Raw genomic sequence first — 46,034 nt, 5'->3', positions numbered from 1 at the left:
AGACGACTTCCGCAACCCGCTGATCGCTCTCGGTCTCACGATGTGAGAACTCCTTCAGCCCTGCCCCCCTACGTCATCAAAGTTGCCCGGACGAGCTCCCCTGCCGCATTACAGCAAGGTCGTCACGCTAAGTCGTTGACCATCACGCGTGCGAACTCAGACACGACGCTACTTCCACGCTGGGTCAGACCACCGTCCACCCGCATCCCGCTATTCGTCCGAAATGGCCCGGACAAACTCCACGAGTTTCCATACGGAGGTGGACGGGTTTCTCATGTGGTCCTTTCCCTCGGGCTCGATTGCCCTGGCACGCCGACAAGCATCGTCAATGCCATCCACAAAGTCCGCGATCCTGGTGCCTCCTTTGCTCCACCCCGGCACCACGCGCTTCAGCGCCTTCTCGACTTCACCCGCCGCCTGGAAGGGAGCCCGATGATCTTTATGGTGCAATAGAAGCCAGAAATCAAAGCACGGAGTGGAGAGCGCCAGCCGAACGTTGATGCCCGCCTTCGCCAGCATCCTCTCGGTGAGCTTAGGTTCGAGCTCCGTGTCGAGGACGCACCACACTTCATCGCTGTCGTCATAATCATCAGTGCGCCGGCGTCGCTGGGCCTCCTCTATGACACCGAGGTGGTCAATCTTCGGGTTGACCACGTCGAGCACCGGCCCACCACGCGTACGCATGCCCAGGAAGTAGCGTTCCTCAGTTTCGCCTTCACAAAGAATGAGGAATCGCTTGCGCTCAACCCGCGTACCGGAGGAACGACGCTCAAGGAACGACCTTCGCTCAATCGACGATCGACGTGTGAGGCCCTTGTTGTCCTTGGGCTGCCGGGGAGACATGTTCCGAATCTACACGTGTGGCGAGCGCCGTCATGAAGAGATTGTCGTCCACATTCGGCACAGCACCATATCGACCGGTAAGGTAGCGACGCTCTCTGTTGTCCTCTTTGCGTGGCTTGAAGTCTGTTAGCGGGAAAAGTTGGGTTCCACCGTCTTCGCTCTTTTCAGTGAACCAGATCTGATCACGTCTGAGCACGTCTCGGCCCTGCACCCGACCGAGCAGCGCCGAGTCATGAGTGGCGAAGATGAGCTGCGCACCACGCGGATTGGTGACCGGGTCCTGGAAGAGCTGAATCAGCTTTGCGCTCAGATAGGTATGCAGGCTGGCATCCAACTCGTCCGCGAGGAGAACACTCCCGTATTCCAAGACTGGCAGCACCGAGATAGCAAGTTGAAACATCTGCTGGGTGCCCTCGGACTCTTCATGCAGAGGAAGAGTGAACTCACCGCCACCGCATACATGCCGGAATAGTAGCCTTGTCTGACGCTGCGGCGTGAGGTCCCCTCCGAGTCTTTGCCTTCGCGCAACCCGCGAAGCCAGCTCCTCATCAGTCTCTTCGACGATCTCAAAGTCTGCTATACCCGTATCCGCAGCACGCATCAGATTCGCTATGCGCTCCTGAAGCTCAGGAGCCCCCAAGGAGCCCAGCTTGTTTGTGAGCACTCCTCTATTCATGTTCACCGAGGGTGACCGAAAGCGGTGGGCAGCGAACCAACCGTAGACGGGTCGCAATATTTCCTGACGAGCTCGGGCCCCCACCGACAGAAGAAGCACATTTGGCTCTACGAGCTCCTGCAAGCTCTTAATTGAGTCAGGAGTGTCCACTCCATACGTGAAGTGGCTGCCATTGCGCTCGAAGATTTTGCGTTCCCGCTTAAGTGGGTAGCTATACAGCCACTCCTCAATCACAGCGGCATCATCAACGGCAAATCCGTAAGTGTAGCGAACTCCGTCGATGGACAAATCCACTACATAGCTGGAGGGCTCAGCACCGTTGAGTGCGAACGGATTACGCCGCAGCCCTCCCCCGGGTTCGTTCTCACGGAAGGACCATCTAACGACATAAGCCATATATCGGATCGCATCAAGCACATTGGACTTCCCCGATGCGTTCGACCCAAAGATCGCTACAACGGGTACCGCCAGCCGCTCTTCGCCGGGAGCATCCTGCTCGTCGTAAGCGGGCGTCAGCAGCAGCTGCTGCTCCTCACGCAACGACCGATGATTGGCCACGCGAAAACTAAGCAACATTCCGCCTGTCACCCCCTCCTGGAGAGACTCCCAGCCTACATCGTGCGGAATATCAACACGGAAGATCGCGAACCATGCTGCGCCCAGTGTGCTACCGGTGAACACTCACAGGCCCATCGACAGGTTCCACATCTACAGCCGCCGTCGGCTCACCGCTTGGCCTCGCTGGGAGAGAACGTCGACAAGCGATGGGTCAGTGAACGCGGTAGAGACCTGACACAGAAAAACCCTCCACCTGTTTCCGCAGGTGAAGGGTTTATTGTGGGCGGTACTGGGTTCGAACCAGTGACCCCTCGCTTGTAAGGCGAGTGCTCTACCGCTGAGCTAACCGCCCCTGAGCCGGTTACACCTTACGGTACCGAAGGTGCTGTCGGCACATCGGTTTGGCACGCGACAACACTCGAACCGGTGGACTTGATGAGACTCGTCTGTGTAGTCCGTATGCGGCCCGGTAGGTAGGGGTCTGCCACAGGACCCGTTCATGGTGACCTCGTCGGCGTTGCCCGGAGGTCCGGGCGCCAGGAGGATTCGCCGGCGGCCCGCCAGCCCAGGATGGCCGCGCCCAGCATTCCGGCCTGTACGCCGAGCTGGGCCTGGCGGAGGGGTGGCGGCTTGCGGAAGGACAGGCGGTCGGCCAGGCGTTCTGCGAGGGGGTCGAGGATGACGGCGCCGGCTTCACCCAGGCCGCCGCCGATGACGATCATGGAGGGGTCGAGGAGGAGCGTGTAGGAGGCCAGGGAGATGGCCAGCGCGTCGATGGCCTCGTTGAGCACCTCCGCCGCCGCGGTGTCGGTGGCGGCGCGCTCGACCACTTCCTTGGCCGTCACAGCGCCCTGGGACCGGGCCTGCGCGTTGTTCGGCTCAGCGAGCGTGACGCTCTGCTCGGGGGTGGTGGCGATGCGGGCGGCGTAGCGGCGGGCGAGGGCTCCGGCGGAGGCGTAGGTCTCCAGGCAGCCGCGCTGGCCGCAGGCGCACTTCTCGCCGTCCGGCCACACCGCCGTGTGGCCGATCTCACCGCCCCAGCCGTTCGCTCCCCCGTACGGCTCACCGCCGACGACCACCGCCCCCGCGATACCCGTCCCCAACGGAAGAAACAGGAAGTCGGCCACCCCACGCCCGGCCCCGAAAACGCTCTCGGCCAGGCCGCCAGTCCGCACATCATGCCCAAGCACGGCAGGTATCCCATTCGGCACGAATGACGAAACCGGAACGTCTCGCCACCCGAGGTTGGCCGCGTAAAGGGCAACCGCCTCGGACACGATCCCCGGCACGGCCAAGCCGACCCCGGACGGCGCCATCCCGAATGTCGCGGAGCCAGCCGCCGCCAGTTCCGCCACATATGTCCGGATCCCGGCCACCACCGAATCCGGCCCGGCCTCCCGCCCGGTATCCCTCCCAGGGAAAACCGTCACCTCGCCGGCAAACGTGACGAGGCCGCCCTTCATCGATGTCCCGCCCACATCCAGGGCGACCACGTAGCTCACCGGCACATCGTGCTCAATATCCCGCCGATTGCCAAATCACCCGCCTTGCCACTAAAGGCCGGGATTGGCACCGCCCGAGGTCACTTACGGCCAAGCACCCGGTTCAGCGCCGCTTCGACCTCCGCTGACAGCGCCGACAAGTCAGGCGTTCCCGGGCTCGATGCCTGCGCGAGCCGTACCAACCCGCAAGCGCGGCACTCGACCTCGCCAAGCCGGCAGATAAGGGTAGTGGACGTGCACGTCGCGCAAGCGTCCAGATCCAGGTCGGGGGCACGTTGGCAGTCCGGGCAGACCAGGACCTGCGCTTCGTGGCGCACGCCGCGTTTCCAGGGGCTGGCGCCGCGGACGGGGTCGGTCTGCCGGGCCCCGCATCGATAGCAGGGCATATTCGCCTCCCACAAGGCAAATCGGGGCAAAAGTTGATATATCCGGACCGAAACGGCCATATCGGGTTAGCGGCGGGAATCGCCGTGGTCACAGTTGGGTGAGTACCTTGCGGTACTCGGTGACGTCCCGTGGCTGGCCGATCGCGGTGACGATCCGCCAGCGGAGCACGCCCTCGCCGTCAAGGATGAAGGTGCCCCGGCGCGCGACGCCCTTCTCCTCGTCCAAGACACCGTACGCCCGCGCGACCTGACCATGGGGCCAGAAATCCGAGAGGAGGGAAAACGAGTACCCCTCGCGATCCGCCCAAGCGCGTAGTGAAAATATCGAATCCACCGAAATCGCCAGCACCCGTGCCTCGACGGCGGCCAGCTCGCGGAGCTCGCCCTGGCAGATTCCGGTGAAGGCGGCCGGAAAGAAGACGACTACGACGGGCTCCCCCCGGAGCCCGGACAGCCGGACGGGTGTGCCGTGATGATCCTTCAGTTCGAAGTCCGGCGCGATGCCCCCGATCTCCACCGCGACACCCCCTCAAAGTCATAGAGAACCTGCCGTACGGCAGGCGCCGTACGGCAGGGACGACCAGGCGACGTTAGCGGCGGGCCTTGAAGACGAGCCTCGTGCCCGACCAGTCCTGAGCCGCACTGATGCTGCTCGTCTGGGAGAGCCCGGCTGTCGTGGCGTCCTCGCCGATGTCGCTCGGCTCAACATGGCCGGGCCGGCCCGCCTTGGGCGTCAGGAGCCAGATCTGGCCTCCGTCCGCGAGGGCGGTCATGGCGGCGGTGAGGGCGTCGAACAGATCGCCGTCGTCGTCGCGCCACCACAGCAGCACCACGTCGACGACATCGTCGTAGTCCTCGTCCACCAACTCGTTGCCGGTCAGCTCTTCGATGGACTCGCGCAGTGCGTCGTCGCTGTCCTCATCCCAGCCGACTTCCTGCACCACCTGACCCGGCTTGAGGCCAAGTCGTTCGGCCAGGCCGCGCTCGCCCTGCGCCTGACCCGCGGTCGCGCTCACGTTCATCCCTCCTGCTTGGCTTGACCCCGCCGGAAACCTCTGCGGGTATCGTTCGGCACAGTCCACACGCTGTGACCCATCGTCGTCAACGGTCGCCACGGTCAGTGACCCGCACCGTTATCTGCTAGCTGGACAAAAACGACAAACGGACACGTCGTTCCGGGTTGTCGATATTGAGGTCCACCACCGCTATCGACTGCCAGGTGCCGAGCGCCAGCGTCCCGGCCAGCACCGGAATAGTCGCGTACGGCGGAATCAGGGCGGGCATGACATGTGACCGTCCGTGACCCCTGGATCCGTGCGCGTGGCGCCAGCGGTCGTCCGCGGGCAATAGGTCGCCGAGCGCGGCCAGCAGATCCCGGTCGCTGCTCGCGCCGAGCTCCATCAGCGCGATGCCGGCCGTGGCGTGCGGCACGAAGACGTGCAGCAGGCCGTCGCCACCGCATTCGGCCGCGAACTGCTGGCACTCCTCGGTGATGTCGTGCACCTGCTCCCGTGAGCCGGTTCGCACGTCTATTACCTGAGACCTCACATCGGGATCCTATGCCCTCGCTGAGCTGCGATGACGAACGCGCCACCTCTTCGAGAATGCCGAAATTCCCGTTGAATGCGCGCCAGGTGGGTACGTGGCAGTGTGAGCGGGTAGGGGCCGTACCGGCTGCGTAAAGGAAGTTTTGCGGAGCCGGAAGATCAAGTGACAGCGCTAGAATCGCCCGCCGACCGGAGCCACGTTCACATTCGCGGCCCCCCGGTGTGCACGGTTGGCGAAAAACGTCCTACCATCGGTGGTCTAGGCCACAGCCCCCGGTCAGCAGCGGGGACATCTTGGTTTACCGGGAAGTAGAAGATGCGCTTTCCGGGGCGACGAGCCAGGATGGAAGCCGAACCCTAGACCGACAAAAGTCCATCCTCGGAAGGCGAGACCCAGTGGCTTCCGGACGCCAGCGTTTCTCGATCATCAGCGACGGCCTACCCAGCCAGGTGCCTGATGTCGACCCCAGCGAGACCCAGGAGTGGCTTGAGTCGCTCGACAACGTCGTCAAGGCGGAGGGCAGAACCAGGGCCCGCTACCTGATGCTCCGGCTGCTGGAACGCGCCCGGGAACACCAGGTGGGCGTGCCGGGATTGCGCAGCACGGACTACATCAACACGATTCCGCCCGAGCGCGAGCCGTGGTTCCCCGGCGACGAGTATGTCGAGCGCCGGATCCGGGCCTACATCCGGTGGAACGCCGCCGTGATGGTGACGCGCGCCAACGCCAGGACCAACGTGGGCGGGCACATCGCCACCTATGCGTCGGCCGCCTCGCTGTACGAGGTGGGGTTCAACCACTTCTTCCGCGGCAAGGACCACGGCGAGTCCGGCGACCAGGTGTTCTTCCAGGGGCACGCCGCGCCGGGCATCTACGCCCGCGCCTTCCTGGAGGGCCGCCTCACCGACGCCCAGCTGGACGCGTTCCGGCAGGAGCTGTCGCACGGCATCAAGGGCCTGCCGTCCTATCCGCACCCGCGGCTGATGCCGGACTTCTGGGAGTTCCCCACCGTATCCATGGGCCTGGGGTCCATCGGGGCGATCTACCAGGCCCGGTTCAACCGCTACCTGAACGACCGCAAGATCAAGGACACCTCGCGTAGCCACGTCTGGTGTTTCCTCGGCGACGGCGAGATGGACGAGCCCGAGTCGCTCGGCGCGATCGGCCTGGCCTCGCGCGAGGAGCTGGACAACCTCACCTTCGTCATCAACTGCAACCTGCAGCGGCTCGACGGCCCGGTGCGCGGCAACGGCAAGATCATTCAGGAGCTGGAGTCGTACTTCCGCGGCGCCGGCTGGAATGTGATCAAGGTGGTCTGGGGCCGGGACTGGGATCCGCTGCTCGCGGCCGACGTGGACGGCGCGCTGGTCAACCAGATGAACACCACGCCGGACGGTCAGTTCCAGACCTACTCGGTGGAGTCCGGGGAGTACATCCGCAACCACTTCTTCGGCGGCGACCCGCGGCTGCGCAAGATGGTCGAGCACCTGACCGACGACGACATCCGCAAGCTGTCCCGCGGCGGCCACGACTACCGCAAGGTCTACGCGGCGTTCAAGGCCGCCCGTGAGCACGTCGGCCAGCCGACGGTCATCCTGGCCCAGACGATCAAGGGCTGGACCCTGGGCAAGGACTTCGAGGCGCGCAACGCGACGCACCAGATGAAGAAGATGACCAAGGCCGAGCTGAAGGAGTTCCGCGACCGGCTCTACCTGCCGATCCCGGACAAGGATCTCGAAGGCGACATCCCGCCCTACTTCCACCCGGGCGAGGACAGCGACGAGATCGCCTACATGAGGGAGCGGCGCGCCGCCCTGGGCGGTTTCCTGCCCAAACGGGTGATCCGCGCCAAGCCTCTCAAGCTGCCCGGGGACGACGCGTACAAGCAGCTGGCCAAGGGGTCGGGCAAGCAGAACGTGGCCACCACGATGGCCTTCGTCCGGCTGCTCAAGGACCTGATGCGGGACAAGGAGATCGGGCACCGGTTCGTCCCGATCATCCCGGACGAGGCGCGCACGTTCGGGCTGGACGCCATGTTCCCGACCGCCAAGATCTACTCGCCGTACGGGCAGACGTACGAGGCGGTCGACCGCGACCTGCTGCTGTCCTACAAGGAGTCCACCGAGGGCCAGATCCTGCACGAGGGGATCAGCGAGGCCGGTTCGATGGCCTCCACGATCGCGGTCGGCTCGGCGTACGCGACGCACGGCGAGCACATGATCCCGATCTACATCTTCTACTCGATGTTCGGCTGGCAGCGCACCGCCGACCAGATGTGGCAGCTGGCCGACCAGATGGGCCGGGGCTTCCTGCTCGGCGCGACGGCGGGCCGGACCACGCTGAACGGCGAGGGCCTGCAGCACGAGGACGGCCACACCCCGCTGATCGCCTCCACCAACCCGGCCGCGGTCTCCTACGACCCGTCCTGGGGGTTCGAGGTCGCCCACATCGTCAAGGACGGCCTGCGCCGGATGTACGGCGAGCGCCAGGAGAACGTCTTCTACTACCTGACGATCTACAACGAGCCCTACCCGCAGCCCGCGGAGCCGGCCAACGTGGACGTGGAGGGCCTGCTGAAGGGCCTCTACCTGTTCGCTCCGGCCTCCGGGAGCGGCCCCAAGGCCAACATCCTGGTGTCCGGCGTGGCGGGCCCCTGGGCGCTGGAGGCGCAGCGCATGCTGGCCGAGGAGTGGGGGGTGGCGGCCTCGGTCTGGTCGGCCACCTCGTGGACGGAGCTGCGGCGTGAGGCGCTCGCGGTGGAGGAGCACAACCTGCTCAACCCGGACACCGAGCAGCGGGTGCCGTACCTGACCAGGAAGCTGTCCAACGTGCCTGGGCCGTTCGTGGGCGTCAGCGACTACATGCGGGCCGTGCAGGACCAGATCGCGCAGTGGGTGCCGGGCGACTGGACCTCGCTGGGCACCGACGGGTTCGGCCTGTCGGACACCCGGTCGGCGCTGCGGCGGCACTTCCACGTGGACGCGGCGTCGATCACGCTGGCGGTGCTGACCCAGCTGGCGCGGCGCGGCGAGCTCAAGACCGAGCTGCTGCGGGACGCGATCGCCCGCTACCACCTGAAGAACGGCGTGACCGAGGTCGGCGCTCCGGCGGAGACCAACGACACGGAGACGATGGGCGTCTGAGTTCGTGAAGGAGGGCGCCGCCTGAGGCCGGGCGGCGCCCTTCGTCATGTCAGGAGAAGCACTTCGCCGAGATGGTCGGAGGGTCCGGCACCGTCGGCTCGCAGCCTGGCGGGATCTTCGGGCTGTCGTCGGTCCAGCCCGCCGCAGAAAAGACCATCTCGATGAGGGGCGTCTCTCCGGGCAGGTCACGGGCGTTGGGGATGAAGGGACCCGGCGCCTTGCGGTAGGCGCGCAGGGCCGCCACCCGTCCGGTGGCGCGGTCGATCACGAGGTCGTCGATCGTGCCGCCCATCTGCTCGGGCCGGGTGAGCACGACCGTGTCCGCGTCGGCGCGGACCTGGACTCCGGGGAGGTCGGCGAGCAGCCGGTAGAAGGCTCCCCGCGTCTGGTGGGTGACCGGCAGCTGGGCCAGCGTGTTCACGCTGATGCCCCACAGCCAGTCCATCTGGTAGGAGTCCCCATCCCGTTCATGCGGTTTGCGGTAGTAGGTGAGCAGCTTGGCGCGGAGTTCGGCTGGGTCGCCGGGGAATTCCATGGAGGGGACGCCGGTCGACGGCCAGGCGGGCCGCACGTCCAGCCCCTGGCCGCTCCGGACCATGAAGCTGCCCGGCCAGATGTCGAACCTGGTCTTCTCGCTAAGGGAGGTCAGCGGGGACGGGCAGTCCTTGGGGCAGTTCTCCCAGGCGACTCGGTCGGCCTCCGCCAGCGGGGTGGCGGCGGCGAGCCGGTTTTCCCTGATCAGCTGGCCGGCGCCGCGCCATTCCACGACGTCCGTGCGCAGTCTCTGGTAGTTGCCGGTGAGCAGCGGTCCCAGGCCGTACTCCTGGTACTCGACGCGCCAGTAGCGGCCGGTGGTGGGTTCCGGGCTGCCGGACGCGCGCTCGGCCACTTCCGCCACGGGATCCACCGGGTGGGGTCCGGCGGGCCGGATCAGCTGGGGCACGGCGGCGATGGCGACGGAGAGCACGGCGGTGGCGATCGCCGGGACCAGCCAGCCGAAGCGCGGCCGGCGGCGGGCCGCCAGGATTCTGGCTCTGGTCTCGGCGGTCCTGACCGGGTCGTCGGGGGGCACGTCGGGCATCACGCTGTTGATGAGGTCGATCTCGTTCATTCGGGCACCCCCAGGGACTCGCGCAGCTTGGTTCTGGCCCGGTTGAGCCGGGAGGCCACCGTGCCGTAGGCGACGCCGAGCGCCTCGGCGACCTCCTGATAGGTGAGGCCGCCGTACGCGATGAGCAGGATCACGTCGCGTTCCCCTTTGGACAGGCCCGCCAGCGCCCCAGAGAGCCGGCCGACCGTGGTGACGGCGGTGATGCGGTCGAGCACCTGTTCGTGCGCGTCATCGCCGGGGGGCGGCCCGGCGCGGGCCAGGGCGCGGTAGCGGCGGAGTTCGGCGCGGCGGTGGCGGCCGATGAGTTTGGTGGCGATGCCGTACAGCCAGGGGCGGATCGAGCCCTGGGCGGGGTCGAAGCGGTGGCGGAGCCGGAACGCGATGAGGAAGGTCTCGGCGGCGAGGTCTTCGGCGACGGCGAGGTCCAGCCGCCGACCGATATATCGGCGGATTTCCTGGTAGTGCGCGTCGAAGACGGTGCCGAATCCCGGGTCGGCGACCGTGACGGCGGGGGGAATCATGCAAGGGGCTCCCTTGCCGGAAGGACAGGTCATCCCTTGTTGCCCGATCGACGGGCACCCTTCCGGGGAATCCCCGCCAAGTCAGTCACAAGTGATGGACAAGCCCACTGAATCACCATCTAGACCTGTGAACCTCAGGAACATCATCGTCGCAACGGCGACGGTCCTCGCGGTGGCGACTCCCGCATACGCCGATGACGACATTCCCGTCGGCACGGTTCTCGCCGCGAAGACCCATCCCGCCGTCCAGCTCACCAGCCTCACCTTCACCGGTCAGGTGGTCGTGCCCACGCCCGAGATCAACCAGGGCCCGTTCAACCAGCTCGTCCAGCAGACCACCGACGCCGTGATCAACGGCAGGATCTCCAACGACGAGCAGAGCATCGCCAAGTACCTGTTCCAGCGGATGGGCGCGAACGTCGACCGGTACATCCGGCCGGTCGCGCCGAACCGGGTGGTGGAGGCCGAGGTCGGCGGCATGTGCACCGGCTGGTGGGTGACCCCCGACGGGTACATGGTCACCGGCGCGCACTGCGTCGAGATGAGCGACCAGGCCCTCGCCGACACCTTCGCCCAGCAGGCGCTCACCAAGTTCGCCGAGGAGGACGCCCAGACCGTTCTGGCGGACCTGCGGAGCTTCGAGGCGGACGAGGAGATGCTGAAGCTGGCCCAGCAGCTCTACGTCACCTTCAACAGCAACCACCTCAAGATCGAGAACTTGCAGAAGAGCATCGCCGTGGTGCAATCGCTGCCCGGCGGCGGCGTGGACAAGACCGCCAAGCCGGTCCCGGCCGAGCTGGTCTCGGTCGGCGAGAGCTACCCGGGCAAGGATTTCGCGCTGCTCAAGGTGAACGGCCAGCAGAATCTGCCGACGCTGCCGCTCGGGGAGGACTCCGACGTGCAGACCGGGACGACGCTGTACATCAGCGGCTTCCCCGGGCTGGTCACCAACACCCCGTTCTTCAGCCTGGAGTCCAAGCTGGAGCCGGCGCTCACCGAAGGGCCGTACAACGCCAAGCGGAGCACCCAGGAGGGTGTGCCGTACATCCAGACCCAGGCGCCGTCGTATCACGGCAACTCGGGCGGCCCGGTGTTCAGCCGGGAGGGCAAGGTGATCGGCATGCTGATCGCCGGCACCGTCAGCGAGGGCGGCGAGGCGTCGGAGAACGAGAGCTTCGTGCTGCCGGTCAGCATCATCAAGGAGAAGCTCAACGAGAAGAACATCAAGCCGGCGGCGGCGCTCACCACGACCGAGTACAACGCCGCGCTCGACTCGTTCTTCAAGCGCCACTACGCGGAGGCGCTGCCGAAGTTCCGGGAGGTGCAGGCGCTCCACCCGAACCACCCGTATGTGGCGAAGTACATCACCGAGTCGCAGCAGGGGATCTCCTCCGGCAAGGACGAGTCGCCGCAGCCGATCATGTTCTGGGTGCTGGTCGGCGGGGGCGTGCTGCTCGCCGTCGTGGTCGGCCTGGTCCTGCTCAGGGTGCTGGTCAAGCGCGGCCGCCGGTCGCGGACGTCCGTCTCGTACGGTCACCAGGCGCCGCAGTACGTCCCGCCGTCGCCCTACCTCCAGCACATGCAGCCGTACGCGTTGCCGTCGTCGCCGGAACCGGTGAGCGACGCCACGCAATATGTCCGCCCCGCGCAGTACGGTCGTCCAGCCGACCCCTACGCGCAGCAGCAGCAACCGCAGCCGCGTGAGGTCGCCGACCTGGAACGGGAGCTCGCCGAGCTCCGCCGCCAGCTCGGCAACCGGCCTCCGGGGGCCTGAATAAAACGCGAAAGGCCTGCCGTACTCCCTTGCGGCGGGCCTTTCCTGATTCCCGGGTAAGAAACGCATAAACAAATTCGCTTAGCGCATGTTTAACGGGGTCCTTCTATACATTTGCCATGGCAGAAAAAGGACTCAGAATCGCCGCGCTGGTCGCGATCCCGCTCTTCCTGGCCGCCTGCGGGAGCCAGGCCCCCGAGACCGGCATCGCCTCCGCGGCCGGCGCCACCACCTCCGCGACGGCCGCGCCGTCCCCCACCAGCAGCGGCGACGCGCTCAAGTTCGCCCAGTGCATGCGGGAGAACGGCGTCGACATGCCCGACCCCGAGCCGGGCGGCAACCAGGTGATGATCCGGCAGAAGAAAGGCCAGGAGGCGGTCACCGAGAAGGCGCTCAAGGCCTGCGAGCAGTACCAGCCGGTCATCGACGCCAAGAAGGTCGACGACGGCAAGCTGCAGGACTCGATGATGAAATTCGCGCAGTGCATGCGCGACAACGGCGTCGACATGCCCGACCCGCAGGTGGAGGGCGGCCGGGTCAAGATGGGCGGCCCCGGCATGGACCCGGAGTCGCCCACCACGAAGAAGGCCATGGAGATCTGCCGCCCCCTGATGGGGAACGGACCCGGCGGATCCGGCGGCGTCGGCGGACCCGGCGGCGGCGGCGGCGGCGGCCAGTGAGGCGTCGCGGCCTGCTCGCCGGCGCGGTCGCCGCCCTCGCCCTGGCGGGCGGAGGTGTGGCGGCGGCCTCCCTGTCCGGCGCGGCCGGCGCCCCGTCGGAGTCGGCCGGCCCGCCGCCGAACGCGACCGCCGAGATCACCCGCTCCGACCTGGTGGACAGCAAGACGGTGGACGGCACCCTCGGGTACGCCGGCCGCCGAATCCTCCCCAACCAGGCCACCGGCACGGTGACCAGGACCAGGGCCGAGGGCAGGGTGGTCCGGCGCGGCGGCTGGCTGTATTCGGTGGACGGACGCCCGGTGAGTCTGCTGTACGGATCGATCCCGATGTACCGGGCCCTGTCGCAGGGTTTCGAGGGCAAGGACGTCGAGCAGCTCGAACGGAACCTGGCGGCGCTCGGGTACGAGCCGGGGACGGTGGACGAGTACTTCTCGTGGGTCACCGCGCGGGCCGTACGGGACTGGCAGGACGACCGCAACCTGGCCGAGACCGGCACGGTGGACGCGAGCCAGGTCATCATCGCCTCGGGCCCGGTCCGGATCGCCGAGGTCACCGCCGAGAAGGGCGACCGGGCCGGCCAGTCGGTGGTGACCACGACCAGCACCAAACGGGTCGTGCACATCGACCTGCCCGCCTCCGACCAGCAACTGGCCCGGCTGGGGGCGAAGGTCACCCTGGAGATCCCGTCCGGCGGCACCGCGAAGGGCACCATCACCGCGATCGGCACGGTGGCCGAACCCCCCGCCCAGGACGGCGGCGAATCCACCATCGACGTCGAGGTCACCGCCGAGGGCAGACTCGGCCGCCTCGACCAGGCCCCGGTCACCGTCGACCTGCAGAGCGAACGCCGCGAAAACGTCCTCTCGGTCCCCGTCGAAGCCCTCCTCGCCCTCCGCGAAGGCGGCTACGGCATCCAGGTCGCCGGCACCGGAATCGTCGCCGTCGAAACCGGACTGTTCGCCTCCGGCCAGGTCGAAATCACCGGCGAAGGCCTGACCGAAGGCATGAAAGTCGAGGTCCCAGCCACATGAGCTGTGTTTATGGCCGAGCCTCCGGCTCGGCGGGCTTGGCCGCTGGGGAGCCTGTGTCTTCCCTCCTCTCTCCGGTCGCTGCGCTCCCTGCGTTCGTCAGTCCAGACACAGGCGCGGCCAAGCCGGAGTGGGGGGTGGGGCGATGAACGCGCCGGTTATCGAGTTGGTGGGTGCCACGAAGACCTATCCGGGGGATGTGCACGCGTTGCGTGGGGTCGATTTGGAAGTGGGGGGTGGGGAGCTGGTGGCGATTGTCGGGCCTTCGGGGTCGGGGAAGTCCACCATGCTTCATCTGATCGGGACGCTTGATCGGCCTTCGTCGGGGATTGTGCGGATCGCCGGGTATGACGTGGCCAAGTTGTCCGATCGGGAGTTGTCGGCGCTGCGGTCCCGGCATATCGGGTTCGTGTTTCAGTCGTTTCACCTGTCCGACGGCTTTGCGGCGCTGGACAACGTCGCCGACGGGCTCCTGTACTCGGGAGTGCCCAGGCGGGAGCGGCGGGAGCGGGCGGCCGAGGCGCTGAAGCGGGTCGGGCTGGGGCATCGGCTCGATCACCGGCCCGCGCAGCTGTCGGGGGGTGAGCGGCAGCGGGTGGCGGTGGCCAGGGCGGTCGTCGGGGAGCCGTCGCTGCTGCTGGCCGACGAACCGACCGGGAACCTGGACTCGGCGTCCGGCGCGGACGTGCTGGAGATCCTGCGCGAGCTCAACGCGGCCGGGACCACGGTCGCGATCATCACGCACGACAACGACGTGGCCGCCGCCGCGCCGCGGCGGATCCGGTTGCGGGACGGCCGGATCGTGCGGGAGGTGGCGCATGGCTGACCGGCTGAGGCCGGGACGGCTCGCCTGGGGCGACCAGGTCCGGGTGGGCGCCTCCGGGCTGCGCGCCCGCCCGGCCCGGGTGATCCTGTCGGCGCTGGGCATCGCGATCGGCATCGCCACCATGGTGGCCGTGGTCGGCATCTCCTCCTCCAGCAAGGCCCGCCTGCTCGCCGAACTCGACGAACTGGGCACCAACCTGCTGCGGGTGACGCCCGGCCAGACCCTGTTCGGCGATGCCGCCAACCTGCCGGAGGAGTCCCTGGCCATGGTCCGCCGGATCGGCCCGGTGCTCACCGCCGGTTCGACCGGCGACACCGGCGAGCCGGTGTTCCGCAGCGACCGCATCCCGGCCACCCAGACCGGCGGCCTGGCCGTCCGGGCGGCCTCGCTCGACCTGCTGGACGCCCTGCGGGGCGCGGTACGGCACGGCGCCTGGCTGAACGAGGCGACGGCCGCCCAGCGTGCCGTGGTGCTCGGCTCGGTCGCGGCCCAGCGGCTGGGCCTGCGGGTCGGGCACCAGGTGTGGATCAAAGGCCAGTGGTGGACGGTGACCGGCGTCCTGGACTCCGCGCCGCTGGCCCCGGAGATCGACCGTTCCGCGTTGATCGGGTACGCGGCGGCAGGGGCGTACCTGCGGTATGAGGGCTATCCGACCACGATCTACACCCGCTCCGAGGAGTCGGCCGTGGCACAGGTGCGGGAGGTGCTGCCGCGCACCGCCAATCCGGAGCATCCGGAGGAGGTCACGGTCAGCCGTCCGTCCGACGCGCTGGCGGCGCGGGCGGCGGCGGACGGCGCGTTCACCAACCTGCTGCTGGGCATCGGCGCGGTGGCGCTGCTGGTCGGCGGTGTCGGGGTGGCCAACACGATGGTCATCTCGGTGCTGGAACGGCGGCGGGAGATCGGCCTGCGCCGCTCGCTGGGGGCGACCAAGGGCCAGGTGCGCGGCCAGTTCCTGACCGAGTCCCTGCTGCTGTCCGCCCTCGGCGGGGTGGCGGGCGCGCTGCTCGGCACGCTGGTCACGGTCGGCTACGCGGCCTGGCGGGACCTGCCCGCCGTAGTGCCCCCGTGGGCGCTCGGCGGCGGCCTGGGAGCGACGCTGCTGGTCGGCACAGTGGCCGGGATATATCCCGCGATGCGGGCGGCCCGAATGTCTCCCACGCTCGCCCTCAGCGCCGCTTAGGCCCTGTTTAACCGACTGACGGGAGTATGTGCCCCATGCGGGTGCTGATTGCCGAAGACGAACGGGTGCTGGCCGACGTGGTGGCGGCCGGTCTGCGCCGGGAGACGATGGCGGTGGACGTCGTCTACGACGGGGACGCCGCGCTGGAACGGGCGACCACCCACGACTACGACGTGATCGTCCTGGACCGGGATCTGCCGTCGGTGCACGGCGACGAGGTGTGCCGCCGCCTCGTCGCCGGGCGGGTGACCGCCCGGATCATCATGCTGACCGCCTCAGGCGACCTGCGCTCCAAGGTCGAGGGGCTGACCCTGGGCGCGGACGACTACCTGCCGAAACCCTTCGACTTCCCGGAGCTGGTGGCCCGGCTGCGGGCACTGGCCCGGCGCACCCCGCTGGCGGTTCCGCCGGTGCTGTCCCGGGCCGGGGTCACCCTCGACCCGGCCCGGCGCGAAGTCTTCAGGGACGGCAGGTATGTCGCGCTCAGCCCGAAGGAGTTCGCCGTCCTGGAGGTCCTGCTGCGCGCCGGCGGCAACGTCGTCAGCGCGGAGGACCTGCTGGAGAAGGCCTGGGACGAGAACATCAGCTACTTCACCAACTCGGTCCGGGTGACGGTCATGACCCTGCGCAAGAAACTCGGCAGCCCGGCGGTCATCGAGACCGTGACCGGCGCGGGATACCGGCTGTGAACGGCCACAAGCTGCCGGTCCGCTGGCGGCTGACCGTCGTGTACGGCAGCCTGCTCTTCCTCACCACCGGCGTCCTGATGACCATCAACTACCTCATGGTCAACCAGATCCTGACCCAGCGGTTCACCTTCAAACTGCCCCCGGTGAAGGGCGTGATCGACAACCCCGGAGCGCCGCCGCCACTGCTACCGGACCGGATCTACTACATCCAGACCGCGGTCAAAGACGAGATGACCCGCTACGTCGACCTGGTCACCAGCTCCCTGCTGCAGTGGTCCATCCTGGCCACCGCGCTGATCGGCCTGGCCGGGCTGGCGATCGGCTGGATCATCGCCGGGCGCGCCCTGGCCCCCCTGCTCACCGTCACCGAGACCGCGCGCCGCCTCTCCGGCAGCACCCTCCACCAGCGCATCTCGATGGACGGCCCGCGCGACGAGATCAAGGACCTGGCCGACACCTTCGACTCCATGCTGGAACGCCTCGACCAGGCCTTCGACACCCAGCGCCGCTTCGTCGCCAACGCCTCGCACGAGCTCAAGACCCCGCTCGCGATCAACCGGGCGCTGCTCCAGGTCGGCATGGCGGACCCGGTGGTGCCGCGCGCGCTGCGCCCGATCCGGGACGAGTTGCTGGCCGCCAACTCCCGCCAGGAACAGCTGATCGAGGGCCTGCTCACGCTGGCCCACAGCGAGCGCGAGCTGCTCACCCGGCAGCCCGTGGACCTGCGCGACCTGTCCGAACCCGCGCTGCTGGCGCACCGGCTGCCCCGGCCGCGCGGCTGGCGTCCCGCGCCCTGCGCCGGCGACGCCGTCCTGCTGGAACGCATGATCGCCAACCTGGTGGACAACGCGGTCAAGTACAACGACGATCGGGGCGTGGTGAGCGTCCGGACCGGCTCGGACGCGATGGGCGCCTTCGTCACCGTGGAGAACACCGGCCCGGTGATCGCCCCCGCCCAGGTGCCCGCCCTCTTCGAGCCCTTCCGCCGGCTGGCGGCCGACCGCACCGGCTCGGCCAAGGGCGCGGGCCTCGGCCTGTCCATCGTCCGCGCGGTCGCCCGCGCCCACGGCGGCACCGCCGACGCCAAAGCCCTCGACAGGGGCGGCCTCCGGGTGACCGTCACCCTGCCCCTCCGCCCGGCCGCCAGTCCGGCCGACCACGAAGCCGACCGCAGAGCCGGCCTGGATGCCGGCCTGGATGCCGGCCTGGATGCCGGCCTGGATGCCGGCCTGGATGCCGGCCTGGATGCCGGCCTGGATGCCGGCCTTTATGCCGACCGCGAGGTCCCCGCCGGGCTCAGTCGAGCGCCGGATAGAGGGTGACCATGTCCGGCACGTGCGAGGCGAAATCCGCCATCCGCCGGGCCGGCACCCGCTCCGCCGTGACCTCCGCCGAGCGGATCCGGTCCAGCCGGAACACCCGCACGTCATCCCGTAACCGGCACCACGCCACCAGATACCAGACCCCGCCGCGCCCGCCGACGAACACACCCGGCTCGACCACCCGTCTGCTCACCGCGCCCCGGACGTCGCCGTATTCGAGCTCAAGCACCACCCCGGCCAGCAGCGCTCCCTCGATCACCCGCGCCAGCGGCCCCACCGTGCACGGCTCCTCCGGCTCCTCTGGATCCGACGTGCTGGACAGCAGCTGCACCCGCCCGGCCAGCTCCCTGGCGCGGTCCCCGTCGGCGGCCGGCATCGCGGCCATCAGCTTCCGCATCGCGCTTCTGGCCTGGTCGGCGAAGGGCTGGTCGCCCGACCGGTTCAGCGCGATCGCGATCGCCACCGCCTCCTCCGGGCTGAAGTTGAGCGGCGGCAGCGACATCGACCGGTCGAGCACGTATCCGCCCAGGCGGCCACGCTCCGCGTAGATGGGCACCTGGGCCTCCTGCAGCGCCAGGATGTCGCGCTCGATCGTGCGCGCGGTCACGGCGAACCGCTCGCCCAGTTCGCGCGCGGATCGGGGCCGCGGCGACACCGCCCGCAGAAGTTCGACGATCGCGTAGAGCCGGTCGGTACGGTTCACACGCCGAACATTAGAAAACGCGACCGACAATTCCGCGGCTCAACTCGGCAGCGCCGCCGCCAGCTCGTCCATCCTGGCCTTGGACGGCTCCGGGTAACGCTCGTCGGTCAGGGTCGCGGCGGTGATGCGATCCAGCCGGAACACCCGTACGTCCTCCCGCAGCCGGCACCACGCCACCAGATACCAGAACCCCCCGCGCCCGCCCAGGAAGATGCTGGGCTCCACCTCACGGGTGGTCGGCCCGGTCTTGCCGTCGTAGTCGATCAGGAGCACCCGCCGCCCGGTCAACGCCCGGTCGATGGCCCGTTTGATCTCCTCGGCCGGGTCGATGGTGTAGCCGCCGGGGTCCAGCCGGATGGGCACGCCCTCGTCCTGGAGCCGGGCGATGTCGCGGATGATCGTGCGCTTGCTGACGCCGAGCCGGGTCCCGAGCTCCCTGGCGGACAGGGTGCCCCCCGTGCGTAACTCCTCGACCAGCGCCGCTCGACGATCCATGACCCCGAAACTACGCCCGGTGACCGACAAAACCGGCCCAACACACCTAACCCTGCGGCCACATCCGCGTGTTCACGATGCGTTCCGGCTCGATTCCGCAGAGCGCGGCCCGCTCGCAGCCGTTCCGCTGCCAGTCCAGCTGCCCGGGCGCGTGCGCGTCTGAGTCGATCGAGAACAGGCACCCCATCTCGTACGCCAGGCGCATCAGCCGCTTCGGCGGATCCAGCCGGTCCGGCCGGGAGTTGATCTCCACGGCGACGCCGAACCGCCGGCACGCCTCGAAGACCAGCTCGGCGTCGAACCGCGACTCCGGCCGCAGGCCGCCGCGTTTGCCGCCGGCCTGGACGATCCGGCCGGTGCAGTGGCCCAGCACGTCCACGTGCGGGTTGGCGATCGCGGTGACCATGCGCCGGGTCATGTCCTCGGCGTCCATCTTGAGCTGCGAGTGCACGCTGGCCACCACCACGTCCACCCGGGCCAGCAGCTCGGGCTCCTGGTCCAGCGAGCCGTCGGCCAGGATGTCCACCTCGATCCCGGACAGCAGCCGGAACGGCGCCAGCTTCGGGCCCAGTTCGGCGATCACGTCCAGCTGGCGGCCGAGCCGCTCGGCGGACAGGCCGTTGGCGACAGTGAGGCGCGGCGAGTGGTCGGTGACCGCGAGGTACTCGTGCCCGAGCGCGATCGCGGCGGCGGCCATCTCCTCGATCGGGGAGCCGCCGTCGGACCAGTCGGTGTGGCTGTGCAGGTCGCCCTTGAGCGCCTGCCGCAGCGTGTCGGCCGCCTCGTCCAGGTCCGCGCCCTCGATCGCCTCCAGGCGGCGCAGATAGGTCGGCACGTCGCCGGCCAGGGCTTCGGTCACCGCCAGCGCGGTCACCTTGCCCACCCCTTTGAGGCCGGTCAGGCCGCCGCCGCGCACCAGCCGCTCAAGTTCGCCGGGCGGCAGATCCGCGATGGTGGACGCCGCCCCGCGGAAGGCGCGGACACGATAGGTTGGCTCCCCCGCGCGTTCCAGCAGGAACGCGATTCGCTTCAGCGCGTCGACCGGATCCATGAGACGGACGTTACCCGGCCCTCGCTATGGACCGCTCCGTAACGGTACGCAATGGGAACCGTATCTAGATCTGTACCGTTCTATAGCGCAACGGTAGTCTGTGCCGACCTCACGAAACATGGAGCCGTATGGCCGAGACCGGGGACGGACGTCCCTCCCCTCCTCCCTATGTCCCGCCACCGCCCCCACCAGGGCCGCCGCCGGGCATGACCGGTCCGATGATGCCCGGCCCGCCCCCCAAGAAGAAGAGCTTCCGGTCCACCGCCATCAAACTGGGCGCCATCGGCGTGCTGTCCACCGTGGTGGTCGGCTTCTGCGCGGCCCAGAACAGCTACGACGAGGTGGACGCCGACTGCGTCGACACGGCCAACCCGCTCCCCGACGGCTCGTACGCGCTGGTCGACGACGACCTCTGCGACGACAACTACCGGGGCTCGCACGGCGCGTACGGCTGGTACTACGGCGGCATCCTGGTCGGCAGGCACGTCCGCAGCGGCACCACGCTCCGCCCGGCCGACGCCCAGATCACCAGCCGGAGCGGCAAGGTCGTCCAGCGCGGCGGTTTCGGCTCGCACGGCAGCAGCGGAAGCTGACCCGATGAGAAGACAGACCTCGGCTCCCCGGGAGAACTGGGCGGCCACGGTCGAGTCACACGGTCTGGCCTACCACCGGTCGGCGCACCCGGAAGGGCTGAGCCGGCCGTACTGGGACGAGAGCGTGCACTACGTGTTCGGCATGGACGAGGTGCTCAGCCTGGAGGAGCAGGTCGAGGAGCTGCACCGGATGTGCCTGGCCGCGGTCGACTACGTGGTCACCGGCAACCGGTTCGCCGAGTTCGCCATCCCGCCGGAGTGGCGCGAGGCGGTCGCCGACTCCTGGCGGCGCCGCGATCCGCACCTGTTCGGCCGCTTCGACCTGCGCTATGACGGCACCGGACCGGCCAAGCTGCTGGAGTACAACGCGGACACCCCGACCAGCCTGCTGGAGAGTTCGGTCGTGCAGTGGTTCTGGCTGCAGGACGTGTTCCCCGACGACGACCAGTGGAACTCCATCCACGAACGCCTGATCGACCGGTGGAAGGCGATCGGCCCGACCTTCCCCACCGGGCCGACCCACTTCGCCTGGACGAACATGGACACCTCCGGCGAGGAGGCGATGACCCTCGGCTATCTGCAGGAGACCGCGCAGCAGGCCGGGCTGACCACGCTGGCGATCGCGATGGAGGAGATCGGCTGGGACGCGATCAACCGCCGCTTCGTCGACATGGACCACCGGGTGATCCGCTCGCTCTGCAAGCTCTACCCGTGGGAGTGGATCGTCGGCGAGCCGTTCGGCGCGCACGCGCTGCGGCTGCAGCCGTCGATGGTGTGGATCGAGCCGCTCTGGAAGATGCTGCTGTCCAACAAGGCGCTGCTGGCGATCCTGTGGGAGATGTGTCCCGGGCACGCCAACCTGCTGCCCGCCTATCTGGACGGGCCTCGCGACATCGTGCGGCACATCCAGAAACCGCTGCTCGGGCGGGAGGGCGCGTCCATGCGGGTGGTCTCCCCCGAGCACGCCGTCCAGACCTCCGGCCGGTACGGCGCGGAGGGCTTCGTCTACCAGGAGTTCCAGGCGCTGCCCGACTTCGACGGCCAGCGGCCGGTCCTCGGCGCCTGGGTCGTCGAGGACGAGGCCGCCGGGCTCGGCATCCGCGAGACCACCGGCCTGATCACCGATGACACCTCCTCCTTCGTCCCCCACCGAATCAGCGGCTAGAACAACGGAGCACACCCCCCATGGATGCACAAACCACCTCTTTCGGCGAGGTCCTCGGCAACGGCGCGCTCGCCATCACGGCGTACGCGATCCTCGGCGTGCTGCTGCTCGTCGCCGGGTTCTACGTCATCGACCTGGCCACGCCGGGCCGGCTCAGCAAGATCATTCGCGAGGAGCGCAACCCCAACGCGACCGCGCTGACCGCCTCCGCGATGGCCGCCATCGCGCTGATCGTGGCCGCGTCGATCTTCTCCTCCGGCGGCGCGCTGCGCGAGGGCCTGATCGCCACCCTGGTCTTCGGCCTGATCGGCATCGCCGTGCAGACGGTCGGCATGGTGGTCTTCGACAAGATCGCGGGCATCTCGGTCCGGGCGCTGGCCGCCGAGACGACCCTGCAGCCGGCCACCATCCTGCTGTCGGTCACCCACGTCGCGATCGGCCTGATCACCGCGGTCGCGGTGATCTGACCGGGCGGAATATGCCGACGGTGAAATGCGCCCCCGGCGAAACCCGCTCCCTTTCCGTGCCGTTCCTGATTACCGTCGATCAGGAAACGGAATTTCACAGAACAGGAGCGGGTCATGGCCGGAATCGGGTCCCCCGAGGGCGAGCACATCGGTCGGCGGCTGCTCGGCGAGCGCATCATCATGCTCGGGCAGGAGGTCAACGATGAGATCGCCAACCGGATCTGCTCGGAACTCCTGCTGCTCACCGCCGACGACGCCAAACGCGACATTCAGCTTTTCATCAATTCCCCGGGCGGTTCCGTATACGCCGGAATGGCCATCTACGACGTCATGCAATACGTCCCCAACGACATCGTGACGGTGGCCATGGGAATGGCCGGGTCGATGGGGCAGTTCCTGCTCACGGCCGGCACCGCGGGAAAACGTTACGCGCTCCCGCACGCGCGCATCATCATGCACCAGCCGCACGGCGGCATCGGCGGCACCGAGTCCGACATCAGGATCCAGGCCCAGCAGATGCTCTTCACCAAGAAGCTGCTGGCCGAACGGACCGCCTTCCACACCGGCCAGCCGCTGGAGAAGATCGAGGCTGACGCCGACCGGGACCGCTGGTTCACCGCTGAGGAGGCCAGGGCGTACGGCTTCATCGACCACGTGGTCGTCAGCACCGCCGTCCTCCCGTCCTGACCCGCTGTCCGATTCGTTCAAGACCGGCGGCGACCGCCGCACGTACCGTGCGGGTATGGCTCCAACATTCAACGTCATCGGAATAGTCGTCGCCGACATGGCCCGCTCGCTGGCCTTCTACCGGCGGCTCGGGCTCGACCTCCCCGCCGAGGCCGACACCGAACCGCACGTCGAGGCGGCCCTGCCCGGCGGCCTGCGGCTGGCCTGGGACACCGCCGACACCATCCGCGCCTTCGATCCCGGCTGGACTCCGCCGTCCGGCGGGGCCCGCGTCGGCCTGGCCTTCGCGTGCGCGGATCCGGGCGAGGTCGACCAGGTCTACGCGCAGCTGGTGGACGCCGGATACGACGGGCATCTCAAGCCGTGGGACGCGTTCTGGGGGCAGCGTTACGCCACGCTGCGCGACCCGGACGGCAACAGCGTGGATCTGTTCGCGCCGCTCGCCTAGACCAGGTCGCCGAGCGGGACTCCGGCCAGGGCGCGCACCTCGCGGGCCAGGTGCGCCTGGTCGGCGTAGCCGGTGGCGGCGGCCACGTCGGCGAACGGCCGCCCGGTTCTGGCCAGTTCGAGGGCCCGGCCCAGGCGCAGGATCCTGGCCAGGGTCTTCGGGCCGTACCCGAACGCGGTCAGGCTGAGGCGGTGCAGCCGCCGCTCGCCCAGCCCGACCGCGGCGGCGGTGGCGGCCACCCCGGCGCCGGCGTCGAGCAGGGCGGCGACCTCGTGGACGAGCGGGTCCACGCCGTTCAGGTGTTCGCCCGCGAGCTCCTCCAGCCCGGCGGCGATCGACTCGGCCCGCCGTACCCGATCGGAGAGGCGCAGGACCACGGCGGCGGGCCACAGGTCGGCGAGCGGAACCCGCAGGTTGCGGAGTTCTGCGGCGGGCACGCCGAGCAGGGCCGGCGCGGTCCCCGGCGCGAAGCGCAGGCCGGTGAAGGCGACCCCGGCCCGGACGGGCGTCACGAACGCCTCGTCGTCGGGCCCGGCCACCAGCAGGCCGCCCTCGGTCCAGAGCAGATCCATGCAGCCGTCGGGCAGCACCCGGCGTTCGGCCTGCTCCGACACGCCGGAGGTCTGCCACAGCACGGCCCCCGGGACCAGGGACGGGCGTTCCCGATACACCCCTCCAGGTTCTCACCGCCGGACGGAGGCGCCACCATCGCGCGTGACCTGGCACGCTTGTAGTCGTGAGTGACAGGGTCCGGGAGGACACGGCGCGGCGGCTGGACCGGGCGATGGGCAGCCTCGGCACGGCCGCGATGGCGCGCATGGAAGAGCAGCTCGCCTGGTATCGAGCCCTGTCGGCCGAGGACAGATCCTGGGTCGGGCTGGTCGCGCAGGCGGGCATCGCCGCGTTCGTGGAGTGGTTCGGCCACGCCGGGGAAGGGCGGCCCACGCCCAGCATCGAGTTCTTCGGCACCGCGCCGCGCGAGCTCAAGCGCAGCGTCTCGCTGCAGCAGACCGTCGACCTGGTCCGGATCGTGGTGGAGGTGGTGGAGGCCGAGGCCGACGAGCTGGCCGCCCCCGGCGGCGAGGAGCAGCTGCGCAACGCGATGCTGCGCTACACCCGCGACGTGGCCTTCGCCGCCGCCCAGGTGTACGCCAGGGAGGCCGAGGCCCGCGGCTCCTGGGACGCCCGGCTGGAGGCCCTGATCGTGGACGCGCTGGTCCGCGGCGAGGTCGACGACGGCCTGCACTCCTGGGCCGCCGCACTCGGCTGGACCTCGGCCCCAGTCGTCGTGTTCGCCGGGCACGCGCCGGACGAGGACCCGCAGAGCGTCATCGACGGCCTGCGCGACAAGGGCCGCCGGGTCGGCCACGACCTGCTCGCCGGCGTCCAGGGCGAACGCCTGATCGTCATCGTCGGCGGCGCGGACAGCATCAAGGACGCCGCCAGGAGCGTGGTCCCCCGGTTCGCCGCCGGCCCCATCGTGATCGGCCCCGAGGTCTCCGACCTGCACGCCGCCGCCCGCTCCGCCCGCGCCGCCATCGCCGGCCTGCGCGCCGCCGCCGGCTGGCCGGACGCCCCCCGCCCGGTCCTGGCCGAGGACCTGCTGGCCGAACGCGCCCTGGACGGCGACGAGGACGCCCGCGCCCAGCTGATCGAGAACGTCTTCAAACCCCTGGCGGGTACGCCCCTGCTCGACACCCTGGCCACCTACCTGGAGCAGGGCACCTCGCTGGAGGCGACCGCACGCCTGCTGTTCGTGCACCCGAACACGGTCAGGTACCGGCTGCGCAAGATCACCGAACTGACCGGCTACCAGCCCACCGAAGGCAGGTCCGCATTTACCCTGCAGGTTGGCCTGATATTGGGTCGCCTGACCGTAACCTAGGCGACTCTGAGAAACACCTGAGAAACCTGAACTGTAGGAACCCAACAAAAACGCCCAGACCAACTTCGTGCACATCCCTATCAGTGTGGCGAACTTCTACAGGGCAGGGTTGGGAGTGTGCTCGTCATCGTCGCGCCGGGACAAGGCGCCCAAACCCCAGGCTTCCTGAGTCCGTGGCTGGAGATCCCCGGGTTCCGCGACCGCCTGTCGGCGTGGTCGGAGATCGCCGGCCTCGATCTGATCGGGTACGGCACCACGGCGGACGCCGACGAGATCAAGGACACCGCGGTGGCCCAGCCGCTGCTGGTGGCCTCCGCTCTCGCCGCGTACGAGGCCCTCGGTGTCGCCCCTGACCTGGTCGCCGGGCACAGTGTCGGCGAGTTCGCCGCCGCCACCATCGCCGGGGTGCTCACCGTGGAACAGTCGCTGACCCTCATCCGGGAGCGCGCCCAGGCGATGGCCAAGGCCGCCACCGCCACCGCGACCGGGATGACCGCCGTGCTCGGCGGGGTGGACGTGCTGGAGTCGGTCGAGAAACACGGCCTGACCCCGGCCAACATGAACGGCGCGGGCCAGATCGTGGCCGGCGGCACGCTGGAGCAGCTGGCGGCCTTCAAGGCCGACCCGCCGCAGCGCGCCCGGCTGATCGCGCTCTCGGTGGCGGGCGCCTTCCACACCGAGCACATGGCTCCCGCCGTCGCCCAGCTGCGCGCGGCCGCCGCCGGGGTCACCCCGGCCGACCCGGCCGTGCCGCTGCTCTCCAACGCCGACGGCGCGCTGGTGGAGACCGGCGCCGACCTGCTGGAGCGCCTGGTCGCCCAGGTCAGCCGGCCGGTCCGCTGGGACCTGTGCATGGCGGCCATGGCCGACAGGGGCGTCACCACGATGATCGAACTGCTGCCCGGCGGCACGCTGGCGGGACTGGCCAAACGCGGCCTGACCGGAGTGCGGGCCGTGGCGCTGAAGACCCCCGACGACCTGGAAACCGCGCGGACCGCCGCCAAGGAGGCGTTGCAGTGAAGCTTCCCCAGGGCGCTCCGGGTGCGAAGGTGCTGGCGTTCGGGCACTACCAGCCCGCCAACGTGGTCACCAACGACGACCTCGCCAAACTGATCGAGACCAACGACGCGTGGATCCAGAGCCGGGTCGGGATCAAGGAGCGCCGGTTCGCCGGGCCCGAGGAGTCCGAGATCGACCTGGCCGTGCAGGCCGGCGGCAAGGCGCTGGCCGCCAGCGGCCTGGCCGCGGGCGACATCGACCTGGTGATCGTGGCCACCTGCACGCTGGAGGCCCAGATCCCGAACGCCGCCGGGCGGGTGTCGCACCGGCTGGGCATCGACGCCCCCGGCGCCTACGACGTTAACGCGGCCTGCGCCGGGTTCTGCTACGCGCTGGCCTCGGCCAGTGACGCGATCCGGGCGGGGTCGGCGAAGAACGTGCTGGTCATCGGCACCGAGAAGCTCACCCAGTGGGTGGACATCCAGGACCGCGCCACCTCGGTGATCTTCGCGGACGGCGCCGGCGCGGCCGTGGTCGTGCCGTCAGAGACCCCCGGCATCGGCCCCGTGGTGTGGGGCAGCGCCGGCGACAAGGCCGACGCGATCATGATCAAGGACCGCAACTCGGCGCTGAACCAGGAAGGCCAGACGGTGTTCCGCTGGGCCACCACGGCCCTTCACCCGATCGCCAGGGAAGCGTGCGAGCGTGCCGGGGTGGATCCCGCGGAACTCGCCGCCTTCGTGCCGCACCAGGCCAACCTGCGCATCATCGAGGCGATCGCCCGCAAGATCGGCGCCACCAACGCGGTCGTGGCCAAGGACATCGTGCTGGCCGGGAACACCTCGGCCGCGTCCATCCCGCTGGCGCTGTCCCGCATGATCGAGCGCGGCGAGGTGCCCTCGGGCGGCCTGGCCCTGCTGCTCGGCTTCGGCGCCGGCCTGACCTACGCCTCGCAGGTCATCGAGATCCCCTGAGACTTGTACGGCTCCGGCCGTACGGAACCCAGAAAACCACCCTAAAAGGAGATACAGCGACATGGCAGCGACTGAGCAGGAGATCCTCGCGGGACTCGGCAAGATCATCAACGAGATCACCGGCATCCCGGCCGCCGACGTCACCCCCGAGAAGAACTTCGTGGACGACCTCGACATCGACTCGCTCTCCATGGTCGAGATCGCTGTGGCGGCCCAGGACGAGTTCGGCGCGGAGATCCCCGACGACCAGCTGAAGCACCTGAAGACCGTCAAGGACGTCATCAACTTCATCCAGGCCTAGACCTGACCCCACGGGGCCTGCCGGCTCCGCCCTGATCAGCGCGAGTTATGAGGAGTGCAGACAAGTGAGTACAGACCGGGTACGTGTCGTTGTCACCGGGCTCGGCGCGACGACGCCCCTCGGTGGAGACGTCGCCTCGACCTGGTCGGCGCTCCTCGACGGGCGGTCGGGTGTTCGGCCCCTCACCGAGGACTGGGTCGACTCCGTTCCGGTGAAGTTCGCCGGGCGGGTCGCCGTCGAACCGGGCGAGGTCCTCCCCAGGCCGGAGGCCAGGCGGCTGGACCGGGCCGAGCAGTTCGCGCTGATCGCCGCGCGTCAGGCCTGGCAGGACGCGGGCACGCCCGAGGTTGAGCCGACCAGGCTGGGCGTGGTCGTGGGCAGCGGGATCGGCGGCATCACCACGATCCTCGACGCGTACGACACGTTCAAGGAGAAGGGCTGGACCCGCCTGTCGCCGTTCACCGTGCCGATGCTGATGCCCAACGGCTCGGCCGGCTGGATCGGCATCGACATCGGGGCCAAGGGTGGCGTGCACGCCACCGTCAGCGCCTGCGCCACCGGCGCGGAAGCCATCGGCTACGCCATCGACATGATCAGGTCCGGTCGGGTCGACGTGGTCGTGGCGGGCGGCGCGGAAGCGGCCATCCACCCGCTCAACATCGGGTCGTTCGCCGCGATGCGCGCCATGTCCACCCGTAACGACGAGCCGCAGCGCGCGTCCCGGCCGTTCGACAAGGGCCGGGACGGGTTCGTGCTCGGCGAGGGCGCCGGCATCGTCGTGCTGGAGTCCGAGGCGCACGCCAGGGCGCGCGGCGCGAAGATCTACGCGGTGGCCGCGGGGGTCGGATACTCCTCCGACGCCCACCACATCGCGCAGCCGGAGCCGAGCGGCGCGGGCGTGCAGCTGGCCATGCGCCGGGTGCTCGCCGACGCCGGCCTGACCGGCTCCGACATCCGCCACGTCAACGCGCACGCCACCTCCACCCCCGCGGGTGACGTGGTGGAGACCATCGCGATCAAGGAAGCCATCGGGTCGCACCCGATCGTCACCGCGACCAAGTCGATGACCGGCCACCTGCTCGGCGGCGCGGGCGGCATCGAATCCATCTTCACCATCCTGGCGCTCAGCGAGCGGATCGTCCCCGCCACCATCAACGTGGACGACCTGGACGACGGCATCGAAGTGGACATCGCGCGCACCGAGGCACGCAAGCTCCCCGACGGGCAGATCGCCGCGGTCAACAACTCCTTCGGGTTCGGCGGACACAACGTCGCCGTCGCCTTCACCACGGTCTGAGAGGCACGCAGATGACGGTAGTCGACAACAGGGTGGTGACTCCCTCCTCCGATCAGGAGGCCGAGGATCCCCGCGACCCGCAGGTCCGGCTCGGCCACCTGCTCGACGAAGGCTCGATCCGGCCGATCTCCCCCGAGGACAAGAGCGGCGTCTTCGCCGTGACCGGCCGCATCGAAGGCGTCCCCGTGGTCGCCTTCTGCAGCGACGCCAGGATCCAGGGCGGCGCGATGGGCAGCGAAGGCTGCGAGCACATCGTGCACGCCTACGACGTGGCGGTCCGCGAGCGCGTCCCCGTCATCGGGGTCTGGCACTCCGGCGGGGCCCGGCTGGCCGAGGGCGTGGAGTCGCTGCACGCCGTCGGCCGCGTCTTCGCCGCGATGACCAAGGCGTCCGGCGTCGTCCCGCAGATCTCCGTCGTGGTCGGCGCCGCCGCCGGCGGCGCCGCGTACGGTCCCGCGCTGACCGACATCGTCATCCTGGCCGACCAGGGCCGCATCTTCGTCACCGGCCCCGACGTGGTCCGCAGCGTCACCGGCGAGAAGATCGACATGGCCGCCCTCGGCGGCCCCGAGCCGCACAGCAAGCGCAGCGGCGTCGTGCACGTGGTCACCAAGGGCGAGGCCGAAGCCCTGCTCCGGGCCCGCGAACTGGCGAGCATGCTCGGCCACCAGGGCCGGGTCCGCGCCGTCGAGGAGGTCGACTTCTCCGCGCTGCTCCCCGAGAACCCGCGCCGCGCCTACGACGTGCACCCGCTCATCAACGGCCTGCTGGACGAGCCCGGCGTCGAGCTCCACCCCAAGTGGGCCCCCAACATCGTCACCACCCTGGGCCGCCTCGGCGGCCGCACGGTCGGCGTCGTCGCCAACAACCCGATGCGCCTCGGCGGCTGCCTCGACTCCGCCTCCGCCGAAAAAGCCGCCCGCTTTGTACGGATGTGCGATGCCTTCGGGGTCCCCCTGGTCGTCCTCGTCGACGTCCCCGGCTACCTGCCCGGCGTCGGCCAGGAGCACGACGGCGTGGTCCGCCGCGGCGCGAAGCTCCTGCACGCCTTCGCCGAAGCCTCGGTCCCCCGGGTCACGCTGGTGACGCGCAAGGCGTACGGCGGCGCGTACATCGCGATGAACTCCCGCTCGCTCGGCGCCACCCGCGTCTTCGCCTGGCCGACCGCCGTGGTGGCCGTCATGGGCGCGGTCGCCGCCGTCCGCATCCTCAAGCGCCGCGACCTGGCCGCGGCCCCCGAGGAGGAGCGCGCCGAACTCGAGACCCGCCTCGCCGAAGAGCACGAGAAGGTCGCCGGCGGCCTGTCCCGCGCCGTCGACCTCGGCGTCGTGGACGAGGTCATCGAGCCCGGCGAAACCCGTGGCGCCATCGCCAAGGTCCTCGCCCAGGCGACCCCGGCCCGCGGGGCGCACGGCAACATCCCGCTGTAATCAGCCTCGAAGGGCGCCCGGCACGCGTGCCGGGCGCCCTTTCGGCGTTTACGGGGATAGCCGTGTCGCGCGGCTATCGGGGGCTGGGCCGACGAGGCCGGACGGGCCTCAGGGACGCGGCCGAGGTGGTTCGACGAGCCTTGGCCGTCGGCTGAGGCGGACTCGACGAGCCTGGGCGCGGGCCGAGGTGGATTCGACGAGTCCAGGGGGCCAGGGCGCGACGAACAGGACGTGGGTGGCCGAAGCCACCCGGTGCACGAGTCAGACGGCGGCGTGCAGCCAGCGGACCGGGGCGCCCTCGCCAGCGTAGCGGAAGGATTCGAGTTCCTCGTCCCACTGCTTGCCGAGCAGGCGGTCGAGTTCGTCCTCCAGGACTACACGGCCCTGGGCGGCCATCAGCATGACGTTGCGGAGACGGTCCTCGGGGACCTGGATGTCACCGCTGGCGCCGATGACAGCGGTGTACGCCCCCAGCGTCGGGGTGTAGGCATGTCGGGAGCCGTCCACGCCTGGTGAGGCGTCCTCGGTGATCTCGAAGCGAATGCGCTGCCACCCCATCAGCGATGACGTGACCGACGCCGCCGTACCCGCGCGACCCTCCCATTCCGCCTGGGCGCGCAAAGCGCCGGGCGCGGCGGGCTGAGGGGTCCACGTCAGATCGACGGGAACGCCAAGAACGCCTGCGACAGCCCACTCAATGTGCGGGCACAGCGCAGGCTGAGCCGAGTGGACGTACAGCACGCCACGAGCAGCAGCCACCGGACCTCCCGTTTCGTACGAGGTGCGCCTTCCCCAACGGCCTCATACTGGGATGATCACTAGTGACTCTAGGAGAGACTACCGTCCGTCGCGGCGAGGCACCAGACCAGGGTCATACCTATTCGCACTTGACAACCGTGTGGATTCGACAAACCACGGGGAGTAAACATACGCCCAAACCCATCGGATGGGAAAGCCGCTGGTGAAGCCCGAGCCGGGCGGCCCGGCGTGGCCGTGACCCTTCCGGCGGGCGGCGAACAATTCACCGATCGCGGGATCGGGATCACGCTCGCTGGGTAGAGTGCTCACGCAACGCTTATCCGTCAGCGCGGACAGTAGCCCGGAAAGTCGTGCCATGCCTCAAGAGACGTCTTTGCCCGCTCTCGATGAGACCGCTTGGAAGGATCTGGTCGCCAGATTCGACGGCCGGATGTGGGCGGTGGCGCGGGCCTGCGGCCTCAGCGCCACCGACGCGGCCGACGCGGTCCAGGGGGCGTGGTTACGCCTGGTCGAGAGTTACGACCGAATCCGGGACCCCACCAAGGTCGGCGCCTGGCTGATCACCACCACCCGGCACGAGGCCTACCGCCTCTCCCGCCGCTCCCGCGCCGAACACCCCGTCGACCTGCCCGACCTCGGCGACCCCAGCGTCCCCGACCCGTCCACCGCCGTAGTCGACGCCGAGTACGGCCGCCACGTCTGGGACCGCGCCGCCACCCTCGACGAGCCCTGCCGCACCATGCTCCTCCTCTTCGCCCTCAACCCCGACGCCCGCTACGCCCAGATCGCGGCCCGCATGAACATGCCCCTCGGCAGCGTCAGCGCCACCCGCGCCCGCTGCCACTCCCGCCTCCGCGCCCTCCTGGAGGAATCCCCATGACCGCGCCCGCAAAAAGGACGCCACCCCAATGACCCCCAAACCCGAGGGCACCACCCCCAACAACCCTGAGCCCGTCTCCCCCAACAACCCCGAGGGCCTCTCCCACCCCGAACCCGAGGTCCTCCCCACCAGCGAACCCAACGGCCCCCGCACTGACGAACCCGGCGATCTATCCACGGCCGAGCCCGACCACGTCTCCGCCGCCACGCCTGACCGCGTCCCCACCGCCGAACCCGACGGTCTCTCGACCGACGAACCCAACGGCCTCTCCACCTACGTCCTGGCCGCCATGCGCCTCGCCTCCGGCACCGACCCCGTCCCCGACCGCGTCAGCACCGACGCCGTCGCCGCCTACGCCCTCCGCCTCCCCGGCGCGATCATCGCCACCCCCACCGACGTGGCCGCCGCCTCCGGCGCCCGCTCCGGCTCAGAACCCCAACGCCACCGCTTCACCACCGACACCCTGACCATCGACATCGAACTAACCCTCACCAACGGCCGCCTCGAAGTAGCCGGCCACCTCACCCCCGCCCCCGCCCCCGACACCTGGATCGAAATCCGCACCCCCCACATCAGCAAAATCCGCACCCCCACCCCCGACGGCCACTTCGCCGCCACCGGCCTCCCACCCGGCTGGCTCAGCATCGTCCACCACCACCCCGAAAACCCCTCCACCGCCACCCGCTGGCTCCGCGCCCGCGCCTGAACCACCCTCAACACCCCACAACAGCAGCACCGAGCCCCACCAAAGAACCCCGGGCGGACCAGAGAAGGGAACCCGACATCGTCCCCGGCACGGATCCACTCCCACCCCAGACCCCAACACCCACCAAGCCAACGAAACCCCCCGCCAGGCAACAACCAGACGCCGAGAAACCCCAAATCACCTCCGCCGCAGATCCCCGCACCACCCGAACCGCCAAGATCACCGAACCCACCGAACACCGCATCGGCCCACAGCCCTCTGGCGCCGAGGCAAGCACCGCAGACTCAATGGACATCAGGGCAGATCTGCTCACATCTCGCGCTCCCAGCACCAAAGACGTTGTCGACCCCGACAGAACTCCGCCCAAGAATCAGACCGCGAGAGCTGAGGATGTCCTCGGCGGCGGCGCGGATCTCAACGAGCCGGTCGGCGCGAATCCATCTGAACCTCCCGCCGACAAGACCGCAGGCATTCTCCAGGGCGGTGCGAATTCGCTTGGGGATCAGGCCGCGAGGGGTGGAGACGGTCTCGATGGTGGTGTGGATCCGCTGGTCGTTCGGGCGGTGAGGGCCGTTGAGTTGGCTGGGCGGGATCCTCGGGCGGCACGGGTGGAGGCGGAGGCTGTTCTTGAGGTGAGTGGGCGGGGGCGGCAGCGGGAGGCGGCGTCGATCGCGTTGCGGGGGATGGCGTTGGCGGTTTGGGAGCTTGGGGATCTGCCGTTGGCGGATGAGTTGCTGAGTCGGGCGGCTGAGGAGGCGGTTGGGCTGCCGGGGGTTGCGGCGCAGGCGGGGATGTCGCAGGTGCCGCTTCGGGCGCTGCTGGGTGATCCCGAGGCTGCGCTTGAGCTGGCCGATCGGATCGAATCCGACTTGGTCGGGCTGGATCGTTGTCGGCTGGAGGTTCAGCGGGCGGTTCCCTTGGTGCTGGTCGGTCGTCATCTGGAGGCGGCTGCTGGGTGTACGGCGGTTATCCCGGCGCTGGTCGAAGATCCGCGTTTTCATGCGGGGGCGCTGCTCAATCGTGGTCTGGCGTATGTGTTCCTCGAACGATTCGGTGAGGCGGTGGCCGATCTCACGTGTTCGGCTGAGGTCGCCAAGGGTTCGGGGCTCAGTCATCTGGCGATGCTGGCTGAGGGCAATCTTCCCTTCGCGGCTGCGCGGCGAGGCGATATTCCGGCCGCCTTTGAGAGTTATCAAGCCGCTGAGCATTCGCTTCTCGGTTTTCCGGAGCGGCTGGCGGCGATGCGCACCGATTTCGCCCAGGCGCTGGTCGCCGCGCGTCTCCCAAACGAAGCACGGTCGCTCCTGGAGAAGGCCGTTCCTGTCCTGGCCGCCTCGAATGCGCAGGTGGCTTTGAGTGATGCCCGGCTTCTCCTGGCCCAAGTGGAACTCCTCACGGGAGATCCCTTCCAAGCCCAGCAGACGGCGGAGACCGCCCACGCCGAACTTCTCGACCAAGGCCGAAGCCGATGGGCTCCGTTGGCCACTGACATAGTGCTGCGGGCTCGACTGGCTCAAGCCGATCAGCCCGCCCCAGCGTTCCCTGGCCTCCTGGCCGACCTGTACGCATGCGCGGACGACCTCGTCGACACCGGCTGGCACGCCCAAGCGGATTCGCTCCGCCTACTCGCTGGACGCACCGCGAAGCGACTGGAAGATCGGGAGGCGGCGACCGTCCAGCTGTCCCGCCTCCTCGATTCGCGTACCCGCCCGGTAGTCCGTCACCACGCCCAAGCCGCCCTCCACCACATGAACGGGGAGGACTCCGCCGCCATGGCCTCGGTAGAGGCAGGCATCGGCACTTTCCTGACGACGCTCTCCCCCACCTCAGATCAGGGCATCGACGGCCCGATGATCGTCGGAGCCGCGGAAATACGGGCGCACGCGGTTCGAGGCGCCGAGGACCTGGCCGCCTTCGGCCTCGAACTCGCCCTGCTACAAGGCGACGGCCGTGCAGTACTCACCTGGGCGGAACGATGGCGCTCAGTGGTCCGCGGCGACTTCACCAGCACCTTCACCCGCCGCCCCACCGACAACGTTTTGACCATCGGCCCAGACTGCCTCGTGGAATACGTCCGGCACGAAGACGAACTCTTCGCGGTAGTTGCCCAGGACGGTGACTGCGAGTTGCACGCGATCGGCTCGTATGCCGAAATAGCCGAAGCCACAATCCGGATTCGCTATCAACTACGGCGTCGCAATCTGCGGGATGCCGGACCTGGCTGCACATCGATGCCGGAAGCGGAACTTGCGGCCCTGGACGCGGTACTGCTGGGACCTCTCCACCTGAAACCCGGCCCGATGATCGTAGTCCCCACCGGCTCGCTCCACACCCTCCCCTGGCCCCTGCTGCCCTCGCTCCGGGGTTGCCCGCTTTCGGTGAACTCCCACGCGGGCGGAACCCCACCCAGGTCCGAACCCAATTCCCTCGTTATCGGCGTGGCCGGACCCGGCCTGATACACGCTCTCGACGAGGTCCGGGCAATAGCTCAGACCCACCAGAACGCCACCACCATCCCAGCAAACAAAGAAGCGGTCATCGAGGCACTCGGATCGGCGGCAATTCTGCACATAGCCGCACACGGCATGTTCTCCCCACGCAGCCCAATGCTTTCCAGCATCGCCCTCACAGACGGCCCATTGATGGCCTACGAACTGCTGCGCGTCACCCGCGTGCCACCCGTGGTCGTGCTCTCGGCCTGCGAAGCAGGCATGGCCCACGCCCCCATGGACGGCATCGCATGGGGCTTGGCCGGCGCCTTCCTCGAACAAGGAGCCAAATGCGTCATCGCCGGCGTAGTCCCCGTACGAGACGAGGAAGCACTCGTCCTAATGCGCCGCTTCCACGAACTACTGGCAACCGGCCACTCCCCAGCCCAATCACTCGCCACCGCAGCCCTCGAAACCGACATCCCAGGCTTCGCCTGCTTCGGCACAGGAAACTAACCCCGATAGTTCGCAATCTTGCCGCTTCGTTCACCCGGCCTGCGAAAACGCCCGTTTCGCTCTGCACCCCAAAGGCGCGTTCGCGCCGGTCGCGAGGCCCGATGCCAGGTGGAGACAGCGCGCTGAATAGGCGAGGTCCAACCCGCAGAACCCCCAAGGCTGGAGGCCAATCAGAGCTCTCACCGGCTGAAGGCTGGCACGGCTCCCGCTGGCCGGAGAACGGCAGTCGGCACCTTCTTCGACCTCGTCCGGGGGCCGCCCCCCTCCCGCCGCCGCCCCGACCCCTCCCCACCCTCCACGTCGGTACCTTCCTCGATCTCGTCCGGGGCCGCCGCCCCACCTGAAAATCGTTCTCCGGCGAGCGGCCCTACCGCTGGCCGCAGGGCATACCCGGCCCTGTCAAGTACAGCAGCGACCGGCCCACACGGCGGGCGTCATGCGGGGCTGGTCATGAGCTAAGGAAGCCCCGGCGCGAGATGCCCTCGCGGCGGCCGGTGGCGGCGTTCAGGGCTGGTCATGAGCTAGGAAATCCCCGGTCGGCAGCGTGGCGGTCGCGGCTGTGGGGATCTTCTTCACTCTTCCGCTTCAGGTTCCCAGATGTGGGAAAGCAGCCAGGTCTCCTCGTCCACCACGCCGCTGATCGGAATGCCGAGGAGTTCCTGCACCTGTCGGCAGGCGGCCGTCGACTTCTTGCCGTACCAGCTGTCTGCGTCGAGGTCGGGGACGTGGGTGCGCGCGCGGGACTGCCAGGAGCGCACGTCGTCGCCGCGCATCATCGGTGATGCCAGTTCCAGTGCCCGGGTGAAGACGGGCACGTCGTCCTCTGTCTCCGGCTTGGGCTCGTCCTCACCTGACAGGAGCTGGGCTACCGCCGCGCGGAACGTGGGCATGCTGATCGAGTGCGGGTCGACTTTGGCTCGGTTGACTTCCTTGTGGCCCCGCACCCGGGACGCCGGCAGTTCGAACTCGGCCGCCAGTTCTGCGCACAACCTTCGGTAGGCGTCCATTTGGGCGGCCGGCCATGGCGTCTTGCCGTCGTTCTCCGCCTCGATCCCGATCGAGTTGTGGTTCATGTGGTGCGGCGAGGTGGATGGCGCGTTCTGCCAGCACTTCCCGGCGGCCACTACGAAGATCCGGCCGTCCTTACGGAGCCAGATCTGCGACAGCGGCCCATCCAAACCGGGCCTGCCATCGCGGACCACATGCAGGTCGTCCCAGCCCGCGGTGTGATGACACACCAGACCCTCGACCCTCGACATCGCGCCATGACCACGGGTCCGCCACCCGGCCACCTCGGTAACCGGATAGCCGGTCCGGCGGGCCACCGCCGCCAGCTGCAACAGATACGGCATCGAGCCTCCTGGATCCTCCTGACGACGGCCACCATAGCGACCGCCAGGGAGATTACTGCGAGGAGGAGGGCGACGACCAGCACCACTCCCACACGAGATGGTCGGCGGGCCGTGCAGTGACCGTCCGGCGGGCCAGGCGCACTGCGCCCGCACGAGAGGGTCGGCGGCCGTGCAATGACCATTGCGCCCGCATGAGAGGGTCGGCGGGCGTGCTGAGTGACCATCCGGTGGGCCAGGCGCACTACGCCCGAATGAGGATGAGAAGGTCGGCGACTGACCACCTGAAGGCCCAGGCTGGCATGGCATTTCCTGGAGCCCGCCGTCTCGATTCAGCTCCCCCGAAGGCCGCCGTCTCGGCATAGCTTGCCATCGTTCATGCCAATGCCCTCTTGTCCGGATGCGGACAGCGACTGAGGGCAACCGAGGTGTGATCACATACGTCTCACAGCCACCATACAATCCTCCAATCGCTGGAGATGTCATGACTCGCTCCGGCTACAAGCGCACCGTGCGGAGGCGACGTAATGCTGGCGCTAGCCTGCCGTTGATCTTTGTTTCGGTTGTCGCGGTCTGTGCGCTGATCGCGGTGGTCGTTCTGGCGGTCCTGCTCGTGGAGCGCGCCCCCGAGGGTGTCGCGGAGGCCGCCGTGTCGGCGACCGCGTCGGCGGCTCCGGCCGGGGAAGGCGCTGAGTCCTCCGAGCCTCCGGCGCAGCCGCGTACGCGGGCCGGCGCCAGGAAGGCCGCGGAAGCCTCGTTCGAGGCGTACACCGTCGGTGACTACGGAAGCTTCTGGGATGGCTGGACGGCCGCCGATCAGGAGATCGTGTCGCGGAAGGACTACCAGCGGCGATTCAAGCTGTGCCCGCAGGGCGCGCAGGGCATCGCCTGGGTGATCAAGAAGGTTTTGGTCTCCGGCAACCGCGCGGTGGTCCGGGCCCAACGGCTGATCTTGATCGAGGACTACACCTTCAGGTATGAGGGCGGAGAGTGGCGGTACAAACTGCGCCCTGAACAGCGGGAGCCATACGAGACGAAGACGATCAACCAGATCGTGGCGGAGGCGAAGGAATCCGGAAACTGCGGTTGATCGGGCCCGCGCTCAGAAGGGATGCCGGCAGGCTACATCGGCCTGCCAGCGTGAAACCTGCGGGTATGAAGAAGTCGCCTCCAACCCCCCAGTCAGCCGAGGGCTATAGGGCGGCTGGGGTCGGTGATCCAGTGGGACCAGGAGCCGACGTACAGGGCGGCGGGGATGTCGGCTATTTCCAGGGCGAGGACCTGGTGGGCTGCCGTGACTCCGGAGCCGCAGTATGTGCCCACCGGGACGTCGTTGACGGCGCCGAGGGTGTTGAAGCGCTCGCGGAGGAAGTCCGCGCTGTGGAAGGGGCCGCCTGGTTCTACGTTCTGGGTGGTGGGGGCGTTGACGGCGCCGGGAATGTGACCGGCGACGGGGTCGATGGGTTCGGTTTCGCCTCGGTAGCGTTCGGGGGCGCGGGCGTCGAGGAGGAGGCCGGTGGTGGCCAGGTCGGCGGCTTCTGCGGCGGTGAGGGTGGGCATTCCGCCGGGAGTCGCGGTGAAGTCGCCTCCGGGAGTGTCGGGGATGTCCTTGGTGGTGGGGAGGCCGGCGCGGGTCCAGGCGCGGAGACCGCCGTCGAGGACGCGGACGTCGGGATGGCCGAAGTAACGGAGGAGCCACCAGGCTCGGGCGGCGGCGGTGGAGTCGGCCTCGTCGTAGACCACGACCGGGCGGGACGCGGAGACGCCGAGCCGGCGCATGGCAGCCTGGAAGTCCGCGGCCGAGGGCAGCGGATGACGCCCGCCGGAACCAGGCGGCGATGCCAGGTCGTGTTCCAGGTCACAGAAGACGGCGCCCGGAATGTGCCCTTCGTGGTAGGCGTCGACCCCGGGAGGCCCGCCCAGCCGCCAACGTACGTCCAGCAGGGTGACCGGCTCGGTGGCCAGGCTCTCAGCACTGATCAGCGGATTCATAACGCCCCCTCCAGGCATTTCACCGATGAATCTCCAGTAGCGGGACGTTCAGCTCCTCTACCGTCAACGACCCGTGATACCCCGTGAACCCCCACTCCAACTTCTCCGCCTCCGCCGGGATGACCACGCAGCCACCGTACGGCACGGCTACGACATCCCCGATGCGTGGCAACCATTCCCGCCGCACACTCCCACCGAACCACCCGGAATCCACCGCTTCCTCCCGGGACACCACCCACGCCCTCCCGTCCAGAGCCTCCCGCCAGGCGGCTTCGACCGCGGATGCCGCGCCATCCTCGGTGTACACATGCCGCGCCCGAGGTTCGCCCCCCAGCAGGGAGACACCCGCCATGAGCTCAGGATGCTGATCAAGGTCGAACTTGTCGGTGGCGTTGACCATGCCATGGTCTGCCGTCACATACATGACCCCGCCGGGCGGCAGGCTTTCAGCCAAGCGTTCGGCCATGCGGTCGACGACGGCGAGCTGGTCCAGCCAGGCGGGCGAACCCCACCCGGCCAGGTGCCCGGTGCTGTCGAGGTCGCCGTAGTACACGGTGACGAACGTGCGAGGGGTCTGGAGCGCATGCCGCACCCCGTCGACCCGCTCGTCGATGGACTCGGCATGGCGGTGGTCGACGCCCCGGTAGACGGCGCGCGTCAGGCCGGAGCCGTCGAAGGCGCCGGTGGCGACATAGACGGTGTCCACGTCGAGGGCGGCGAGCCGCTGGTAGACGGTGGTGGCGGGCTGCCAGACGTCGGGGTCGATGGGCAGGCCGGGGGCGGTCCAGCGCAGGCAGTTGAACAACCGGCCCTCGCCGGGGACGGCCATCTTGATGCCGATCATCCCGTGCTCGCCGGGGGTGCCGCCGGTGCCGAGGGTGGCCAGGCTGGTGGGGGTGGAGGAGGGGAATCCGGCCGTGATCGTGCGTCCCAGCGCCGCCGACAGGAACGGCGCCGCGGCGGGATGGGCGCGCAGCAGCTCGGCCCCCATCCCGTCGACCAGGAACAGGCAGACCCGGGACGCGGGCGCCAGGCCGAGGGTGTTCTCGGCGTCGCCGCCGAACGCGGCCAGCAGCGAACCGGGGAAGTCGCTCAGCGAGGCGGAGCCGTACGCCGGGAGGTGGGGGCCGGGCACGGTCAGCTCGCGGCGCGGGCGGTGGCCTCGGACAGGGCGCGGGCGAAGGCGAGGACGTGGGTGACGGCCTCCGGCCCGTCGGCGGCCTCGCTGACCCGTAGTTGCAGGTCGTCGGCGGTGACCGCGCCGGTGTAGCCGTGGTCGGCGTCGCAGTTCTCGTCGCCGCAGGTGGCCGGTTCGAGGTCGACGTGCGAGATGGCGCCCCAGCCGATGGTCAGGGTGACCTCGCTGGGCGGCACGCCGGGCACGTAGGACGCGGGATCGGGCACCACCCGGGTCATCGCCACCGACTGGATCCGGCTGAGCCGGACGGCCTCGGTGGTGGTGGAGGCGTGCGACGCGGGGCTGCCCTCGGCCGGCGGGTGCTCGTCGGTGTGGCACACCAGCAGCCGGGTCGGCGAGAGCACGAGCACGGTGACGTGCCGCCGCACCTCCATGGCCGGGTCGAACGTGGCCTCGTGGTGCACGACGAACGCGGTTACCTGCTCTTTGCCTAAGGCGGAGTCGACGGCGTCGGCGACCAGGTCGGGGTAGTAGCCGCTGCGGTCGATCGCCTCACGCAGGTCGGCAGCCGAGACTCGGGTATCCCTCATGGGGTCCATCCTGCCCTGTCACGGACCCGGATTTCACATGCGAAGCCACCTTCTCGCCAGCCTAGATATACGGATTTAGCAGTATTTGGAATGGGTATTGGGTGTTGCCCATCCCTTTTGTTTCCCGTTGCCCGCTCGCGGTTATCGCTAGAGGCGTACCGACCGGAGACGATCATCGGGGTGGCTCATGGGATGGCTGGGTGCGGCCGTGGCGGCCCTCTTGACGGGTTCGCCCGTGCAGGCGCCGGATCCGGCGTTCGACATTTCGGTCACCTCGACGCCGAACCCGCAGGTGCCGGGGCAGCCGTTCCGGTACCAGGTCGCGATCAAGAACGTCAGTCCAGGGACGGCGAGCACGGACGCGCGGATCGACTGGCCGGGACCGTGGGAGTTCATTCCGTGGACGTGCGGAAGCAGCCACGGGGGCTGCCCGGTGAACAACGGGGTCGGGGACGTGGACCTGGCCGTCACGCTCGGGTCCGGGGAGTCGGTCACGTTCGCCCTCACCAGCCTGCTGCCGGCCGAGGCCGGCGTGCTGACCAGGCCGGACGCGCTCGTGATGTCCGGCGCGCATGGCTGTACGCCGTTCCGGCCATGTTCGGTCAACCACTAGCCGAGGCGGCGGGGGCCTCCGTCGGGGCGGGGGCCGACGACCGGGCGCAGGACGGCGCGAGCGTTCAGGACCGTGACGCCGTCCTCGCCGACCAGGACCTGGTCGAGATCCAGCCGCGCCACCTCGGGCAGCGCGTCGGCCAGCAGTCCGACCCGGACCAGCAGGTCCTCCAGGGCCGGTACGGCCACGGGCGGGTAGCCGTACTCGCCGAACAGGAGCGGCGCGGTGCGCACCGCGCGGACCAGGTCGGCGGCGTCCTCGACGGTGAGCGGCGCGAGCCGGTACGCGTGGTCGCCCAGCAGCCGGGCCGCCACATCGCCGAGCCCGAACGACACGACCGCCCCGAAATCGCGGTCCTGGATCATCCCGACGACGGTCGGCACGGCGGGCCCCGGCGCGGGAGCGTCCGCGACGGCGATGCCGTAACAGGCGAGCAGCGCGGTGGCGTCGATCTCAGTGTCGGCGGGCGCGGCGGCGACGATCCGCCGCGCCTCCTCCCGATTTACCGAAATTTCCGGAACTGTGCCGATGGGCGCGGTGCGCCAGCGCGCATGCCTGACCACATGGGCGAGGGCGCGCACGGCCTCCTCGGGCGCCTGGTAGGAGGGAATCGACCCGCGCGCCGGACCCTCGCCGGAGGCGCGCAGCTCGACCGGCAGCCCCAGCTCACCCTGAAACGTGGCCACCACCGGTTTGCCTGCTTCGTTCGCCACCCGCACCAGCTCGGCGGCCACCAGATCGGCCCGCCCGGGAATGGGCGGCATATAGATCGCCACGGCCGCGTCCACCGCCGGCAGCACGGCCGCGAGCGCCGTCCCGAACTCCTCCGCCCCCGCCCGAGCCCCCAGATTGACCGGCGCTCCGGGTTTCAGCCCCGCCGCCAGGCACGCGTCCGCGGCCAGCAACGCCAGCGCGTCCGAGTTGCTGACGATCCCCACCCTCGGCCCATCCGGCAACGGCTGATACGCCAGCAACTGCCCCACATCGAACAACTGGGTGAGATCGTCCACCCTGATCACCCCCGCCTGGGCGAACAGCGAACTCAACGCCGTGTCCGGCAGCCCCAGCGCCGACACCGCGTGCCCGTTCGGCACCCCCTGGGACTTCACCACCACGATCGGTTTGGTACGGGAGATCCGCCGCGCCAGCCGGGTGAACTTACGCGGATTACCCAGCGACTCCAGATAGAGCAGGATCACCTCCGTCGCCGGATCCTCCTCCCAGTACTGCAACAGGTCGTTGCCGGACACGTCGGCCCGGTTCCCCGCCGAGACGAACGTCGAGATGCCCATCCCGCGCTGCGCCACCCGCTGCAGCAACGCCGTCCCGAGCGCGCCCGACTGGCTGAAGAACCCCACTCTGCCCCGGCCCGGGAGGGTCGCCGCCAGAGTGGCGTTGAGACGGATGGCGGGATCGGTGTTGGCGATGCCCAGACAGTTGGGGCCGACCACGCGCAAGCCGTACAGACGGGAGATCCGGACCAGTTCCTGCTGCCGCCTGCCGCCTTCCTCGCCGGTCTCGCCGAAGCCGCTGGAGACCACGATCAGCCCTCGGACGCCCTTGCGCGCGCACTCCTCGACCACGCCGAGCACGCTCTCGGCCGGGACGGCCACGATGGCCAGGTCCACGTCACCGTCGATGGCGGAGACGCTGCGGTAGGCGCGGACCCCGGCGACGGCCCGGACCTCGCGGTGCACGGGGTAGACCGGGCCGGTGAAGTCGGCGGCCAGCAGGTTGCGCAGCACGGTCTGCCCGATTCCGCCGGGTTCCCGGCTGGCCCCGATGACGGCGACGGACTCCGGGGTGAGCAGCCGCTGGATCGAGCGGGCCTCGGCGCGGTGCTCGCGGGCCGAGGTGACCTCGACGGCGGTGTCGGTGGTGGCCAGGTCGAGGGTCAGCCGGACCACGCCGTCGGCGAAAGTGCTGCGCGCGGTGTATCCGGCCTGCCGGAACAGCATGTTCATCCGGTGGTTGGCGGGGAGCACGTCCGCGATAAAGGTCCGGATCCCGCGCTCGCGCGCGGCGGCGCGGAGGTGTTCCATCAGCACGGCCGCCACGCCCCGGCCCTGGTGTGCGTCCTCGACCAGGAAGGCCACCTCGGCGTGGTCGGCGGGCTTCACCCGGTCATACCGGACGACGGCCACCATCTCCGTCCCGATGGTGGCGATCAGCGCCACCCGGTCGTCGTAGTCGACGTTCGTGAACCAGGCGATCTCTCGATCGGACAAACGCGGACGAGGCCCAAAGAATCTGAAGTAAATCGTTTGATCGGACAAACGCGAGTAGAACGCACGGAGAAGTTCGGCGTCGGCGGGACGGATCGGCCGCAGGTGCGCCGTGCCGCCGTCGGACAGCACGACGTCGGCCTCCCAATGCGCCGGGTACGGTGGTTCCACAGGTCGAGCGTATCGACGCCCGGCTTGGGATAGTTGGGCAACGCTTGTGCATCGACTGTGCACGAGTGTCCGCTCTACCCCACACGGCGTCGCGAGAAGCTGTTAAGTTTCTCGGCGTCAGCCTCATATCGCACGGAGAGGACGCCGACCCCCCCAATGGTGCGGCGGAATCACCTCCCTCAGCAGTTGGCAAGGTGGTGACATCATGACCCGGGTCGTCGTGGTGGGCGATCTCATGACCGACGCGGTCGCTCGCGCCAGGTTCCCCCTCGCCCGTGCCAGTGACACCCCGGCAATCGTCACCATGCACGGCGGTGGTTCCGGGGCGAACATCGCCTCGTGGCTCGCCGTGGAAGGTTCCGAGGTGGCCTTCATCGGCCGTCGCGGCGCCGACATCACGGGACGTAACCGTGACATGGAGCTGATGGGCTATGGGGTGGACGCCCGTCTCGTGATGGACCCGGAGCGTCCCACCGGCACCTGTGTCGTGCTGGTCACGCACAAGGGCGAGCGCACGATGCTGTCCGACCCGGGGGCGAACGCGGCGCTGTCCCCCGAGGACCTGCCGCGTGACCTGTTCACCCAGGGCGGTCACCTGCACATCTCCGGCTACACGCTGATCTGCGAAGGCTCCCGCGACGCCGGTCTGGCCGCGCTCGACCTGGCCCGCCGGGCCGGTATGTCGATCTCGGTGGACTGCGCCTCGTCCGCGCCGGTGGAGCGCACCGGCGCCGAGCCGTTCCTGGAGTGGACGCACGGGGTCAAGCTGCTGTTCGCCAACGCCGACCAGGCCAAGGTGCTGACCGGCCGCGAGGAGCCGGACGCCGCCGCCAAGGTGCTCACCGCGTGGTTCCCGCAGGTCGTGATCAAGCTCAACAAAGAGGGCGCGCTGTGGTACACCAACAGCCGCTCCGAGCCGGTCCGGGTGCCCGCCGAGACGGTCGACCGGGTGGTCGACGGCACCGGCGCGGGTGACGCCTTCGCGGCCGGATTCCTGCCGAGCTGGCTGAACGGCAAGCAGCCGGCCGACGCACTGGCGGCGGGCAACGCCCTGGCCGCCAAGTGCATCGCCAACCTGGGCGCCCGCCCCCGCCTCTAAGTAGCCGCCTCTAAGTAGCCAGAGTCAGCGGCAGCACCGCCGTCGCGCCCGCGTGGCGGAGCTGCGCGGCGGCCAGCGTCAACGTCCACCCCGAGTCGGCACGGTCGTCGACCAGCAGCACGGGACCGGACAGCTCGGCGAGCTTCCCGCCCAGCTCGCGCGGCATCGCCAGCGTGCCCCGGACGGCCTGAACCCGCTGCGCCGAGTTGTACTGCCGCCCCGGCGAGCCGTTCCGATACCCGAGCTCCCCGAGATCGGCCAGCCGCCCGACCTGCGCCAGCCGTTCGGTCAGCGACCGGATCAGCACCGGCTTGGAGACCGACGGCACGCTGACCACCGCGACCGGCCGCTCCGCCCAGCTCCACGTCTTGAGCACGGTCACCACGGCGGCGAACACGTCGTCCGGCACCGGCCCGTCGGGCTGGGCCAGCAGCTCGCGCAGCCGGGTCCCCCACCCGATGTCGGTCAGCCGCCCGAGCGCCCGCCCGGTCTCCGCGCCCAGCTCCGGCTTGATCCGCCCCTTCAGGTCGGTGAGCCCGGTCGGCCACTGCCGCCGCGGCTCCAGATCGACCCCCGGCCGGGTCAGCCGCTCGTCGGCGGCCGTCACCGCCTCGGCCGGGATCTCGGCGGACCGCCACGCGCCCGTGCAGTTGTCACACCGCCCGCAGGCCACGGCGGTGTCGTCGTCGAGATGGCGGCGCAGGAACAGCTCCCGGCACTCGGTCGTGGTCTGGTAGGCCAGCATCGCCTCCTGCTCGGCCCGCCGCTCGGCCGCCACCCGGGCATACCGCTCGGCGTCGTAAGCCCACGGCTCCCCGGTGACCTCCCACCCGCCCTTGACCCGGCGCACCGCCCCGTCGACGTCGAGGACCTTGAGCATCATCTCCAGCCGGCTCCTGCTGAGATCGACCCGGTTCTCCAGCGCCGCCGTGGACAGCACCCCGCCCTCCCCGAGCGCCGCCAGCGTGGCCCGGACCACCGCCTCCGCCGGAAACGCCAGCGACGCGAAGTAGGCCCAGATCTCCCGATCCTCCGACCCGGGCAGCAGCACCACCTCGGCCTTGCGCACCCCGCGCCCGGCCCGGCCCACCTGCTGGTAGTACGCCACCGGCGACTGCGGCGCCCCCACATGCACGACGAACCCGAGATCCGGCTTGTCGAACCCCATCCCCAGCGCGGAGGTGGCGACCAGCGCCTTGATCCGGTTGGCGAGCAGATCCTCTTCCGCGGCCAGCCGTTCCGACGTCTCGGTCTGCCCGGAGTAGGCGGCCACCGGATGCCC

Annotated in this window: 44 protein-coding genes and 1 tRNA gene (1 of these 45 only partly in view); 25 read left to right on the top strand and 20 right to left on the bottom strand. The window is 69.3% G+C overall.

The features are described 5' to 3' along the window. Positions 1-210: 210 nt before the first annotated feature. From Acor_RS21955 to Acor_RS21925, 7 genes are all read right to left on the bottom strand, one after another. Positions 211-843: an RloB family protein gene (locus Acor_RS21955; protein WP_155338584.1), complete on the bottom strand. Its 633-nt coding sequence runs from the start codon at positions 841-843 to the stop codon at positions 211-213. Continuing rightward, complete coding sequence (locus tag Acor_RS21950) at positions 788-2,200, bottom strand: AAA family ATPase (RefSeq protein WP_246238932.1); 1,413 nt, start codon at positions 2,198-2,200, stop codon at positions 788-790. Before Acor_RS21950 ends, Acor_RS21955 begins: the two co-directional genes overlap by 56 nt. A 157-nt stretch (positions 2,201-2,357) precedes the next feature. Then, positions 2,358-2,429, bottom strand: a tRNA-Val gene (locus Acor_RS21945). Between the two features lie 145 nt (positions 2,430-2,574). Continuing rightward, on the bottom strand, positions 2,575-3,579 hold the full coding sequence (locus tag Acor_RS21940) for an ROK family protein (RefSeq protein WP_155338583.1): 1,005 nt from the start codon (positions 3,577-3,579) through the stop codon (positions 2,575-2,577). A gap of 474 nt (positions 3,580-4,053) precedes the next feature. Then, positions 4,054-4,482, bottom strand: a complete 429-nt coding sequence (locus Acor_RS21935; RefSeq protein WP_155338582.1) for a peroxiredoxin — start codon at positions 4,480-4,482, stop codon at positions 4,054-4,056. A 73-nt stretch (positions 4,483-4,555) separates the two neighbouring features. Then, complete coding sequence (locus Acor_RS21930; protein ID WP_218034408.1) at positions 4,556-4,981, bottom strand: DUF3052 domain-containing protein; 426 nt, start codon at positions 4,979-4,981, stop codon at positions 4,556-4,558. A 124-nt stretch (positions 4,982-5,105) separates the two neighbouring features. Further along, entirely contained in the window at positions 5,106-5,513 is a 408-nt protein-coding gene (locus Acor_RS21925; RefSeq protein WP_155338580.1) for a secondary thiamine-phosphate synthase enzyme YjbQ, read from the bottom strand. A 395-nt stretch (positions 5,514-5,908) separates the two neighbouring features. Here Acor_RS21925 and aceE point away from each other — a divergent pair, with 395 nt between their 5' ends. Continuing rightward, the gene (gene aceE / locus Acor_RS21920) at positions 5,909-8,656 is read left to right on the top strand and encodes a pyruvate dehydrogenase (acetyl-transferring), homodimeric type (protein ID WP_155338579.1); all 2,748 of its coding nucleotides are present in this window, start codon (positions 5,909-5,911) and stop codon (positions 8,654-8,656) included. Between the two features lie 49 nt (positions 8,657-8,705). On the opposite strand, the gene Acor_RS21915 is transcribed toward aceE, so the two are convergent. Next, a complete protein-coding gene (locus Acor_RS21915) occupies positions 8,706-9,767 on the bottom strand; it encodes a hypothetical protein (RefSeq protein WP_155338578.1) in 1,062 nt (353 codons plus the stop codon). Next, positions 9,764-10,288, bottom strand: coding sequence for an RNA polymerase sigma factor (locus Acor_RS21910; protein WP_155338577.1), 525 nt, complete (start codon positions 10,286-10,288; stop codon positions 9,764-9,766). The genes Acor_RS21915 and Acor_RS21910 overlap by 4 nt, the downstream gene beginning before the upstream one ends. Positions 10,289-10,460: 172 nt before the next feature. Between Acor_RS21910 and Acor_RS21905 the strand changes: the two genes are divergently transcribed. The 7 genes from Acor_RS21905 (at position 10,461) to Acor_RS21875 (ending at position 17,790) form a co-directional block, all read left to right on the top strand. Next, positions 10,461-12,062, top strand: a complete 1,602-nt coding sequence (locus Acor_RS21905; RefSeq protein ID WP_170317029.1) for a S1 family peptidase — start codon at positions 10,461-10,463, stop codon at positions 12,060-12,062. A 119-nt stretch (positions 12,063-12,181) separates the two neighbouring features. After that, complete coding sequence (locus tag Acor_RS21900) at positions 12,182-12,742, top strand: hypothetical protein (protein ID WP_155338575.1); 561 nt, start codon at positions 12,182-12,184, stop codon at positions 12,740-12,742. Continuing rightward, a complete protein-coding gene (locus Acor_RS21895) occupies positions 12,739-13,773 on the top strand; it encodes a peptidoglycan-binding protein (RefSeq protein ID WP_246238928.1) in 1,035 nt (344 codons plus the stop codon). The genes Acor_RS21900 and Acor_RS21895 overlap by 4 nt, the downstream gene beginning before the upstream one ends. A 142-nt stretch (positions 13,774-13,915) precedes the next feature. Then, the gene (locus Acor_RS21890) at positions 13,916-14,596 is read left to right on the top strand and encodes an ABC transporter ATP-binding protein (RefSeq protein ID WP_155338574.1); all 681 of its coding nucleotides are present in this window, start codon (positions 13,916-13,918) and stop codon (positions 14,594-14,596) included. Continuing rightward, positions 14,589-15,779, top strand: a complete 1,191-nt coding sequence (locus Acor_RS21885) for an ABC transporter permease (protein ID WP_155338573.1) — start codon at positions 14,589-14,591, stop codon at positions 15,777-15,779. The genes Acor_RS21890 and Acor_RS21885 overlap by 8 nt, the downstream gene beginning before the upstream one ends. A 35-nt stretch (positions 15,780-15,814) precedes the next feature. Continuing rightward, a complete protein-coding gene (locus Acor_RS21880) occupies positions 15,815-16,468 on the top strand; it encodes a response regulator transcription factor (RefSeq protein WP_155338572.1) in 654 nt (217 codons plus the stop codon). Further along, positions 16,465-17,790, top strand: coding sequence for a sensor histidine kinase (locus tag Acor_RS21875; protein WP_155338571.1), 1,326 nt, complete (start codon positions 16,465-16,467; stop codon positions 17,788-17,790). Before Acor_RS21880 ends, Acor_RS21875 begins: the two co-directional genes overlap by 4 nt. On the opposite strand, the gene Acor_RS21870 is transcribed toward Acor_RS21875, so the two are convergent. From Acor_RS21870 to Acor_RS21860, 3 genes are read right to left on the bottom strand one after another with little or no spacing between them, the layout of a single operon-like run. Further along, positions 17,765-18,493 (bottom strand): helix-turn-helix transcriptional regulator, encoded by a 729-nt coding sequence (locus tag Acor_RS21870; protein ID WP_155338570.1) that lies wholly within the window; start codon positions 18,491-18,493, stop codon positions 17,765-17,767. The genes Acor_RS21875 and Acor_RS21870 overlap by 26 nt on opposite strands. A 39-nt stretch (positions 18,494-18,532) precedes the next feature. After that, positions 18,533-18,988, bottom strand: a complete 456-nt coding sequence (locus Acor_RS21865; protein WP_155338569.1) for a helix-turn-helix transcriptional regulator — start codon at positions 18,986-18,988, stop codon at positions 18,533-18,535. A 46-nt stretch (positions 18,989-19,034) separates the two neighbouring features. Next, on the bottom strand, positions 19,035-20,039 hold the full coding sequence (locus Acor_RS21860; RefSeq protein WP_155338568.1) for a PHP domain-containing protein: 1,005 nt from the start codon (positions 20,037-20,039) through the stop codon (positions 19,035-19,037). Positions 20,040-20,245: 206 nt separating this feature from the next. On the opposite strand from Acor_RS21860, the gene Acor_RS21855 reads away from it, so the two are divergent. The 5 genes from Acor_RS21855 (at position 20,246) to Acor_RS21835 (ending at position 23,399) form a co-directional block, all read left to right on the top strand. Then, entirely contained in the window at positions 20,246-20,632 is a 387-nt protein-coding gene (locus Acor_RS21855; RefSeq protein WP_246238925.1) for a hypothetical protein, read from the top strand. 4 nt (positions 20,633-20,636) lie between these two features. Then, positions 20,637-21,797, top strand: coding sequence for a glutathionylspermidine synthase family protein (locus tag Acor_RS21850; RefSeq protein ID WP_155338567.1), 1,161 nt, complete (start codon positions 20,637-20,639; stop codon positions 21,795-21,797). Between the two features lie 20 nt (positions 21,798-21,817). Then, positions 21,818-22,264, top strand: a complete 447-nt coding sequence (locus Acor_RS21845; RefSeq protein ID WP_155338566.1) for a DUF350 domain-containing protein — start codon at positions 21,818-21,820, stop codon at positions 22,262-22,264. 114 nt (positions 22,265-22,378) lie between these two features. Continuing rightward, a complete protein-coding gene (locus tag Acor_RS21840; RefSeq protein ID WP_155338565.1) occupies positions 22,379-22,951 on the top strand; it encodes an ATP-dependent Clp protease proteolytic subunit in 573 nt (190 codons plus the stop codon). 55 nt (positions 22,952-23,006) lie between these two features. Beyond that, positions 23,007-23,399 carry a VOC family protein gene (locus Acor_RS21835; protein ID WP_155338564.1) on the top strand — a complete coding sequence of 131 codons (393 nt, stop codon included), beginning with the start codon at positions 23,007-23,009 and terminating at the stop codon, positions 23,397-23,399. On the opposite strand, the gene Acor_RS21830 is transcribed toward Acor_RS21835, so the two are convergent. After that, positions 23,396-24,070: a helix-turn-helix domain-containing protein gene (locus Acor_RS21830; RefSeq protein WP_155338563.1), complete on the bottom strand. Its 675-nt coding sequence runs from the start codon at positions 24,068-24,070 to the stop codon at positions 23,396-23,398. The genes Acor_RS21835 and Acor_RS21830 overlap by 4 nt on opposite strands. Before the next feature lie 113 nt (positions 24,071-24,183). Here Acor_RS21830 and Acor_RS21825 point away from each other — a divergent pair, with 113 nt between their 5' ends. The 6 genes from Acor_RS21825 (at position 24,184) to Acor_RS21800 (ending at position 30,285) form a co-directional block, all read left to right on the top strand. Further along, a complete protein-coding gene (locus tag Acor_RS21825) occupies positions 24,184-25,284 on the top strand; it encodes a PucR family transcriptional regulator (protein ID WP_155338593.1) in 1,101 nt (366 codons plus the stop codon). Positions 25,285-25,401: 117 nt separating this feature from the next. Beyond that, on the top strand, positions 25,402-26,304 hold the full coding sequence (locus Acor_RS21820) for an ACP S-malonyltransferase (RefSeq protein ID WP_155338562.1): 903 nt from the start codon (positions 25,402-25,404) through the stop codon (positions 26,302-26,304). Next, on the top strand, positions 26,301-27,257 hold the full coding sequence (locus tag Acor_RS21815) for a beta-ketoacyl-ACP synthase III (RefSeq protein WP_155338561.1): 957 nt from the start codon (positions 26,301-26,303) through the stop codon (positions 27,255-27,257). Before Acor_RS21820 ends, Acor_RS21815 begins: the two co-directional genes overlap by 4 nt. Positions 27,258-27,318: 61 nt before the next feature. Further along, a complete protein-coding gene (locus Acor_RS21810; protein ID WP_155338560.1) occupies positions 27,319-27,558 on the top strand; it encodes an acyl carrier protein in 240 nt (79 codons plus the stop codon). 64 nt (positions 27,559-27,622) lie between these two features. Beyond that, on the top strand, positions 27,623-28,855 hold the full coding sequence (fabF, locus tag Acor_RS21805) for a beta-ketoacyl-ACP synthase II (protein WP_155338559.1): 1,233 nt from the start codon (positions 27,623-27,625) through the stop codon (positions 28,853-28,855). Positions 28,856-28,866: 11 nt separating this feature from the next. After that, positions 28,867-30,285, top strand: coding sequence for an acyl-CoA carboxylase subunit beta (locus Acor_RS21800; RefSeq protein ID WP_155338558.1), 1,419 nt, complete (start codon positions 28,867-28,869; stop codon positions 30,283-30,285). 261 nt (positions 30,286-30,546) lie between these two features. On the opposite strand, the gene Acor_RS21795 is transcribed toward Acor_RS21800, so the two are convergent. After that, positions 30,547-31,044: a DUF3145 domain-containing protein gene (locus Acor_RS21795; RefSeq protein ID WP_174876182.1), complete on the bottom strand. Its 498-nt coding sequence runs from the start codon at positions 31,042-31,044 to the stop codon at positions 30,547-30,549. Between the two features lie 373 nt (positions 31,045-31,417). Here Acor_RS21795 and Acor_RS21790 point away from each other — a divergent pair, with 373 nt between their 5' ends. The 3 genes from Acor_RS21790 (at position 31,418) to Acor_RS21780 (ending at position 35,575) form a co-directional block, all read left to right on the top strand. After that, positions 31,418-31,924, top strand: coding sequence for an RNA polymerase sigma factor (locus Acor_RS21790; protein WP_246238923.1), 507 nt, complete (start codon positions 31,418-31,420; stop codon positions 31,922-31,924). Positions 31,925-31,952: 28 nt separating this feature from the next. After that, entirely contained in the window at positions 31,953-32,630 is a 678-nt protein-coding gene (locus Acor_RS44555; protein WP_246238948.1) for a hypothetical protein, read from the top strand. A 287-nt stretch (positions 32,631-32,917) separates the two neighbouring features. After that, positions 32,918-35,575: a CHAT domain-containing protein gene (locus Acor_RS21780; protein WP_155338556.1), complete on the top strand. Its 2,658-nt coding sequence runs from the start codon at positions 32,918-32,920 to the stop codon at positions 35,573-35,575. 572 nt (positions 35,576-36,147) lie between these two features. Here Acor_RS21780 and Acor_RS42310 read toward each other — a convergent pair. Then, entirely contained in the window at positions 36,148-36,927 is a 780-nt protein-coding gene (locus Acor_RS42310; RefSeq protein ID WP_170317028.1) for a peptidoglycan recognition protein family protein, read from the bottom strand. A 586-nt stretch (positions 36,928-37,513) separates the two neighbouring features. Here Acor_RS42310 and Acor_RS21770 point away from each other — a divergent pair. Beyond that, positions 37,514-38,014 (top strand): hypothetical protein, encoded by a 501-nt coding sequence (locus tag Acor_RS21770; protein ID WP_170317027.1) that lies wholly within the window; start codon positions 37,514-37,516, stop codon positions 38,012-38,014. Between the two features lie 92 nt (positions 38,015-38,106). Here the strand turns inward: Acor_RS21770 and Acor_RS21765 are convergent, their stop codons facing one another. The 3 genes from Acor_RS21765 to Acor_RS21755 are packed head-to-tail and all read right to left on the bottom strand — an operon-like array spanning position 38,107 to position 40,644. Beyond that, a complete protein-coding gene (locus Acor_RS21765; RefSeq protein ID WP_155338553.1) occupies positions 38,107-38,916 on the bottom strand; it encodes a sulfurtransferase in 810 nt (269 codons plus the stop codon). Positions 38,917-38,935: 19 nt separating this feature from the next. Next, entirely contained in the window at positions 38,936-40,051 is a 1,116-nt protein-coding gene (locus Acor_RS21760) for an alkaline phosphatase family protein (protein ID WP_155338552.1), read from the bottom strand. A 2-nt stretch (positions 40,052-40,053) separates the two neighbouring features. Continuing rightward, on the bottom strand, positions 40,054-40,644 hold the full coding sequence (locus tag Acor_RS21755; RefSeq protein WP_155338551.1) for a DUF5998 family protein: 591 nt from the start codon (positions 40,642-40,644) through the stop codon (positions 40,054-40,056). A gap of 208 nt (positions 40,645-40,852) precedes the next feature. Here Acor_RS21755 and Acor_RS21750 point away from each other — a divergent pair, with 208 nt between their 5' ends. Continuing rightward, the gene (locus tag Acor_RS21750) at positions 40,853-41,257 is read left to right on the top strand and encodes a COG1361 family protein (RefSeq protein ID WP_155338550.1); all 405 of its coding nucleotides are present in this window, start codon (positions 40,853-40,855) and stop codon (positions 41,255-41,257) included. Here the strand turns inward: Acor_RS21750 and Acor_RS21745 are convergent. Beyond that, complete coding sequence (locus Acor_RS21745) at positions 41,254-43,653, bottom strand: bifunctional acetate--CoA ligase family protein/GNAT family N-acetyltransferase (protein ID WP_155338549.1); 2,400 nt, start codon at positions 43,651-43,653, stop codon at positions 41,254-41,256. The two genes, Acor_RS21750 and Acor_RS21745, sit on opposite strands and share 4 nt — an antisense overlap. 205 nt (positions 43,654-43,858) lie before the next feature. Between Acor_RS21745 and Acor_RS21740 the strand changes: the two genes are divergently transcribed. After that, positions 43,859-44,752 (top strand): carbohydrate kinase family protein, encoded by an 894-nt coding sequence (locus Acor_RS21740; RefSeq protein ID WP_155338548.1) that lies wholly within the window; start codon positions 43,859-43,861, stop codon positions 44,750-44,752. A gap of 10 nt (positions 44,753-44,762) precedes the next feature. Here the strand turns inward: Acor_RS21740 and Acor_RS21735 are convergent, their stop codons facing one another. Further along, positions 44,763-46,034, bottom strand: the 3' portion of a protein-coding gene (locus tag Acor_RS21735; protein ID WP_246238921.1) for a RecQ family ATP-dependent DNA helicase. The gene runs 810 nt beyond the window's last position; the window shows 1,272 of its 2,082 coding nt (coding positions 811-2,082); its start codon lies beyond the right edge, outside the window; the stop codon is at positions 44,763-44,765.

This window comes from Acrocarpospora corrugata (genome assembly GCF_009687845.1).
GTDB lineage: Bacteria > Actinomycetota > Actinomycetes > Streptosporangiales > Streptosporangiaceae > Acrocarpospora > Acrocarpospora corrugata.
The sequence above is the reverse complement of the archived record's forward strand: the minus strand, read 5'-3'. Positions and strand labels throughout refer to the sequence as shown.

Excerpts from the sequence above, each read along its gene's own strand:
- Acor_RS21845 (WP_155338566.1), top strand. The coding sequence starts at position 21,818 with ATGGATGCACAAACCACCTCTTTCGGCGAGGTCCTCGGCAACGGCGCG.
- Acor_RS21900 (WP_155338575.1), top strand. The coding sequence starts at position 12,182 with ATGGCAGAAAAAGGACTCAGAATCGCCGCGCTGGTCGCGATCCCGCTC.
- Acor_RS21835 (WP_155338564.1), top strand. The coding sequence starts at position 23,007 with ATGGCTCCAACATTCAACGTCATCGGAATAGTCGTCGCCGACATGGCC.
- Acor_RS21780 (WP_155338556.1), top strand. The coding sequence starts at position 32,918 with ATGGACATCAGGGCAGATCTGCTCACATCTCGCGCTCCCAGCACCAAA.
- Acor_RS21910 (WP_155338577.1), bottom strand. The coding sequence starts at position 10,288 with ATGATTCCCCCCGCCGTCACGGTCGCCGACCCGGGATTCGGCACCGTC.
- Acor_RS21850 (WP_155338567.1), top strand. The coding sequence starts at position 20,637 with ATGAGAAGACAGACCTCGGCTCCCCGGGAGAACTGGGCGGCCACGGTC.
- Acor_RS21855 (WP_246238925.1), top strand. The coding sequence starts at position 20,246 with ATGACCGGTCCGATGATGCCCGGCCCGCCCCCCAAGAAGAAGAGCTTC.
- Acor_RS21825 (WP_155338593.1), top strand. The coding sequence starts at position 24,184 with ATGGGCAGCCTCGGCACGGCCGCGATGGCGCGCATGGAAGAGCAGCTC.
- Acor_RS42310 (WP_170317028.1), bottom strand. The coding sequence starts at position 36,927 with ATGCCGTATCTGTTGCAGCTGGCGGCGGTGGCCCGCCGGACCGGCTAT.
- Acor_RS21740 (WP_155338548.1), top strand. The coding sequence starts at position 43,859 with ATGACCCGGGTCGTCGTGGTGGGCGATCTCATGACCGACGCGGTCGCT.
- Acor_RS21890 (WP_155338574.1), top strand. The coding sequence starts at position 13,916 with ATGAACGCGCCGGTTATCGAGTTGGTGGGTGCCACGAAGACCTATCCG.
- Acor_RS21810 (WP_155338560.1), top strand. The coding sequence starts at position 27,319 with ATGGCAGCGACTGAGCAGGAGATCCTCGCGGGACTCGGCAAGATCATC.
- Acor_RS21885 (WP_155338573.1), top strand. The coding sequence starts at position 14,589 with ATGGCTGACCGGCTGAGGCCGGGACGGCTCGCCTGGGGCGACCAGGTC.
- Acor_RS21765 (WP_155338553.1), bottom strand. The coding sequence starts at position 38,916 with ATGAATCCGCTGATCAGTGCTGAGAGCCTGGCCACCGAGCCGGTCACC.
- Acor_RS21840 (WP_155338565.1), top strand. The coding sequence starts at position 22,379 with ATGGCCGGAATCGGGTCCCCCGAGGGCGAGCACATCGGTCGGCGGCTG.
- Acor_RS21915 (WP_155338578.1), bottom strand. The coding sequence starts at position 9,767 with ATGAACGAGATCGACCTCATCAACAGCGTGATGCCCGACGTGCCCCCC.
- Acor_RS21865 (WP_155338569.1), bottom strand. The coding sequence starts at position 18,988 with ATGGATCGTCGAGCGGCGCTGGTCGAGGAGTTACGCACGGGGGGCACC.
- Acor_RS21880 (WP_155338572.1), top strand. The coding sequence starts at position 15,815 with ATGCGGGTGCTGATTGCCGAAGACGAACGGGTGCTGGCCGACGTGGTG.
- Acor_RS44555 (WP_246238948.1), top strand. The coding sequence starts at position 31,953 with ATGACCCCCAAACCCGAGGGCACCACCCCCAACAACCCTGAGCCCGTC.
- Acor_RS21860 (WP_155338568.1), bottom strand. The coding sequence starts at position 20,039 with ATGGATCCGGTCGACGCGCTGAAGCGAATCGCGTTCCTGCTGGAACGC.
- Acor_RS21955 (WP_155338584.1), bottom strand. The coding sequence starts at position 843 with ATGTCTCCCCGGCAGCCCAAGGACAACAAGGGCCTCACACGTCGATCG.
- Acor_RS21755 (WP_155338551.1), bottom strand. The coding sequence starts at position 40,644 with ATGAGGGATACCCGAGTCTCGGCTGCCGACCTGCGTGAGGCGATCGAC.
- Acor_RS21800 (WP_155338558.1), top strand. The coding sequence starts at position 28,867 with ATGACGGTAGTCGACAACAGGGTGGTGACTCCCTCCTCCGATCAGGAG.